This is a genomic window from Aeromicrobium sp. P2_G6 (assembly GCF_056403535.1).
Window position 1 is genome coordinate 850190 of record NZ_JBFUFH010000001.1, and the last position, 53578, is coordinate 903767.

A 53578-nucleotide genomic window follows, 5' to 3' on the forward strand; every position below is an offset into this window, starting at 1 on the left:
CAACGCGTCGACGGGAGGTGAGTCATGATCGAGGCGATCGTGATCTTCGCCGCGGGCGTGTGGGCCGGCACCATCAACGTCATCGTCGGCTCCGGCACGCTCATCACGTTCCCGACGCTGCTGCTGTTCGGCTATCCCCCGCTCACCGCGAACGTGTCCAACAACATCGGCCTCGTCGCCGGCGGGCTGTCCGGCGTCCACGGCTACCGCGCGGAGGCTCTCCGGCACCGGTCTCTCCTGTTCCGGCTCGCACCGGCCTCGGTGCTGGGCGCCCTGACCGGTGCGTTGCTGCTGCTCGTCCTCCCGGCCGGCGCCTTCCAGGCGGTCGTGCCGGTCCTGATCTCGCTCGGTCTCGTCATGGTCGTCATCGGGCCGGCCATGCAACGGCGTACCGCCCGTCGGCATGCCGAGCTCGGCGCGGAGCCGCGCACCTCGCAGTGGGCCCTTCCTGCCGGTGTCTACGTCCTGGGCATCTATGGCGGCTACTTCGGCGCGGCCCAAGGGGTCCTGCTCGTGGGACTGCTGGGAGTCCTGCTGACGATCGGCCTCCAGGACATCAACGGCATCAAGAACGTCCTGGCGACGATCGTCAACGCGGTCGCGGCACTGACGTTCATGCTCGTCGCGTGGGACCGGATCGACTGGCAGGTCGTCGGCCTGATCGCTGCCGGCAGTCTGCTCGGCGGTTATCTGGGCGCCCGCATCGGCCGGCGCCTCCCGCCGGGCGTGCTGCGCGCGGTGATCCTGGTGATCGGCGTGCTCGCCCTCATCAAGATCCTGTACTTCAACTAGCGGTCAGTCCGCGACGAAGCGGGCGTCCACCTCGACGGTGATGACGATCTCCGCAGGGGTGAGCTCGAGCTGCGGCCCGCCGTCGGACGCGTCGGCGATCCCGGCCTTCGCCAGCATGGGGAACCCGCCGGATTCCTCAGGGTCGTGCGTCAACATGCCCGGATCGGCGAGCTGGACCGCAACGACCTTTCCGCGGCGCACGGCATTGGCGTACGACTGGGCCTTCGCCACCGCGTCGTCGACGGCGGCCTTGCGGGCCTCGGCCTCGTACGCTCGACGGTTCTTGATGCTCACGTCCCAGCCGATGCCGTTGACCTCGACACCCTCGGTGCCGGACCAGAAGTCGAGGAACCCGCTGAGCCGCTCGAAGTCGGTGAACTCGGCGTTCACGTTCACCCGCGCGACGTGCACCATCGCCCCGCGCCGGCCGTCTGCCTCCCACGGGCGGTGACTGAAGACCCGCACCTGGTCGCTCGACCACGGGCCTACCGCGCGGAGCTCGACGAGCTCGCGGAGCTGCGACACCAACGGGTCATGGATCGCGACGGCGTCCTGGAAGACCTGCTTGCGGTCCAGCCCTTCGACGGCCGCAGTCATGGACACGACGGCGCGTTCGGCGGGGTAGCGCTGCTCGGCCGAACCGCGCACGGTGATCTCGAGCGTCATGCAGACATCGTGCCCCATGATCTCCCGCGCGACGATGACATCGGCCTTGTCACATGGCGGTCTGGCTGGTTTACTGGTTTCAGATATCTCGATTATCTGAAATCCGACGGGGGAACCCATGACCGAGACCATCCACGACGCCGCGATCATCGGCGCCGGATTCGGCGGCATCGGCGCAGCGATCCAGCTCCGGCAGCTCGGACACGACGACCTGGTGATCCTCGAGCGCGAGAGCGATCTCGGCGGCACGTGGCACGTCAACCGCTATCCCGGCCTCGCCGTCGACATCCCGTCGTCGACCTACTCCTACTCGTTCGAGCCGAATCCGTACTGGTCGCGGCTCTACGCGCCCGGCGCGGAGCTCAAGGCGTACGCCACACATGTCGCCGCGAAGTACGACGTCCGCCGGCACATGCGGTTCGACACCGTCGTCGAGGGTGCCGTGTGGGACGAGGATGCCAACCACTGGACCGTCAACATCGCCGGCGGCGAACGGCTGCACGCCCGCATGCTGCTGACCGCGACGGGCTTCCTGTCGCAGCCGGCGTTCCCCAACATCGAGGGCATCGAGTCATTCGACGGCACCGTGATCCACACGACGCGATGGGACGACTCGATCGACCTCACTGGCCGGCGCGCCGCCGTGATCGGAACCGGCGCCACCGCCGTTCAGCTGATCCCCGAGATCGCGCCGCAGCTCGCCGAGCTCACGGTCTACCAACGCACGGCCATCTGGGTCACCCCGAAGCGCGACGGCGAGATCCCGAAGCGGGTGCAGAAGCTGTACGCCCGCGTGCCGCTCGCGCAGCGCGTCGTACGCACGATCGGCAGCAGCATCCTCGAGCTCATCATGGTCGCCGGCGTGCTCAACTACCGGCGCACCAAGCTGCTCAACCGCACGGTCGAGAAGATGGCGCTCCGGCACCTCGAGCGGCAGGTCAAGGATCCTGAGACTCGCCGGAAGCTCACGCCCGACTACACCTTCGGCTGCAAGCGGCCGACGTTCTCCAACACGTACTTCCCGACGTTCAACCGTGACAACGTGCACCTGGAGACGACGCCGATCGCCCGCATCGAGCCCGACGGCATCGTGACGGAGGACGGCACCAAGACGCAGATCGACACGCTCGTGCTCGCAACCGGCTTCAACCTCTGGGACACCAACTTCCCGGCGTTCGAGGTCATCGGGCGCGATGGCAAGGACCTGGGCAAGTTCTGGCGCGACCAGCAGTTCCAGGCGTACGAGGGCGTTACCGTGCCGGGGTTCCCCAACTTCATCTCGCTCAACAGCCCGTACTCATACTCAGGGCTGTCGTACTTCACGACGATCGAGTCGCAGATGCGGCACATGAAGCGCCTGCTCGGGGAGGTCGAGAAGCGTCGCGCGTCGACGTTCGAGGTCACCGAGCACGCGAATGCCGCGTTCCTCGCGCGCATGACCGACCGCGTCGAGGACTCGGTGTTCGTCAACGGCAGCTGTGCGACGTCGCGGTCGTACTACTTCAACCAGCACGGCATGGCGACACTGCTGCGGCCGACCTCGACGCTCGACGCGTTCCGCGAAGCCGGCAGCTTCCCCCTCGAGGACTACGCCTACGCCTGACGTCCCCCTCGCCGGTCGAGTAGCCGACCGAGCTCTGCGAGGGAGGCGTATCGAGACCCCGCGAGTCGAGAGACTCGGGCGAGGACCGCACGTCACGTGGTCTCGATACACCCGCTCGTTCCTCGCGGGCACTCGACCACCTTTGCCTCGCTGGTCGATCGTGCCGAGACCGCTCAACCGGCGGTGGCCAGCTTGGCTCCGGGCAGTGGTACGAGCACGGCGCGGGTCGTGGTCTCGATGTCGTGTCCCACGGCGCACGTGAGGTGGGCGTGGATCTCGGCGCCGCAGTCGCGATGCCGCAGTGACATCGGCGGACCGTCCTGCCCTGCACGGTGGGTGTCACCCCAGTCCATCAGCGCGACCATGACGGTGCGTAGGTCACGACCGGCCGGGGTCAAGGCGTACTCGTAGCGCGTGCGCGCCCCCTCCGGCTGGTATGCCCTGCGCTCGACGATCCCCTCGTCGACCAGCAGCGCGAGCCGCTTCGTGAGGACGTCGCGGGCGATGCCGAGGTGGTGCTGCAACGCGTCGAACCGGCGTACGCCGTTGAACAGGTTGCGCACGACCAGCACGGACCAGCGGTCGCCGAGGATCTGCGCGGTCTTCGCGATCGAGCAGGTCGCCGAGTCGTAGTCGGTCATCGTCATGCGTGCTCCACCCATGCTGAGTTTGGATTCCCAACTCAGATGGTACGCTCTACTCCTCCGCATGAGAAGAGGCACGCCATGACCGAGCTCGACGAGGCAACGCAGCACAAGACCATCACGTGGGTCGACCCGCGACCCCAGGCTGCCGAAGCGTTGACGATGTCCGGCATCGACTACCTCCAGGCGATGATCGACGGCAAGTTCCCGGCCCCACCGATCGCCGGCCACATCAACCTCGAGCTGGCAAGCGTCGCTCCGGGCGTCGCCACCATGACGGCCACCCCCGACGAGTCGCATTACAACCCCATCGGCTCGGTGCACGGCGGCTTCGCGGCGACGCTCCTGGACTCGGTGTGCGGGTGCGCCGTCCAGACCACGTTGCCGGCCGGCATGGCCTACACGTCGCTCGACCTCAGCGTCAGCTTCCTTCGCGGCATGACCAGCGAGACGGGAACGGTGACGGCACAGGGCCGGGTCACCAAGCCCGGTTCGCGGGCGGCATTCGTCGAGGCCGACATCAAGGACTCCGCCGGTCGCCTCCTCGCGACCGCCACATCAACCTGTCTCGTGTTCACTCCCTGACGCTCCGACAAGCTCAGCGGCCCGAGGGGTGGAATCACGGTCAAACGTGAGGATTTCCTCGGATACCATTGTCGGGTGGTTTCGCTCTCCGATCTCCAGGTCCGCTCGCTCGGTGCATGCACCGTCGACTCGCCGCTCGCGCTCTATGTCGAGGGGCGTACGACCAATGAGTACTACGTCGGCGAGACCGATCGAATCCTCTACGACGACACCCTCGAGCTGATCGAGTCGCGCGGTGTCCCGCTCGCCGAGCTGCCGACCTTCGAGTCCGGCGGCCCGCGTCAGAAGATCTTCTTCGACCCCGCCACGACCAAGGTCGGCGTCGTCACGTGCGGTGGCCTGTGTCCCGGGCTCAACGACGTCATCCGGGCGATCGTGCTCGAGCTCAACACGCACTACGGCGTACGCGACGTCGTCGGGTTCCAGCACGGCTATGCCGGACTCATCGAGTCCAACGGCCACGACGTCGTCGAGCTGACTCCGGACTTCGTGTCCCGCATCAGCGAGCGTGGCGGGACGATCCTCGGCTCGTCGCGCGGCGCCCAGGACCCGGTCGCGATCGTCGACCGCCTGGTCGAGCTCGACATCGACATCCTCATGGTCATCGGCGGCGACGGCTCGATGCGCGGTGCGCACAACATCGGCGCCGAGATCGCCGCACGCGGCCTCAAGATCGGTGTCGTCGGCGTCCCCAAGACGATCGACAACGACATCCCGCACATCGGCCAGAGCTTCGGCTTCTCCACTGCGTTCGCCAAGGCCGCCGAGTCGATCAAGGCGGCGCGCGTCGAGGTCGAGGCGGCCGTCGGCGGCGTGGGCATCGTCAAGGTCATGGGCCGCCATGCCGGGTTCATCGCCTGCTACGCCGCGCTGGCCAACCACGACGCCGACTTCGTGCTGATCCCCGAGGTCGGGTTCTCGCTCGACGGCGACAACGGACTGCTGGCCCTGCTCGAGCGACGCGTCGCCGAGCGCGGCAGCGCCGTCATCGTCCTCGCCGAAGGCGCCGGCCAGGACCTCATCCCGGCCAGCGACCGCCGGGACGCCAGCGGCAACGCGGTCCTGGGTGACATCGCAGGCTTCCTGCGCGAGCAGATCAGCAAGGACTTCGCCAACCGCAACCAGCCGCTGACGATGCGCTACTTCAACCCCGGCTATGCGATCCGCTCGGTCCCCGCAGACGCGTCGGACTCGGTCTACTGCGCGCGCCTGGCCCAGACCGCAGTCCACGCGGCGATGGCCGGTCGTACGGACATGGTCGTCGGCCGCCGCCGTCACCGCTTCGTCCACGTGCCGATCCCGTTCGTCACGTCGGGCTCGCACAGCGTCTCCCCCGACGGCGACCTCTGGCTGTCGGTCCTCGAAAGCACCGCCCAGCCGTTCTCGATGTGCTGACCCCTCGCTGAGCGGTGAGTTAGGGCCCACCGTCGACGCTTGAGTGGGCCCTAACTCACCGCCGCGGCCCATTCGTCTTCGATCAGGCTGGCGTTGATCATCGCTCCGGCCTTGGCGCCGGTCGCCGACGCCGAGATGACCTGTGAGCTCGCATCGGCGACGTTGCCGACGGCCCAGAGGCCGGGCACGTTCGTCGCACCGGTCAGGTCGGTGGCGACGACCGGCCCAAGGGGCGTCTCGGTCATCTCCAGGTCGAACGCGGCGAACGCATCGAGATTGAGCACCATCGCCGGAGCCACGAACACCGCGTCGACCTCGATGACGGAGCCATCCGCCGCGCGTATGCCCCGCAGTGCGCCGCCTTGTCGGACGATCTCACCGACCGCGCCGTCGATGACCTCCACCCCTCGTGCGGCGAACAAGCGGCGCTCATCCGCGTCCAGCTCGATGGTGTCATTGAGGAAGAACACCACGTCGTCGGACCACTGCCGCACCATGCGGATCTGGTGATTCGACATGGGATGCGTCGCCACAACGGCGAGTCGCTGGCCCGCGACCTCGTAGCCGTGGCAGTAGGGGCAGTGGAAGACGTCGACGCCGAACCCCTCCTCGAGGCCGGGGATGTCGGGCAACGAGTCGGTGATGCCGGCAGCGAGCACGAGCCGCTTCGCATGGAGCTGCTCGCCTCCGGCCCGGACGGCGAATCCACCGTCGACGATCTCGACCCGTGAGGCGACGTCCTCGCGAACCTCGACTCCGAGCTTCTCGACCTGCGTACGCCCGACCGCGAGCAGCTCCAGCGGGCTCAACCCGTCGACCCCGAGGTAGCCGTTGACGTGTTCGGCCGCCGCATTTCGGGGCGGGCCCCCGTCCAGCACAAGGACGCGCCGACGGGCACGCCCGAGCACGAGGGCGGCGGAGAGTCCGGCCGCGCCGGCTCCGATGACGATGGCGTCGTATGACTGTGAGTTCATGTCCTCAGTGTTCGTCGGCCCTCGCCGAATCGCAAACATCGTTGCTGACATGGCAAGATGTCCGACATGACTGACGACCTGGCCGAAGCCCTCACCTCCGTCGGCCCGCACCTGCGTGCCCTGCGCCAGCGCGGCGAGGCCACCCTGGCCCAGCTCTCCGCCACGACCGGCATCTCGGTCAGCACGCTCTCCCGCCTCGAGGCCGGCCAGCGCAAGCCGACGCTCGAGCTCCTGCTGCCGCTGGCCAGGGCCCACGGCGTCACGCTGGACGAGCTCGTCGAGGCGCCGCCCAGCGAGGATCCACGCATCCAGGCCGAGCCGATCATCCGCCATGGACGCACCTTCGTGCCGTTGACCCGACAGGCCGGCGGCCTCCAGGCATACAAGGTCGTCATCCCGCCGGCCACCGGACCGGACACCGACGAGCTCAAGACGCACGAGGGATACGAGTGGCTCTACGTCCTCTCGGGACGCCTGCGCCTGCGGATCGGCGAACACGATCTCGTGCTCGGTCCGGGAGAAGCCGCCGAGTTCGACACCCGGCTGCCGCACGGGCTGAGCAACGCCGGCAAGCGACCGCTCGAGCTGCTCACGCTGTTCGGCACCCAGGGCGAGCGCATGCACGTTCGCGCGAAACCGCGGTCGAAGGAGTAGTTGCCAAAGCGGCAACCCTGTTTGTCATCGCGCAGCCGTTCCCGCACGATGGTGGCATGACACACCAGCACACCGCACAGCCCGAGGATCACTTCACCCGCGCGTACTGGGACGAGCGCTACTCCGGCGAACAGGTCTGGAGCGGCAAGCCCAATCCGCACCTCGTCACGTACGCATCGCAGCTGCGACCCGGCACCGCACTCGACTACGGGAGCGGCGAGGGCGCCGACGCGATCTGGCTGGCGGAGCAGGGCTGGCAGGTCACCGGGATCGACATCTCGCCGGTAGCGCTCGAGGGCGCCGCATCGCGAGCAACGAAGTCCGGCGTTGAGGTCACGTGGCAGCAGGCCGACGCCTTCGAGTGGTCGGCCGACGCGACGTACGACCTGGTGTCGGCGCAGTTCATGCACCTGCCGCGGCCGGCCGTCGTCCGGCTCCACCGCGAGCTCGCGGCCTCGGTCGCGCCGGGCGGCACCCTCCTCATCGTGGGCCATCACCCTGATGACGTGGGACACGCGCCCGAGGGCACCTCGTTCGAGGAGATGCGCTTCACCGCCGACGAGGTCGCCGCCTCGCTCGACCCAGCCGAGTGGGACGCGATCGAGGCCCTGAGGCCGGAGCGGGAATGGATCGACCGCGACGGACACAGTGCCGTCGCGGTCGATGCCGTGCTGCGCGCAGTGCGTCGCCGGTAGCTCAGCGCTCTTCGCGGAACTCCACGTGGCGCTGCGCGACGGGGTCGTACTTGCGCAGGCCCATGCGGTCGGGATCGTTCCGGCGGCTCTTGCGGGTCACGTACGTGTAACCGGTGCCGGCGGTCGACCGCAGCTTGATGATAGGCCTGAGATCGGCATGACGAGCCATGGTGGTCACCTCTCGTTGATTGACAATGGTTGTCAACAATCGAACAGGCCGCCGCATTCCGGACTAGGCGACGTCGTCGGGCACGTACAGGACGTCGGCCTGACCCACCGGGTCGAACCTGGCGGCGAAGTCACGGTCATTCGGCAGCCACACGTCGGTCCAGAGCCGATCGTGGTCATGACCGTTGATCCGGTCGCGCCGCCGGCCACGCTCGCCGGCGACGTCCAGCTCGACGTCGACCCAGACCGACAGGTCGAAGCATCCTTCGAGCTCGGGATGCAGGATGCCGATGGCATCGACCACGAGGACTTCGGTTGCGGGCAGCTCGACAAGGGGTCCGAGGCCGCCGGCATTCCAGTCGTACGGCCGGAACTGGACGGATTCGCCTCGCCTGTAGGGCTCGAGCACCTCGTGCCGCATGCGCGTGCGTTCGACTCCGTCCCAGTCGGCTGAGCGACGGTGCGACCGCACTGGGTCGAGAAAGTCATCGCCCCTCAGGCGCGTACCGCCCTGGACGACGGCAGCCAGCGCCTTGGCGAGGGTCGACTTCCCGGAGCCGCCGTATCCGCTGATCGCCACGACCGTCCGAGGTCGGGTCAGCCGCAGGTCCTCGACCCGCGCGGCAAGGTCATCGAATGTCGCGTGCGGCACGGTCAGCCGAGCTGCGGGCGGGATCGCGCTGTGTAGAAGTCGCTCGACTCCTTGCGCCACAGCAGCACCAGGATCGCGATCGCGATCACGAGGTTGATGAGCGAGAACACCAGGCTCACCGGCTCGGTGGTGGGACGGGTGGTCGCCAGCAGCGTGAACAGTGCGTTGAGGCCGCCGAGCACCGTGGCCACGACGCGGGCCCACGAGCGGCCCTGGCCGTTCTTCCACGCCATCCACAGCCACAGCAGGACACCGACGGCGCCGACGATCACCACGAAGGCGATGCCGATCGCGTACGCGGCATCGACCGTCGACTGGCTGACGTTGGCGTCGTCCTTGGCCAGCTCATCGCGGATCTCGTCCTTGGCCGACCCCAGCGTCGCCACGCCGGCGATCAGGGAGATCACGCTGACGGCAGCGCCGGCCCACATCAGCCGGACGGCCAGCCGGATCGATCCGGGCTGGAGAACCTCCGCGCCGGGAGCGCCCGGATGGCCGAAGCCACCGCCGGGAGGCGTTCCGGGGTGGACCGGGTAAGCGCCGGGCGCGGGCGGCTGGGCTGCTCCCTCACCGGGGTATGCCGGGTATCCGCCGGGTGTCGGCTCCGCGGGATCATTGGGCGGTGGCGTGGAGGTCATGCGCGGTTCCCCTCGGTTCGTACGACTGACGGTTCGGTGCCCATACCGTGACATGCGTGTACAACCTGTCGCATCGCGGGCCTGTGTGCCGTCGGTCCGGGTCCTGCACGATACATGCGCGGCGCACGTAAACTGGGCCCATGATCGAGTGGATCCTGATCGGAATCGTGGTGCTGGGCGCCGCCGTGCTGGCGACCCATGCCGCCGCCGTGGCGTTCGTCGTCAGCAGGATCGTGTTCTCGGGCAAGCCCAAGCAGAGGCAGTTCAGCCCGAGGTCGTAGTCACACCATGCGGCGGACGATGCTGAGCGGCGCGTGCTTCATGACCTGGCCGAGCGGGGCCCAGGGCCACGCCGGCACGGCTGCGTCGACGACTTCCTTCTCGATGTTCTTGACGAGGGCTTTGCAGCCCGTCTCGGTGTCGACCATCATCCTGGCTTCCTGCTGGACACCCTCGTTCATTTCCGACGCGATGTAGCCCGGGTAGAGCGTCGTGACCTTGATGTCGAGCCCCTTGCGGCCGATCAGGTCCGAGCGGATGCCCTCGGCGATCGCCGCGATGCCGGCCTTGGTCGCCGCGTAGGTCGTCATGGATGACGGCATCCCGCGCATCGCCGACATCGACGAGATGACCACGAGGTGGCCGGACTTCCGCTCGTAGAAGTGCTCCATGGCCGCCTCGCACTGGGCGATCGCGGCGATGAAGTTGGTCTCGGCGGTCTGCTTGTTGGCGTAGAACTTGCCGGTGCCGATGCGCCCGCCCTTGCCGAGTCCGGCGTTGACGATGACCCGGTCGAGCCCGCCGAGCTCCGTGATGGCCTGCTTGAACACCGCGAAGACCTCGTCGTGGTCGTTGACGTCGAGTTCGTGCACGACGACCTCGATGTCCGGGTGCGCCGCCAGCAGCTCGTCGCGCAGCGCCTCGAGCCGGTCGACCCGGCGGGCGGTGAGGGCGAGGTGGTGGCCCTTGGCGGCGAGGATGCGAGCCATGCCGGCGCCGAGCCCGGAGCTGGCTCCGGTGATGAGAACGTTCTTGCGCATGTCAGTCAGTCCTTCTTCGACATCTGGGCGGAGGCCTTACTCATCATCGAGTAGTACAACGGGCGGACAAAGCGCTTGGCGGCGTAGGCGATCTTGCCGTCGCGATCGGTCAGGATGATGTGCTTGCCCTTCTCGACGCCGGTGATCACCCGGCCCGCGATGACGTCGGCACTGAGCTTGGCGTTGTCGATCAGCTTGGCGGCCGACTTGTTGGCCGACTCGTCCTTGCCGCGCAGCGACTCGGTGAGGTTGGTCTTGAAGAACGTCGGGCAGATCACCGAGACCTTGACGCCGTACGGCTTGAGCTCGTGCAGCAGCGTCTCGCTCAGCGCCACGACGCCGGCCTTGACCGCGTTGTACTCGCTCATCCGGGGCGGGTGCACGAGTCCGGCGGCCGACGCGGTGTTGACGATGTGGCCGCTGCCCTGCGCCTTGAGCATCGGCGTGAACGTACGGCAGCCGCGGGCGACGCCCAGCAGGTTGATGTCGACGATCCACTGCCACTGGTCCATCTCGGACAGCTCGATGCGGCCGCCTGCCGCGACGCCGGCGTTGTTGAACAGGTAGTCGAGACCGTCCCACTCCTCCACGACCCAGTCGCGCGCCTTGGCCCAGTCGACGTCCTGCGTGACGTCGAGGGTCAGGTACGCGACGCGGTCCAGGCCACGCAGCGACTCGGGCAGCTCGGTGTGCACGTCCGTGGCGAGCACGCGGCAGCCACGATCAGCGAGCCGGCGTACGAGGGCGAGCCCAAGACCGGAGGCCGCTCCGGTGACGAGGATGCGGGAATTCGAGGCAATGATCACCGTCAGATACTAGCGGTATCCCAAATCAGCGGTAGGTCACGAGGTCGCGCGGGAGGTGCGCGCTCTCGTTGAGGGCCAGCAGCCTTGGACCGGTCGAGCCGACGATGACCGTCGAGACGGCGGCGTTGATCATGACGTCATTGATCCGCTGGAACGCCGAGTCGTCGCCCGTCAGCAGGTGCGAGGCCACGATCGCGATCGGCCCGCCCGAGGTGAACACGGCGATCGAGCGTCCTTGGCCGGCATCGGCTGCGACCTTGCCGAACGACGTCATGACCCGGTCCACGAAGTCCCGATAGGTCTCGGCGTGCTCGCCCTCGCCGGCGATCCACCCGTCGAGCGCGACGTTGAGGTGTCGCTGGAACTCCTTGGGGTCCTTGCTCAGCGACGTCGGATCGTGCGCACGGGCGATCGCGAGGTGGTCGTACTCGTTCCAGCCGTCGTCGATGTCGTACCCGTCGCCCTGCCCGCACGCGTCGATCGCCGCGATCGCGGTCTGGGCGTGACGCTTCATCGACCCGGCAACCGCGGCGGTGGGGGCCCATCCCGACGCCTCCCACGACATGCCGAGGGCGGTGGACTGCTGCCGGCCGATCGCCGAGAGCTGGTCGTAGTCATCAGATCCCCACGACGCCTGACCGTGCCGGATGAGGTGGACGGATCCCATGCCCGGAGCCTAGCGAAAGCCCCCCGATGGTTGAGGTGCGGAGCGAAGCGGAGCCTCGAAACCATCTCTGGTTTCGAGGCTCCGCACCTCAACCGGCGGATCAGGCGGGCGGCATCAGCACGGTGTCGATGAGGTACACCGTCGCGTTGGCGGTCTTGACGCCGCCGCAGATGACGCCGGCCTGGTCGCCGACGCGGATGTCGTCGCCGGAACCGGTCACCATCAGGTCCGCCCCGTTGACGGTCTTCTGCGTGCCGTCGATGTCGGCGGGCGAGATCTGGCCGGCGATCACGTGGTACGTCAGGACGCTCTCGAGCGTCTTGGCGCCCGCGGGGGTGCCGAGCGTCTCGAGCGTCTTCTTGTCGAGCTTGGCGAACGCTGTGTCGACCGGGGCGAACACCGTGAACTCACCGCCGTTGAGCGTGTCGACGAGGTTGACGTCCTTGTTGACCTTGCCGGACACCGCCGCGACGAGGGTCTTGAGCAGCGGGTTGTTGCTGGCGGCCGTGGCGACCGGATCCTTCGACATACCGCTGACCGAGCCCTTGCCCTCGGGCACGGCCTTGGCATAGTCGGCGCAGCCCGCACCCACGAGGTCGGAGGCGGCATCGTCCATCGGTGCAGCCGACGAGGAGGACTCGTCCTTGGGTGCGGCGTCGTCGCCGCTGTCGCTCGAGCCGCAGGCCGCGGTCAGCAGGGACAGCGAGGCAACCGCCGCGATGGCGAAGCTCTTGGTGGATGTACGCATGTCATTTCTCCTTGGGTTGGGTGTGCTGCTACTCGACGCGGAACTGGACGCTGTGCCAGCCGGTCGTACCGTTCGGGCGTATGCGCGCCCGATCGGAGGTCTGGGTCTCGCCGTTCTTGTTGGTGGCGCGGATCGTGAGCTTGTGGGTGCCTTCGGTCGCGTCGTCCCACTGCCAGCTCCACTGGCGCCAGGTCTCGACGGTGTCCTCGGCGGCGAGCGTCGCGTCCTGCCAGGCACTCTCGTCGACCTTGACCTCGACGCGCTCGATGCCGACGGTCTGCGCCCAGGCGACGCCGCCGACGCGCACCTTGTCGCGGGGGAACGTCTGGAACGACTTCGGCACGTCGATGCGCGACGAGAACTTGATCGGCGCCTGGGCGTCGTAGTCGCGGGTCGTCCAGTACGCCTTGAAGTCCGCGAAACGCGTCACCTCGATGTCGGTCAGCCACTTGGTGGCCGACACGTAGCCGTACAGGCCCGGCACGACGACCCGGGCCGGGAAGCCGTGGGCCAGCGGCAGCGGCTCGCCGTTCATGCCGATCGCGATCATCGCGTTGCGGTCATCGGTGACCGCCTCGAGCGGGGTGCCGGCGGACCACTTGTCGGCGCTCGTCGACTTGATCGCGTCGGCGCCGGCCTGGACGCCGGCCGTCGCGAGCAGGTCCTTGATCAGCACCCCGGTCCAGACCGCGTTGCCGACGTACGGACCGCCGACCTCGTTGGAGACGCAGGTCAACGTGATGCGGTGGTCGACCAGCGGCATGTCGAGGAGCTCGCGGAACGACAGGTTCAGCTCGCGGTCGACCATGCCGTGGATGCGCAGGTTCCAGCCCTCGGCCGGTACGTCCGGGATCCGCAACGCGGTGTCGACCCGGTAGAAGTCACGGTTCGACGTCACGAACGCGCTGACGCCCTCGACATCGACCTGGGCGTCGGCAGGAACAGGCGTCGCCGCCCGGGCCGAACGCGGCAGCCTGATGCCGGCCCGCGAGGCGGCCGCGGCAGCGTTGCCGAAGACCTTGCCGACCGCGCCACCCACCACGACGAGCGCTCCGAGGCCGAGGGCCGAGGCGAGGAAGCGACGGCGCTGGAAGCCCATCGGATGTTCTTCGGTCGCCTTGCCGGCCGGGACCAGGCTCGAGAGCAGGAGGACCAGGGCGGTCAGGCTCACCGCGAGCGTGAGCAGGGAGGGCACCAGGGTCAGGGCACGGCTCGCTGTCGTGGTGCGGTCCGACGCAGCGGCGGCCACCGCGATCAGGCCGATGACGGCGACGATGGCGATCGACAGGCGCGGCTTGCGCCGCCCGATGATGCCAGCGACTGCCGCGACGACCGCCAGCGCGGCCACCACCCCGGCGATGAGGATGGGCTTGTCGTTGGTGCCGAACTGCTTGACCGCGGACTCCTTGAGGAACGGCGGTGCGTAGTCGATCGCCCGGTTGCCGACCGACTCGATCGGTGACGGGACCCCACGCAGGACGGCGGCGACCGCGGTGCCGACGGCGACCCCCGAGGCAGCGGCGAGGAGGCCCGCCAGGGCACCGGCCGACCATGGGGCTGCGGTGCGGGGTCCTGCCGATGAGTTCATGCCCGTGGTTCGCCACCCTCGGGCATACCGATTGGTCAAACGGCCGGAAAGATTCCGTCACATGACTCGTCAGTAACCAAAAATCGCTCTTAGTCTGAGCCGATGAACACCGAGGGAGTGTCGTTTCCGACTGAGAGCACGTCTGCAGCAGCCCGGACGATCTTGTCCGATGCGTTGCGCAAGGCCGATCCCGTGGGAGCCCGGGCGGTCGAGAACGAGACCAACTGGCGTCGCAACTATCTCGACCACTTCCGCCGCGCGCTCGAGGCCGGCATCGGCGAGGCGACCGCCGCGCAGTCGATTGCGGCAGACGGACTGCGCAGCGCGCACGATCTCATGCGCTTCGGTGACGTCCCCCTCGACGACGCCATCACCGGCACCGCCCTGTCGCAGGTGTTCCACACCCGCACGATCACGGGGGCGGCCGAGCCGGAGACCGAGCTCTCGATCCCGCACCACGGTGAGCGGCTGCGCGGCCAGGCACTGCTGGAACAGCTCGACACCTGGGTCGAGCGCGGCGTCATCACCCAGTCGTGCTCCGAGGCGATCCAGACCGTGCAGGACAATCCCGACTGGCTGAGGCTCGAGGGCGACGTCGTCGTGGTGCTCGGCGCCGGGGCCGAGATGGCGCCCTACCGGGCACTCCTGCGCTGGGGTGCCGAGGTCGTCGCGATCGACCTGCCGCGGCCCGACATGCAGGAACGCGTGCGGGCGTACGCCGAGGACTCGGCGAGCCGCGTGCACCTCCCGGCACGCATCGTGACGAACGGTGACGACGACTCAGGTGCCGACCTCGTCACTGAGCTCTCGGCCGTCGCGCACTGGCTCGACGGGCTCGAGGGCCGACTGGTGCTGGGCAACTACTGCTACGCCGACGGTGCCTCGCACGTACGCGTGTCGATGGCCGCAGACGCCCTGGCGGCTCACCTGACCCGGCACCGCCCCGACACCGCGCTGGCCTTCCTCGCGACCCCGACCGACACGTTCGCCGTGCCGGCCGCCGAGGTCGCCTTCGCCAACCGCGCCTATGCCGATTCGCGCAAGATGCTCCGGACGCCACTGCGGATGATCAGCGGTGGCCGGCTGCTGCAGCGCAACTACCCACCCGGCGCCGACCCCGGCGTGTGCGACGCGCTCGTGCCGCAGCAGGGCCCCAACTACGCACTCGCCAAGCGGCTCCAGCGCTGGCGCGCGACCACGGCGCGCCATGAGGGGACGACGGTGTCGCTCAACGTCGCGCCCGCAACGCGTACGCGTTCGGTGGTCAAGAACAAGGCGCTCGCCGCGGCCTACGCCGGCGCGCACCGCTTCGGCGTCGAGGTGTTCGAGCCGGCGACGAGCAACACCTTGATGGCGGCGCTCATGGCGTACGACCTGAAGGCCGGCGCTGCACCCCAGGCCGAGCCGTGGCAGGACGAGGCGGTCAACGCCGCGCACGGCGGCCTGTGGACCAGCGCCTATCACCCACGCAGCGCCCTCGGCCTCGCCGCAGTACTCGGCGTCGGAGCCTTGCGGGGCTGACCGCCTTCGCCGGTTGAGGAGCGAGGAACGAGCGTCTCGAAACCAGTGGTGGTTTCGAGGCTGCACTCGCAGAGCTCGCTCCGCACCTCAACCACCGAGCGACTCAGTTGCCGGTGAACTCGGCCTTCCGCTTCTCGATGAACGCCTGACCACCCTCGGCGAAGTCGGCCGTCGCGAACAGCGCGATCTGGCCCTCGCGCTCACGATCGAGCGCCTCATCGAGGTGGCTCAGCGTCGTCGCGGTGATCGCGGCCTTCATCGTCCCGAGCGCGACAGTGGGGCCGTTGCCGAGCTTGTCGACCAACATCGCGAGCTCCGCGTCGTACGCCTCGTCGTCGAGCGACTTGTAGATCAGGCCGATCTCCGCGGCGTCGTCGGCCGAGAGCCGCTCGCCGAGCATCGCCATGCGGTTGGCGCGCGCCCGGCCGATCGACGCAGCGACGAGCTCGGTCGCACCGCCGTCGGGCATCAGCCCGATGTTGACGAACGCCAGGAGGAAGTAGCCCGAGCTCCTGGCCAGCGTGATGTCGGCGGCGATCGCGATGGACACGCCGACGCCTGCCGCGATGCCGTTGACGGCGCTGACGACGGGCACGGGCGTACGTGTCATCGCGCGGACCAGGCGGTTCGCCCCGTCGAGGGTCGCCGCCCCGTCGAAGTCAGGCCCGAGTGCCGCGCCGGAGCTGAACGCCCGCCCGCTGCCCGTGACGACGATGAGGCGTACGCCCGCGGCGCCCTCGATCGCGTCGGCCGCGACGTTGAGCATGTCGGCGGTCAGGGCGTTGAGCCGATCGGGCTCGTTCCACGTGATCGTCAGGACACCGTCCGTGGTGTCGATGAGTACCGAGTCGCTCATGGGTTCCTCCATTGGCCGAGCAGGGTCTGCAGCACCGCGATGAGCGCGATGGGCTGGTCGAGCATGATGTGGTGGCCGGCGTCGCGGATGACGGTGACCGGTACGTCACGGCCGAGGCGTTGCGCGACGACATCCGTGATGTCAGTCGTCGCCATCCCACGCTCGCCGCGGATCAGCGCGATGTCGCAGGTGGCTTCGGCCAGGTCCTCGGGTTCCATCCGGGCCCGCAAGAAGATCCGAGGGTCGAACTTCCACGTCCACCCGCCGACGACCTCACGGATCGAGCCCTCAGCCAGGTGCTGACGGATGTAGGGCAACGACGCGTCGTCAGCCGGGAGCGTGCGGAACCTACCGAGGATCGTCTCGCGATCGTCGTAGATCTTGTTGCCGGGCACGTGCTTGCTCGCGACCCACGCCCGCGCTTCGGGTGACATCTCGCGGACCGGCGAGTCGATCGCAGCGGCTCCGCGGATCGCGTGCCCGTAGCGCTGTGCGGCCGTCAGCACCACGAAGCCACCCATGCTGTGTCCGAGCAGGACCGGCGGCTGGTCGGACTCCGCGCGCGCGACGGCCATGACCTCGTCGGCCCAGGCATCCAGCGAGTACGTCTCGCGGTGGCCGCTGTCGCCGTGGCCGCTCAGGTCGATCGCGATGACGCGGTGACCGGCAGCGAGGTGCGGTGCTACGTGGTCCCACCAGCCCGCGTGCGCCGCCCCGCCGTGCACGAGGATCGCGACGGGATCGCCGACCTTGCCCCAGGCGCGATAGGAGATGCGTACGCCGTCGACCTCGACCTCGGCGGCGTCGTACGACTGCCCCAGGGCGTCGGCGAACCAGCTCGGAATCTGTCGGCTCATCGCGAACCTCCTCACGTGCCGTCCGTACACGGACTCTAGGCGAGGCGATCAGCCGAACCGCGTTCAGGTCGACACACGCTTTGCGGCAGGATGTCTCCGTTGTGGGGACATGGGCCTCCGAGATGAGGCAGGATGTCCCGGTGATCACTCGGGGTCGGCGCGACGCAGCGCCTGTCATCTTCCTTCTTCTCGCTGCTGCGATCGTCCTCGGAGGGCTGGCCACGCCTGCCCAGGCGGCCACGACGCCGTCGGCGCACGGCACCGTCACGGCGGCCGACGGGTCTGGTCCGATCGGCGGCATCACGGTGTGCGCGACCCGCCGCACCAGCACTGGCGGCTACGGCGCACAGCGCTGCACGGAGACCGCGGACGACGGGACGTACACGATCCAGCTGACCGCCGGCTCCTACTACTCCTTCAGCGCCGAGCAGAAGTACTTGTACGGCGCCTGGCTCTCGCAGGACTACAACTTCCGCAAGGCGTACGTCTTCAATGCGACCACGGACCGCACGATCAGCTTCGCGCTGGTGCGGGGCGCCTCGATCTCCGGCGTCATCACGCCGCCGGAAGGCGGACCACGGATCGACAACACCCACGTCAGCGCACACCGGGTCCTGTCCACCGGCAAGGTCGCCAACACCGAGACGAGCTTCTCCAACGTCACCCCGAACGGCTACTTCGAGGTCGCCAAGCTGCCGGCCGGCACCTACAAGCTGCGGGTCGACGACGGGAGCTCCACCGCCGGCTACCGCAACCAGTGGTATCCCGCGGCAGCTGCAGCGAGCCGCGGTGAGGGCGTGACGGTCACGACCGGTGAAGCGGTCACCGGCCGCAACATCACCTTGACCCTTTCCGGAGCACTCACCATCACCTTGCGCAAGCCCACCGGATCCCTGACCACCGGCCAGGTCCAGCTGTACGACGAGGACGGCCGGGAGATCTGGCAGTACACGGACGGAGATCCGAGCACGCGTACGATCCCCGGACTCCACCCTGGCGTCTACAAGGTTCGCGCGATGCCGTTGAACATCCAGGGCTATCAGGAGTGGTTCACCTGGAAGCTCAGCTTCCCCACGGCCAACCCGATCACCGTGACATCCGGGGCCACGACCTCGAAGACCCTGACCTTCCACTACAAGACCCTCAAGGTCACGTCCCGTCCGAAGCTGACTGTCGAGACGTACCGGCTCACGGCTTCGAAGGGCACCTGGACCCCGCAGGCGTCGAGGTACCAGTACGACTGGGTCCGCGACGGCAAGATCTTCCTCCGGACGGAGCTGCGGGACTACTACCCGCAGAAGGCAGACGTCGGCCATCGGATCAAGGTGTGCGTCACGGCCAGTCGCTCGGGCTACGCCTCGGGACGTTCCTGCTCTGACTACTCCCGGACCATCAAGACCTACTGAGAGCGACGTTGGTCACTTACCGTCAGTCTTGACGGTAAATAGGAGGGGCGGCAGGATCGAGGGATGCCCCAGCCCAGCGTCATCGTGGTCGGTGGCGGTGCCATGGGGACCAGCGCCGCGCGTGAGCTCGCTCGGCGCGGCCACCCCGTCACGGTGCTCGAGCAGCACGAGATGCTGCACGCGCGTGGTAGCTCCCACGGCACGTCTCGGATCGTGCGGCTGGTCTACGACGACCCGTTCTACGTACGTCTGGCGATGGCCGTGCGACCGATGTGGGACGAGCTCCAGCAGCGCACCGATGTCGAGGTGATCCGCCGCACCGGAAGCGTCGATCACGGCCCGCGCCACCTGCTCGAGCCGTTCGCCGCCGCACTCGACTCAGCTGGAGCACCGTACGAGTGGCTCAGCCCCGACGAAGCCGTTGATCGCTGGCCAGGGCTTCGCTTCGACGAAGCCGTCCTGTTCCAGCCCGACGGCGGTGTCGCCCATCCGGACAACATCCTGGCGATCCTGCAGAGCGACGCCATCGCGGACGGTGCCGAGTGGCATCCGCACACGCGCGTCGACGCGATCGAGGAGTCCGCCGACGGCGTGAGCATCGTCGCCGGCGACCGTACGTTCACCGCCGACCACGTGGTGGTCGCCGCCGGTGTCTGGAGCCACGGGCTCGCGGACCTGCCGGCCGACATCGCGATCCAGGTTCAGCCATCGCACTTCGTGCCCAAGGACCCGACGATGCCCTGGCCGACCTTCATCCACCGCAGGGTCGATGAACGCGGCACCGCGATGCCCGAGGCGTACGGGCTCCCGTCGCCCGACGGCATCAAGGTCGGCTTCCACGGTGGCGGCAAGGTCGTCGACCCGGATGACCGCGACTTCGCCGTCGTCGCCGAAGAGGTCGATGCCCTGCGAACGTACGTCGATGAGTGGGTGCCCGGTGTCGACGCGTCGACCCTCGATCCCGGCACGTGTCTCTACGGCGGCCTCGCGGAGGACGACTTCATCATCGACCGCACCGGCCGCGTCACCGTCGCCGCTGGATTCTCCGGTCACGGCTTCAAGTTCGTGCCGCTCGTCGGGGGCATGGTCGCCGACCTCGTCGCCGGCACTGCCACTCCCGAACCACGCTTCACCGTCTCAGCCCACCGCACGACTACCTAAGGTGTGACCATGTCCCTTGCAGGAAAGACCATCATCATGTCCGGCGGATCCCGTGGGATCGGCGAGGCGATCGCGATCCGCGCGGCCAAGGACGGCGCCAACGTCGCCCTGCTGGCCAAGACCACCGAGCCGCACCCCAAGCTGCCGGGCACGATCTACACCGCTGCGGCCGCGATCGAGGAGGCCGGCGGCAAGGCCCTGCCCCTGGTCGGGGACGTGCGCGACGACGACTTCGTGGTCGACGCCGTCGCCAAGACCGCCGAGGCGTTCGGCGGCATCGACATCGTGGTCAACAACGCGAGCGCGATCGACCTGTCCAACACCGCCGACGTGTCGATGAAGAAGTACGACCTGATGAACGACATCAACACGCGCGGCTCGTTCCTGCTCGCCAAGTCCGCGATCGAGTGGCTGAAGCAGTCCGACAACGCCCACATCCTGACGTTGTCGCCGCCGATCAGCCTCGACCCCAAGTGGTTCACGAAGCACACGGCGTACACCATCGCGAAGTACGGCATGAGCCTCGTGACGCTCGGCCTGAGCGAGGAGCTGCGCGAGTTCGGCATCGCTGCCAACTCGCTGTGGCCCCGCACTGCGATCGACACCGCTGCCGTCCGCAACGTCGTCGGCGCCGGGCTCGTCAGTCACTCCCGCACGCCCGCGATCATGGCCGATGCGGCCTACGAGATCCTCACCAAGCCGAGCCGGGAGTTCACCGGCCAGTTCCTGATCGACGACGACGTGCTCGAGGACGCCGGCGTCACGGACTTCTCGGTCTACCTCAACGGCGGCACCGAGGACCAGCTCGCGCTCGACTTCTGGGTCGAGCCCAAGGGCCCGCACAACCCCGAGCTCACGCTGCACTGACCGGCCCTCCGCCCGAGTTCGGGTGAGTTCTATCGAGGTACTTGACGTACTGGTTAATTAACCCATACGTTAAATGCATGGCAACCGATCAGCTCAGCAAGGTCTTCTCGGCGCTCGCCGACCCGACCCGGCGTGACATCCTCACCCGGCTCGGCCAGGGCGATGCGACCGTGACCGAGCTCGCCGACCCGTTCCCGATCAGCCTCCCGGCCATCTCGCGGCACCTCAAGGTGCTCGAGGGCGCCGGCCTGATCAGCCGCGACAAGCGGGCGCAGTGGCGTTCGAACAGCCTCGAGGCTGCGCCGCTGAAGGAGGCGACAACGTGGATGGAACACCTCAGCCACCTGTGGGACGACCGCTTCTCTCGTCTCGACGCGCACCTGGCCGCCATGAAGGCCCTGCAGGACGACACCCCGGACACCGACAAGGAAGAGGATCCGAACGATGACTGACACCACCTTCGAGGTGAACATCTCGCGCTACTTCGACGCTCCGCCCGAGCTCGTCTACCGAGCGTTCACCGACCCCGAACAGCTGGCTCAGTGGTTCGGGCCGTTGATGTTCACCGTCCCGCTCGACACCGTCGACGTCGACGTCCGCACCGGCGGGCACTGGGAGATGACGATGGTCGGCAAGGACAACCCCGAGTGGCGGGCGCCGATCCACGCGACCTTCACCGAGGTCGTCGAGAACCAGCTGATCGTCGGCTACGAGACCGCGGAGTCCGTTCCCGGCATCGAGGACGGCACCAGGATGTCGCTGTCGATCGAGTTCATCCCCGAGGGCGAGGGCACCCGGCTCGAGCTGCGCCAGGGCCCGTTCCCCGAGGAGCTGCGCGAGATGAGCGCCGTGGGCTGGAACCAGTCGTTCTACAAGCTCGACGCCCTGCTCGCGACGCCCGCCAAGTATCGCAACAGCCCTGACAACATCGAAGGAGCCGCATCATGATCACGATCACCCCGTTCCTCTGGTTCGACGACAACGCCGAGCAGGCGGTCGAGCGCTACCTCAAGGTCTTCGACGACGCCGAGCTCGTCGAGGAGAACCGCCTGCATGACGGCAAGCTGTTCATCGCGACGATCCGCCTGCAGGGTCAGACCCTGACGCTCATGAACGGCGGCCCCGACCACAAGCTCACCGACGCCTTCTCGCTGTCGGTCAGTGTCGAGACGCAGGAAGAGGTGGACCGGATCTCCGACGCCCTGATCGAGGGTGGCGGCGAGCAGGGCCCGTGCGGCTGGCTCGTCGATGCGTTCGGCCTCTCGTGGCAGGTCGTCCCGACGCTGCTGATGCGCCTCCTGAGCGACCCGGATCCGGACAGGGCCGGTCGGGCGCAGGCGGCGATGATGCAGATGAAGCGCCTCAACCTCAAGGCGCTCCAGGACGCGGCCGACGGGGTCTGAGTCGTACGCTGGCCGCATGATCGGGCGGCTCCACCACATCATCCTGGACGCCGCCGACCCTCAGGGATCGGCGGCGTTCTGGTCTGCCCTGCTCGGTCAACCGATCACGTACGACGACGGTGACTTCGTCGTGGTCTCGGTCGATGACCGGACCTCAGGCATCGCGTTCCAGCGCGCGCCCAACCACGTGGAGCCGACCTGGCCCGACCCCATCGTCGGCCAGCAGGTGCACGTCGATGTCGCGGTCGACGACCCTGCTGCTGCCCGCCCCCAGGTCGTGGCGTTGGGCGCCAGGCACCTCGAGGGCGATGTCTACGCCGACCCTGCGGGGCACCCGTTCTGCCTGATCCGTCGCCCGCCCTGGATGTCTGCCTGAAAAATCAGTGCTCGACGACGACGGAGTCGACCGGCGTGCCGACGACGACCGTACGCGTGACGGTGCACAGCCGGTCGTGCGACTGGGCCACCGCTCGTGGGAGGGATTCCTTGGCGCGGTCGCCGTCGTCGCCCTCGGGGAACGTCACATTGAACGTCACGCGGATGTCGGTGAGCCGGTTGCCGAGCTCGTCACGGATCTTGTCGGCGCGGATCGACACGTCGAACGACTCCGGGTCGACGCGCTTGCCCACGAGGTAGTCCACGTCGATCGCGCTGCAGCCGGCGATCCCCGCCAGCAGCAGCTCGATCGGCGTGAAGTCGTCGTCATTGCCCTCGCCGAAGTCCAAGGTCTTGCCACGGACGTTGGTCGCCCGGAAACGCGCCTTGCCGGTGCGGGTCAGCTCAACAGATCGCTCGGTGTCACTCGCCATAGGACGACGCTATATCGCCTGACTGTTCCGTCGAGGACGACTGTGCCGTCGATGAGCCTTCGAGGTTGAAGTAGACCTGTTCAGCCACGTCGACCCCTCCGACGCGAACCATGCCACCGAACTGGTCCGGATATTCGGTCTGGGCTTTGTTGGCGGCGGCGCACTCGACCATGACGGTGGAGAGGTCGCAGGTGTTGTCGGTGTAGTCCATCAGGTCCGGATCGATCTCCGTCGTCAGGTTCACTTGGGCGGCGACCGATGACACGTTGCTGGCGTAGGTGCCGAACGCCTCGACCTTGGCGTTGGTGACGGCGCAGTAGTCGTAGACGGTGCGGCCGGCGTACCAGTATCCGGCGGACCGGTAGAGGGTGGCGTTGCCGACCGTGACGCCGCCGGTGGTGACCAGGTTGACGCTCCTGAAGGTGGTGGTGAACGGCTTCAGGGTCGAGTCCCCGAGCGAGTTGCACGGCGCGCCACTGTTGGGGAACGAGGTGGGCGGCGTGTAGGTGTAGGTCTCGCTGTAGTTGCTGTTGTTGTTGGCCGTGACCCGACCGTAGACCTTGCGCAGCGCACGCTGTCCCTTGATGAGGGCCGAGCACGCCTGCTGCAAGGTGATGGTGCACTCGCCGGAGTCTGCAGACGTCGGGGTGCCGTCGGCCCGGTATGCGTACACCACGGACTTGGCCGGGCGGGTGGTGTAGGAACCAAAGGCGGCTGAAGTTGCCTTGGTCTGCACACAGAAGTCGTAGAGGGTGACGCCACCGACGACGTAGCCGGCCGACCGGTAAACCACGGTGCGCCCGACGACTGCGCCCTTGCTGTTCTCGTATTCAAGCGCGCGGTTGACCAGGTCGGTCTCGGGCGCGCTCGCGAGCGCGGCGCACGTCGCCTCGGCAGCGGCGGCTGGACTGGCGGGCATGATAGCGACGAGTGGTGCTGCAACCAGAAGGGCAGCGGCGATCACGGAACGGTTCATGGCAGGTTTTCCCTCTCCCTTGGGATGCCCTCCGAGTCGCAGAGGACAGTGTCAACGGCAGGGTGCTGCTGCGCAGGGAGCGCCCGGGATGCGGTTCGCGACTCCCACCACGAACGTGCGTCCTGATACACCATGACCGTTCCCCCGATCTCAGGTCATGTTATCCCGGTGGTCATGTCTTTGCCTATGGGTTTCTCGCCCTCGCCTTCCTCGATCGAACGAGTCTCCGGACGCGAGCCACCCGGTGCCATCAGCTCGGTGATCTCCTCGGCGAGCGAGTCGCCCAAGGCGCCCCAGCCGTCCTTGTAGCCGTAGACCGACCGCAGCGAGCGAGCCTCGTAGTCGCCGCACATGATGTCGACGTCATCAGCGGTGATGAGCCCGGGGTGCGCGACGCCGACCGACTCGGAGACCTTCACGATCTCCTTGCGGAACGTACGGATGTACTGCGCGCACCGCTCCGACTTCGAGGTCGGGTCGAGGCCGTGCGTCAGCCACGGGTCCTGGGTCGCGACGCCCGTCGGGCACCGGTCGGTGTGGCACTTCTGCGACTGGATGCAGCCGATCGACATCATCGCCTCGCGCGCGACGTTGACCATGTCAGCCCCCAGTGCGAACGCGACGACGGCGTTGTCGACGAGGCCGAGCTTGCCGGAGCCGATGAACGTGACATCGTCGGTGAGCCCGGCCTCGGCGAACGTGCCATAGACCCGCGAGAACCCCATCCGGAACGGCAGCGCGATCGAGTCGGCGAAGATCGGCGGGGAGGCGCCGGTGCCGCCCTCGCCACCGTCGACCGTCACGAAGTCGACCCCGCGATCGCCTTTCGCCATGAGCCGCACGAGCTCGTACCAGAACTCCATCTCGCCGACCGCGCTCTTGATCCCTACCGGGAGCCCCGTCTCGGCCGCCACGAGCTCGACGAAGTCGAGGAGGCTGTCGACGTCGGTGAACGCCGTGTGCCGGGAGGGGCTTGCGCAGTCCTTGCCCATCGGGATGCCGCGGATCTCGCTGATCTCCTTGGTCACCTTGGCGGCCGGCAGGAGGCCGCCGAGGCCGGGCTTGGCGCCCTGCGAGAGCTTGATCTCGATCGCCTTCACCGGCGCCGACTCGGCGACGCCCTTGAGCTTCTCGAGCGAGAATGTGCCGTCCTCGTTGCGGCAGCCGAAGTATGCGGTGCCGACCTGCAGCACGATGTCGCCACCCTGACGGTGATGCTGTGAGAGACCGCCCTCGCCGGTGTTGTGCATGCACCCCGCGAGCTTGGCTCCCTTGTTGAGCGCCTGGATCGCGTTGCCGGACATCGATCCGAAGCTCATCGCCGAGACGTTGATCAGCGACTCCGGACGGAACGCCTTGGTGCGCCCGCGCGGGCCGCCGAGCACCTTGGCGCTGGGCAAACCGACCCTCTCAGCGTGGTCGTGCGGGAGGGAGTCCGCGAACGTACGGTGCTTGATGATCGCGTAGCCGGGCATGTGCTCGATGTCGTTGTCGGTGCCGAAGCCCGAATAGTTGTTCTCCTGCTTCGACGACGCATAGATCCACGAACGCTGGTCGCGGCTGAACGGCCGTTCCTCGTCGTTGCCCGTGACGATGTACTGACGCAGCTCGGGACCGATCGTCTCCAGCCAGTAGCGCGCGTGCGCGATCACCGGGAAGTTGCGCAGCAGCGCGTGCCTTTTCTGCGTCAGGTCGCGCACGGCGACGGCGCCAAGGGCGACCCCGACCCCACCGAGCACGCGGCTGACCTTCATGTCCAAGTCCTACCCCGCGCCGGATGGCTTGTCCATCGGAAGGGGCCCTGGCCGAGAGGACCAGGGCGTCGTAGTCCTTTCGAGTCATTTTTGCTGGGCACGCAACAAATCCCTGAAATTGCAGACAGCCAGTCGTACCGTCGAAGGAAGAAGCGCTGGAAGGACTATCTCGGATGAGCGTGTATCTGTTCGACATGGAAGGCGAGGTCATCGCGTTCAGGCGTACCTGGACTGACCCGTTCGTCTTCGACCTCAGCGGCCGCTGGATCGGCTGGTTCCCCTGGGGTGACCACGACGCCGTCGATCGTGACGGCCACTATCTCGGCACGGTCGTCGACGACCGGTTCGTACGCCGCAACGACTGGTACGAGCGCCCGTGCGCAGAGGCCCCGGCGGATCCCGGCGAGGTTCAGCCCACGGGTCGGCCGCTGACCCCGCACGCGTTCCCCAACCGGTTCGCGTACGAGGACACCGTCGTCCACATCCTGACCTGACCGGTTTGGGCGTGCGGCATCGTGCCGCGACCCGAACACTGGTGGGGTGCCCGCCACCAGAAGCCTCGTGACCGGAGCGACCGGCTATGTCGGTGGCCGACTCGTCCCCCAGCTCGTCGACGCAGGCCACGACGTACGCGTCATGGTCCGCGACGAGCGCAAGGCAGAGGCCCACGCCTGGTCCGCCGACGTCGAGATCGCCGTCGCCGACGCAACCGATGCATCGCAGGTGCGGTCGGCCATGGCAGGCGTCGATGTCGTCTTCTACCTGCTCCACTCGATCGGCAGCGGCGCTGGCTTCGCCGCGACGGAGCGGGGAATCGCGGAGACGTTCGCCGCCGAGGCCAGGCGCGCCGGCGTTCGCCGCATCGTCTATCTCGGCGGGATGTCGCCCGCGGGCGAGCAGCTGTCCGAGCACCTCCGGTCCCGTGAAGAGGTCGGCGAGGTCCTGCTCGGCTCGGGGGTCCCGACCGCGGTCCTGCAGGCCGGCATCATCATCGGCTCGGGCTCTGCCTCGTTCGAGATGCTCCGCTATCTCACCGAGCGACTGCCCGTCATGGTGACGCCGAAGTGGGTCCACACCCGGATCCAGCCGATCGCGATCCGCGACGTCCTGCGCTACCTCGTCGCGTGCTCCTCGCTGCCGGCCGAGGTCAACCGGCGGTTCGACATCGGCGGGCCGGACGTGCTGACGTACTTCGACATGATGCAGCGGTACGCCGCCGTCGCCGGCCTGCCGAGACGGCGCGTCCTGCCGGTGCCGGTCCTGTCGCCGGGACTGTCGAGCCACTGGGTCGGCCTCATCACCCCGGTGCCGGCGAGCCTCGCCCGGCCACTCGTGGAGTCGCTCCGCAACACCGTCGTCGCCGCGGAGACCGACATCAAGACGTACGTGCCGGACCCGCCCGAAGGACTCATCGGGTTCGAGCGCTCGGTCGAGCTCGCCCTCACCAAGATCCAGGATCTCGACGTGCCGACCCGCTGGTCGTCCGCGTCAACGGCCGGCGCCCCGGCCGAGGGATTGCCGACCGACCCGGACTGGGCCGGCGGATCGCTCTACACCGACGAACGGACCCGCGAGGTCCACGCGAGTCCGGAGCACCTCTGGACGATCATCGAGGGCATCGGCGGCCGCAACGGCTGGTACTCCTGGGCGCTGGCCTGGTGGATCCGTGGCCTCCTCGACCGCGCCGTCGGCGGTCCGGGACTGCGGCGGGGCCGGCGCAACGACCGGGACCTCGTTGTGGGTGACGCGCTCGACTTCTGGCGCGTCGAGGAGACCGACGACCATACGTTCCTCCGTCTCCGAGCCGAGATGAAGCTGCCCGGGCTGGCCTGGCTCGAGCTGCGGGTCGGGTCGACCGACGGAGGGACGACGACGTTCCACCACCGGGCGCTGTTCCACCCGAAGGGTCTCCTCGGACACCTCTACTGGTGGTCGATCTATCCGTTCCACGGCATCATCTTCGGCTCGATGCAGAAGAACATCGCCAAGGCAGCCGAGGCGCTGGAGGAGGCCACTCCCGCTCGGCGGGCGGAACCCCGCGACCTCTGAGACGATCGGTCGGGGGAGAGGGAGAGCCCACATGGGAGACGCGACAGCAGCCGGCCAGGACGCCCGGCAGAGCGACACGATGCGGGCTGCGGCCCGGGTCGGCCTGGTCGCGTTCGGCCTGGTGCACCTGCTGATCGCATGGATCGCGCTGCAGGTCGCCTGGGGCAACGGCGGTGAGGCCGACAGCCAGGGCGCCCTGCACACCCTGGCGGAGCAACCGTTCGGCAAGGTCCTGCTCTGGGTCTGCGCAGGCGGGCTCTTCGCGCTCGCGGTCTGGCAGGTCATGACCGCGATGTGGGGCCACCGGGCCATGTTCGACGAGAAGCACCGCACCCTCAAGCGGCTCGCCGCCCTGGGCCGCGCCGTGATCTATGTAGCGGTCGGCTTCTCAGCAGCTCGCACCGCGACGGGATCGGGTGGCCAGAGCAGCCAGGACCAGAAGGGCGAAGGCGTCACGGCGGACCTGCTGTCCGCGCCGGCCGGCCGACTCCTCGTCGCTGCGGTCGGGATCGCGATCCTGGCCGTCGCGGTGGCGCACGTCCGCCGCGGCTTCAGCGACGACTTCACCCACGACCTCGAGCCCGAGGCCACCAGCGGCGCCACGCGATCACCCGTCCTGCTCGTCGGTCGGTTCGGCTATGTCAGCAAGGGCACGGCAATCGGTGTCGTCGGCGTGCTGTTCGGCTGGGCCGCGCTCTCGTACGACCCCGACAAGGCCGGCGGCCTGGACGACGCCCTCAAGACGGTTCGCGACCAGCCCTACGGGCCCTACCTGCTGACGTTCGTCGCGGTCGGCCTCGCGGCGTTCGGGCTCTTCTGCTTCGCGTGGGCGCGGTACGTCCGCGCGCGCTGAGACCGCCTGGCGCATTTGCGTGTCGCAACCACCACCCAGAGGATGGTGGCCATGGATCTCTTCCGCACCAAGTCCGTGGAACGCTCGATCGAGGAGACCGACGAGCCTGAGCACACCCTCCGGAAGGAGCTCTCGGCCTGGGACCTGACGTTCTTCGGCGTCGGCGTGGTGATCGGCACCGGCATCTTCGTGCTGACCGGCCAGCAGGCGCATCTCAACGCCGGACCCGCGATCATCATCTCGTTCATCCTGGCCGGACTGGCGTGCGGCCTCGCCGGTCTTTGCTACGCCGAGTTCGCGTCGACCGTGCCGGTGGCGGGCAGCGCCTACACCTTCTCGTACGCCACGCTGGGCGAGCTCGTTGCATGGATCATCGGGTGGGACCTCGTTCTCGAGCTGGCGCTGGGTGCCGCCGTCGTCGCCCGTGGCTGGTCGGCGTACCTGCAGAACCTCTTCGACATACCGACGTGGGTCGCGGGCGACAAGGCCACGCCCGACATCGGCGCCATCGCGATCGTGCTGGCGCTGACCGTCGTCGGCGTCCTGGGCACCAAGCTGTCCGGCCGGTTCACCGGCGTGCTCGTCATCATCAAGGTCGCCGTCGTGACGTTCGTGGTCATCGCGGGGCTGTTCTTCGTGAAGTGGGCCAACTACCAGCCGTTCGTGCCCGACTCCGAGCCGGCCGCCGGCGGCAAGGGCGCCGACCAGACGCTCCTGCAGGGCTTCTTCGGCGTCGACCCCACGGCCTTCGGTGCGTACGGCATCATCGCGGCGGCGTCGGTCGTGTTCTTCGCCTACATCGGGTTCGACATCGTCGCGACCTCGGCGGAGGAGACCAAGAACCCCCAGCGCGACGTCCCGCGCGGCATCCTCGGCTCGCTCGCGATCTGCACGCTGCTGTACGTCGCGGTGTCGTTCGTCATCACCGGCATGCTGAAGTACAGCGACAAGCGGATGAACACCGCAGCGCCGTTGGCCGAAGCCTTCGACGCCAACGGCGCCGGCTGGGCGTCCAAGATCATCTCGACCGGTGCGGTGGCCGGGCTCACGACGGTCGTCCTGGTGCTGATGCTCGGGCAGGCCCGGGTGCTGTTCGCCATGTCACGCGACGGCCTGCTGCCGATCGGCCTCGCCAAGGTGCACCCGCGGTTCGGCACGCCCTACCGCATCACGATCCTGACCGGCGTGTTCGTCGCGGTGCTCGCCGGCGTCGTGCCGCTATCGGAGCTCTCCAAGCTCGTGAGCATCGGAACGCTATTCGCCTTCGTGCTGGTGTCAGCCGGCGTCATCATCCTGCGCCGGACCCGCGGCGACCTGCATCGTCCGTTCCGGGTGCCGGCGGTGCCGTGGATCCCGGCGCTGTCGATCCTGTCGTGCGTCTGGCTGATGGTGAACCTCTCGATCGAGACGTGGGTGCGGTTCCTCGTCTGGCTCGCGATCGGGTTCGTCGTCTACTTCACGTACGGCTACCGCGGCTCCCGCCTCGGCCGAGGACTGAAGCAGGCGCCGGCCAGCGAGGAAGCAGTACCCTCCGTCGAGTGAGCACCCCGACCGTCACCGAGGTCGCCGACGGCGTCCACTTCGTGCAGGGCAAGGCCGTCAACTGGACGCTGCTCACCGACGGCGACGCGTTCACGCTGGTCGACGCCGGTTATCCGGGTGACCGCGATGCGGTGCTGTGGTCGATCGAGCAGATCGGCCGGTCGCTCGACCAGCTCGCTGCGGTCCTGGTGACGCATGCACACGTCGACCACATCGGCTCCCTGCCCAAGCTGCTCGAAGGGCGCGACGTCCCGGTGCTGACGTCCGAGACCGAGTCGCGGCACGCCCGGCGGGAGTTCCTCGAGCAGGCGACACCACTGCAGGTCGCGGCCGCCTCCTGGCGTCCGCGCGTCCTCGCGTGGTCGCTGCACGTCGTGGCGGCTGGAGGCACCACCAAGGCCGGATTCCCGCGGGCGCGGGCGTTCGCGGACGCACCACTCGACGTACCCGGACGGCCCGTGCCGATCGTGACGCCGGGGCACACGAGCGGACACACCTGCTACCACCTGCCGGAAGCCGGGGTCCTCATCACCGGGGATGCGCTGGTCACCGGCCATCCGACTGTCGCTCGTACCGGACCCCAGCTGCTCGCGAACATGTTCCACCACGACATCGCCGAGAACCGTCGATCCCTCGAGCGGCTCCGGTCTCTGAGCGGTGAGGTGCTGCTGCCCGGGCACGGTGAGCCGTGGCGAGGCTCGTACGCCGACGCGGTCGACCAGGCGCTCAGCGAGCGGTAGTCAGCCCCAGGAGACCGCAGCGACCTCGCGAGCAGCGTGGTGCCGGCCGCGGGGGACGATCATCGGAGTGCCGCTGACCGGGTCGGGGATGACCTCGCACGCCAGCCCGAACACCTCGGTCACGACGGTCGAGTCGATGACGTCGATCGGCGAGCCCTCCGCGACGATGAAGCCTTGCTTCATCGCGATGATGTGGTCGGCGTAACGGCAGGCGAGGTTGAGGTCGTGCAGCACGATCACGATCGTCTTGCCCGACTCGCGGTTGAGGTCGGTCAGCAGGTCGAGCAGCTCGACCTGGTGGTTGATGTCGAGGAAGGTCGTCGGCTCGTCCAGCAGCAAGAGGTCGGTGTCCTGCGCGAGCGCCATCGCAACCCACACCCGCTGGCGCTGCCCACCGGACAGCTCCGCGATGTTGCGGTCGGCAAGGTCCGCCGTGCCGGTGGCCGCCAGGGCACCGGCGACCGCCCGGTCGTCCTCGGCGCTCCACTGCCGGAACCAGCCCTGGTGCGGGTAACGGCCGCGCCCGACCAGGTCACTGACCGTGATGCCGTCGGGTGCGACGGGTGATTGCGGCAGCAGGCCGAGCACCTTGGCGACGTCGATGCTCTTGAGGTCGTGGATCGACGTGCCGTCGAGGATCACCTGGCCGCCGCGTGGGCGCAACAGGCGCGCGAGGCCCCGCAAGAGTGTGGACTTGCCGCAGGCATTGGCCCCGACGATCACCGTGATCCGGCCGTCGGGGATCGCGACGTCGAGGTCACGGACGATGTCCGGTGTCCTGGGGGCCCCCCCGCGAGCTCTGCGAGTGGGGGAATAGCCGAGCGTGAGGTTGTTGGCGCGCAGGTCGTGGGTCATCCGCCGCGTCCTTCCCGGTTGACGGTGGCGAGGAGCCAGATCAGATAGGGGGCACCGATGATGCCCGTGATGACACCGGTCGGCAGATCGACCGGTACGAGGTGATGGGCCACCAGGTCGGCGCCGAGCACGATGATCGAGCCGACCAGGCCGGCCGCCATGATGCCGCCGCCGCTGTGCCCGACCATGCGCTGGGCGATCGGCCCGGCGATGAGGGCGACGAACATGATCGGCCCGGCGACCGCTGTGGCGAAGCCGATCAGGACGATCGCGACGGCGATGAGCGCCAGTCGGCTGAGCTCGACGTGTGCACCCAGCGCCTTCGCGGTGTCGTCGCCCAGCTCGAGGACCCGCAGCGGGCGCTGGAGCAGGAAGGCCACCGGGATCAGCACCAGCAAGGCGACGAGCAGCACCCGCAGCTCGGTCGACCCGGCCTGGCCGACCGTGCCGACCAGCCAGGTCATGGCCTGCCGAGCCTCGTAGAGCTCGGCCCGGGCCACGAGGTAGCCGATGATCGAGAGCATGAACTGGGACAGCCCGATCCCGATCAGGACGAACCGATATCCCGAGATGCCGTCCCGCCACGCCAGCAAGTAGATGATCGCCGCGCTGATCAGGGCGCCGGCCAAGGCTGAGGCGGAGATCATCGAGCTGCCGGCGCCGAACAGGATGATCGAGGAGACCGCGAACATGCTGGCGCCTGACGAGATGCCGACGAAGTCGGGCGACGCCAGCGGATTGCCCAGCAGCTTCTGGAACAGCAATCCCGAGACCCCGAGGGCGAAGCCCGCCGCCAGCGCCGCCGTGGCAGTCGGCAGCCGCAGGTCACGAACGATGAAGTCGACGGATGGGTCGTCACGCAGGTGGAACGCCGAGGTGATCACGTCCCACGCCGGGACGTAGAAGCTGCCGACCATCATCGTGAGGATGAACAGCGCGAACGCCACCGTCGCGAGGCCGAAGCTGACCGCCCCCGCACGCGTCCTGCGCGTACGTCGGCCCATGACGACGATGTCGATCACAGCTCAGCCAGACTTCGGTAGCGGACGAGCGCGATGAACGCCGGGGCGCCGAGGACGCCCAGCACGACGCCGACCTGGAGCTCACCAGGCGAGACCAGGACGCGGCCGACGATGTCGGCGACGAGCAGCACGATCGGGGTCAGGACCAGGGCGTACGGCAGGATCCAGCGATAGTCCGGCCCGCAGATGGAGCGCGCCAGGTGCGGCACGACCAGCCCCACGAAGACGATGGGCCCACATGCCGCAGTCGCCGCACCGCACAGCACCGCGACCGTGGCGAACAGGACGAACCGGGTCAGCCGGAGCCGCTGGCCGAGCGCCAGGGCGAGGTCCTCGCCCAGTGCGAGTCCGTTGAGCGCTCGGCCGCTGAGCATCGCGACCAGCAGTCCGACCGCGATGAAGGGGGCGGTCTGCCAGAACACCGGCATGTAGCGGCCGGCCAGCGAGCCGACCTGCCAGAAGCGCAGCTCGTTGAGGGCGTCGACGTTCGTCATGACGATCGCCGAGGTGAGCGACGACAGGACAGCGGTCACCGCGGCCCCCGCGAGCGCGAGCTTGACCGGTGTCGCGCCTTCGCGCCCGAACGACGCGATGCCGTAGACCGTCACGGTCGCGACGCCGGCGCCGATGAACGCCAGCCACACGTACCCGATGACGCCCTGGACACCGAAGATCATGATGCCGGCCACGATGAAGGTCGCCGCTCCGGCGTTGATGCCCATGATCCCGGGATCGGCCAGCGGGTTGCGGGTCACGCCCTGCAGGATCGTTCCGCTCAGTCCCAGTGCAGCGCCGGCCAGCACGCCGATCAGCGTGCGAGGGACCCGCATCTCGCGGATGACGGTCTCGGCCGCCGAACCGGGATCGAAGTCGGTGAACGCCTTCCAGATCGTCGGCACGCCGACCCCGCGTGACCCGAGCGTGATGCTGAAGAAGCAGACCACCACGAGCGCACCGACCAGCACGACGAGGCCCGCCGCGAGACCGGCGCCCGGGCGGTGCCGGGGAGCGGTCTCGTGACTGGCGGTCGGCGTCTCGAGCAGGGTCATGCGAGCTCGGCGTCGGCCTTCTGGATCGCCGTTGTCAGCTGGGTCAGCTGCTCGGCGTAGTCACCGTAGGTGTGCATCCAGTACGCCGGCCACGGCACGTACGCCTTGGCCTTCGCCGCCAAGATGTTGGTCCAGGTGGGCTGCTTCTCACCCTGCTTGACCGTCGAGGCGTAGGCGCGGTCGTCGATCAGGAGCAGGTCGGGCTGGTACTTGTCGGCGTTCTCCCAGCTCAGGTTCTCCCAGTAGGGGAAGCCCTTGTCCGGCTTGTCGGGGTTGATGACGTCGAGGCCCCAGCGCTGGAAGTCCAGCAGCTCGGGGGCGTACTCCGGATTGGCGACGTAGAGCAGGTCGTCCGCCGGCGACACGGCCAGCACCGACAGGCCGGACTTGGCGGCGACGACCTTCTCGAACTCGGCCTGTGCGTCTTCGAACGCCTTCTTGTCCTTGGCGATCTTGGGGTCGTCGACGTCGGCACCGAGCGAGACCGCGAGCTTCTCGTAGCCCTCTGCCAGCTTCTCGATCGAGTCGCCCTGGGAGACGCCGACGATCGGGGCGAGGTCGAGGATCTTCTTGCTCGCCGCCTTGGCACCCTCCTCGAGGCCGCTGTAGGCCTTCTCGGCGGGCCACCAGTCGGCGACGATCAGGTCGGGCTTGAGGGAGGCGGCCTTCTCGACGTCGATCTCACCCCAGGTCTCGCCCAGGATCGTGATGCCCGAGAGATCGAGGTCCTTGAGGTTGGGATCGTCCTCCACCTTGGTGTTGGCGTAGATGCCGACCGGCTTGATGCCGAAGGACATCAGTGCCGCCGCCTCCGCTCCGCTGGCGATGATGCGCCTGGGCGGCGAGTCGGCCTTGACGGTCTTGCCGTCCCCCGAGGTGAATGACCACGGTCCGCCACTCTCCGCCTCCTCGTCCGACGCGCTCGTGCCGCAAGCGGCGAGGACAGTGGTCGCGAGCAGAGCGGCGATCGCTCCGCCCGCGAAGCGGCGTACGTACGACACGGACATGCCTTCCGTCAGGGGACACAGGTCACCCTAACTTAGGCATGGCTTACCTTGCTAACTGCCTCAGTCCTGGGACCGGTGACGGAAGGCGCGCACGGCAAGCGGAGCGAAGATCGCGGTGAGCACGATCGGCCACAGGATCGAGACGAGCACGGCGTGCTCCAACGGCCACGCGGCGCTGTCAGGCGCCTGGGCTGCGTTGCCCCAGAGCTCTCGCGAGGCCTGGGTCAGCGCCGAGACGGGGTTCCACTCGGCGACGAAGCGGAGCCACCTCGGCATGGCTTCGGTCGGTGCGAACGTGTTGGCCACGAAGGTCAGCGGGAACATCACGGTGAACATGAAGCCCTGCACGGCCTCGACGGTGCGCATCAGTGAGCCGATCCAGATGCCCAGCCAGATCATCGAGAAGCCGAACAGCAGCATCAGGAGATAGGCCAGCACCCCGTTGACCACGCCGTCGCGGATGCGCCAGCCGATCAGGAGGCCCGTCACCGACATCACCGCGATGCCGATGCTGGAGTGGATCAGGCTCGAGATGCTGCGCCCGACCAGCACGGACTGGCGTGAGATCGGCAGCGACTTGAGCCGGTCGACGATGCCCTTCTGCAGGTCGTTGGTCAGTCCCATCGCCACGATCGCGGAGGAGAAGATGATCGTCTGCACCATGATGCCCGGCAGCAGGAACTCGCGATAGCTGCCGCCACCCGGCACGTCGATCGCGCCGCCGAAGACATAGGCGAACAGCAGCACGAACATGACCGGCTGGATCGTGACGTCGAGCAGCATCTCGGGCATGCGCTTGATGTGGATCAGGTTGCGCCACACCACGGTCGCCGACGAGCCGACGAGGGTCGGCGGGTGTATCGGTGGACGTTCGATCTGCGTGCTCATGAATGAGCCTCCTCGAGCTGCTCGGTCGCGGTGTCGTCGGTGGATTCGGCCCGATGGCCGGTGAGGTGCAGGAAGACGTCGTCGAGGCTGGGTCGTTTGAGCCCCAGGTCGTCGACGGCGATCCCGCTGGCCTCGAAGACGTTGCCGATGCGGGACATGTCGCCGAGCCCGCCGGCCTTGGCGGTGAGCCGCCGAGCGACCTCGTCGACGTGGACCTCTGATGAGCAGGTGCGCATCAGCCGCTCGGCCTCAGGCAGGTCGGAGGCGTGGGTCAGCGTCAGCACGACGGCGGCCTCGCCGGCCTGGTCCTTGAGCTGCGTCGGCGTGCCCGAGGCGATGACCTTGCCCTTGTCGATCACGATGATCTCGTCGGCGAGCTGATCGGCCTCTTCGAGGTACTGGGTCGTGAGCAGCAACGTCGTGCCCTCGCGCACCAGCCCGCGAAGGACCTCCCACAGCTCGGTGCGGCTGCGCGGGTCGAGGCCTGTCGTCGGCTCGTCGAGGAACAGCACCGGCGGGGCGGCGATCAGGCTGACCGCGAGGTCGAGCCGCCGGCGCATGCCGCCGGAGTAGGTCTTGGCCGTACGGTCGGCCGCCTCGGTCAGCGAGAAGCGTTCGAGGAGCTCCTCGGAGGTCTGCAGGACGTATGCCTTGGGGAGCCCGTAGAGCCGGCCTATCAGCCGAAGGTTCTCGCGGCCCGTGAGCAGCTCGTCCACGGTGGCCGCCTGGCCGGTCAGTCCCATGCTGCGACGCACGGCTTCGGGCTCGGTGACCACGTCGTGACCGGCAACCCGGCCGGTGCCGCTGGTCGGGACGCTCAGTGTCGTGAGCATCCGAACCGTCGTGGTCTTGCCGGCGCCGTTGGGGCCGAGCAGGCCGAGGACGCTGCCCTCGGGCACCACGAAGCTCACACCGTCGACCGCGGTGTTGTCGCCGAAGCGCTTGACCAGGTCGATGGCTTCAACAGCCAGGGGGCGGGTCATGGGTATCCCTCTCAGGTGGTGAAGTATCTCCGAGACTATCTCTTGTTCCTAACAGGAATACCACAGACATGTGACATTTCCTGAACGGCTGTCATCTACAGCCGGAATCCCAGCCTGCAACCTCAACATAGGTTGAGGTCAACTCGCATCGGCCGAAACGGCACCGGCCCCGCGAGCAAGCTCACGGGGCCGGTTTGACTGCGTCAGATCAGAGGAACGAGCTCACCCAGATCTGGACGCCCTCGATGTCGACTCGCTGGTAGCCGCTGATGTAACGGCAGTTGTCGGTGTAGCCGTAGCTCGTGACGCCGACGATCAGGCCGTCGTGGAAGACCGGGCCACCCGAGTCGCCGGTACACGTGCCGCCGCCGGCGCGGTTGTCCTTCTCGTTGCCGTTGCCCTGCAGGATCTGCGGTGTGAGCTTCTGCCCGATCACCGAGGTCTGACGGCGGATCACCGGATAGGTCATCGGCGTCGGCTTCTGCGGGCCCGACTCGGCCTGGCGCACCTCGGTGCCGTAGCCCACGACGTCGAACGCTGTCTTGTTGAGCACGTTGGCCGTGAACCGGTTGAGGTAGTCCTGCGGCGCGAGTGCTGCCGGAGCGATGTCGACCGCGTGGTCGAGAACGACGACGCCGACATCGTTCCAGTTCTTCACGTCGGTGAAGTCGGAGTACTGGGGGTGCGTGTATGCCGTGCCGGACAGCTCGCCCATCGTGGCGATCTCCTCCGGCGTGTAGCCCTTCGTCGGGTCAGCCGCGGCGGGGTAGGGGTTGGGCCCCGTCTCGGCGATGACCGAGTCGAAGTCGACCAGCACACTGCCGACGACATCGCTCGTGCAGTGCGCCGCCGTGATCAGCACCGTGGGGCTGATCAGCGTCGCGGTGCAGCGAGAGCGCCCGGTGCCGTCGTAGAACAGGAGGAGACCGACGTTGGGATGGTCGTTCCCATCAGGCTCGCCACCGGTGATGGCCGAGGCCGGCCCCGCGGCGATGACGCCGGTCAGGAGCGCGACGGCCAGGCCCGCCAGCGCAACACGAATTCGCAACATCATGTCGCCTTTCCCCTCGAGTGCCGCGCCCCAATGGCCGGTCGAGTCAGGGTATCCGCAGCGAGGGTCGGCCGCAGCGCTTTGGGACGCTCGAACGCCCCGGTCGGATGACCGGGGCGCTCGTGGGGTTGCGTTACGTAGTCAGCTCGCGAGCCCTTCGCTCGCAGAGCTCGCTCCCGGTCGGCCGCGGGCGGCCCTCCCTAGGGCGCGGTGAGGCGATCAGGCAAATCGTTCGCCGTTCTTGGCCTTGTCCAGCAGCAGTGCCGGCGGCTCGAACCGCTCGCCGTACTTCGCGGCCAGCTCCTGGGCCCGCTCGGTGAACGCCTCGATGCCGATCCGGCCATCAGGCGCCTCGTAGCCGTTGATGTACTGCAGCGCACCGCCGAGCAGCGGCGGGAAGCCGATGCCGAAGATCGAGCCGATGTTGGCGTCGGCGACCGTACGAAGGACGCCCTCCTCGAGGCAGCGCACCGTGTCGAGCGACATGACGAACACCAGGCGGTCCTTGAGGTCCTGGAAGTCCGGCTGCTCGGCGGCGACGGGGAAGTGCTCGGCCAGCCCCGGCCACAGGCCCGTGCGCTTGCCGTTGTCGTCGTAGTCGAAGAAGCCCTTGCCGACGAGCTTGCTCGTGCGGCCGAGCTCGATCATCGTGTCGATGACGTCCTCGGAGCCCGTACGGACCCAGGTGCCTCCCTCGTCCTCGACGGCCTTCTGCGAGGCGACGCGGATCTTCTTCATCAGCTCGAGGTTGAGCTCGTCGCTGATCTGGATCGGACCCGTCGGGAACCCGGACTGGGTCGCGGCCCGGTCGATCGAGACCGGGTTGACGCCCTCGGCCAGCATGCCGAGGCCTTCGTTGATGTAGTGCCCGATGACGCGGCTCGTGAAGAACCCGCGGCTGTCGTTGACCACGATCGGGGTCTTCTTGATCGCCTGGACGTAGTCGAGCGCGTGGGCGATCGTCTGGTCGTTGGTCTTGGCGCCGGCGATGATCTCGACCAGGGGCATCTTGTCGACCGGCGAGAAGAAGTGGATGCCGATGAAGTCCTCAGGACGCGTGACGCCCTCGGCGAGGCCCGTGATCGGCAGCGTCGAGGTGTTGGAGCCCAGCAGGGCGTCCGGGTTGACGACCGGCTCGAGCTCGGCGAACACCGAGTGCTTGAGCTCGACCGACTCGAAGACCGCCTCGACGACGAGGTCGCAGCCCTTGAGGTCGGCGTAGTCGGCGGTCGGCGTGATGCGGGCCAGGAAGGCGTCCTTCTTCTCCTGCGTGATGCGGCCCTTCTCGAGCTGCTTGTCGAGGAGCTTCTCGCTGTAGGCCTTGCCCTTCTCGGCGGCCTCGAGGCTGACGTCCTTGAGGACGACCTCCATGCCGGCCTTCGCCGAGACGTACGCGATGCCGGCGCCCATCATGCCGGCGCCGAGCACGGCGACCTTCGTGAACTTCTTGGGCTCGATGCCCTGCGGGCGGGAGCCGCCGGCGTTGATCGCGCCGAGGTCGAAGAAGAACGCCTGCGTCATGTTCTTGAACTGCTGGCCGACCAGGAGCTCGACGAGGTAGCGCGACTCGATGCGCGACGCGGTGTCGAAGTCGACCTGCGCGCCCTCGACCGCGGCGCTCATGATGGCGCGCGGCGCCTTGTAGGCAGCACCCTTGACCTGCTTGCGCAGGTTGGCCGGGAACGCCGGCAGGAACGCAGCGAGCTTGGGGTTCGACGGCGTGCCGCCGGGCATGCGGTAACCCTTGCGGTCCCACGGCTGCGTCGCGGCTTCCTCGTTGCCGGCGTTGGCGTCGATCCACGCCTTGGCGGCCGGGATGAGCTCGTCCTGCGTCGCGACGACCTCGTCGACGAGGCCCTTGTCCTTGGCTTGCGCCGGCTTGAGGCGCGGGCCCTGCAGCAGGAAGTTCATCATCGCGTCCTGGATGCCGAACATGCGGACCGTACGCGTGACGCCGCCGCCACCGGGCAGCAGGCCGAGCGTCACCTCGGGCAGGCCGATCTCGTAGCCGCCGTCGACCGCGATGCGGTGATGCGCCGCCAGCGCGATCTCGAGGCCGCCACCGAGGGCTGCCCCGTTGATGGCCGCTACGACGGGCTTGCTGATCGTCTCGAGCTTGCGGAGCGTGGCCTTGATGCGCTCGACGTTGTCGAACAGCGCGGGCGCGTCCTCGGGCTTGGCCTGCGTCATGAGCTTGAGGTCGCCGCCGGCGAAGAACGTCTTCTTGGCCGACGAGAGGATGACGCCCTTGACCTGATCGGCGTCGGCCGCAATGTCGGCGGCGAGCTGGTCGACGGCCTTGGCCATCGAGTCGGCGTACGCCTGGTTCATCGTGTTGGCGCTCTGGCTGGGGTCGTCGAGGATCAGGTTGGCGATCCCGTCCACGAGTTCGTAGCGGACGGCTTCAGTGGTGCTTGTCATGTAGGTGTCCTATGTCCGTTTCAGATTCGTTCGACGACGGTCGCGATGCCCATGCCGCCGCCGACGCAGAGCGTGGCGAGGCCGTAGCGCAGGTCGCGGCGTTCGAGCTCGTCGATGAGGGTGCCGAGGATCATGGCGCCGGTCGCGCCGAGCGGGTGGCCCATCGCGATCGAGCCGCCGTTGACGTTGGTGCGCTCGTGCGGGAAGTCGAGGTCCTTCATGAGGCGCATCGCCACGGCGGCGAACGCCTCGTTGATCTCGAGCAGGTCGATGTCGGCGACCGTGAGGCCGGCCTTGTCGAGCGCCTTGCGGCACGCCGGTGCGGGGCCGGTGAGCATGATCGTCGGGTCGGCGCCGGAGACGGCTGTCGAGACGATGCGGGCCCGCGGGGTCAGGCCGTGGCGCTTGCCGGCGGCTTCGTTGCCGATCGCGACGAGCGCTGCGCCGTCGACGATGCCGGACGAGTTGCCGGCGTGGTGGACGTGGTTGATGCGCTCGACGTCGTGGTACTTCTCCAGCGCCACGGCGTCGAAGCCGCCCATGTCACCGATCTGCGCGAACGAGGCCGGCAGCCCGGCGAGGCTCTCGACGGTCGTTCCCTCGCGGACGAACTCGTCGTGGTCGAGGATCGTGAGGCCGTTGGCGTCCGTGACGGGGATGACCGACTTGGCGAAGTAGCCGTTGGCGATCGCCTTGGCGGCACGGGCCTGCGACTCGGCGGCGAACGTGTCGACGTCCGTACGGCTGTAGCCCTCGATCGTCGCGATCAGGTCGGCGCCAATGCCCTGCGGCACGAACGCGGTGTCGAACGCCGTGCGCGGGTCCATGGCCCAGGCTCCGCCGTCGGTGCCCATCGGCACGCGGCTCATCGACTCGACGCCACCGGCGAAGATCAGGTCTTCCCAGCCGGAGCGGACGCGACCAGCGGCCTGGTTGACGGCCTCGAGGCCGGACGCGCAGAAGCGGTTGAGCTGGACGCCGGCGACCGTGTCGGGCAGGCCCGCGGCGAGCGCGGCGGTCTTGGCGATGTCGGCGCCCTGGTCGCCGACCGGCGACACGACACCCAGCACGACATCATCGACGCCGTTGGGATCCAGGGTGGGGTTGCGCTTCTGGATCTCCTCGATCAGCCCGGTGATCAGCGAGATCGGCTTGACCTCGTGCAGTGATCCGGTCTTCTTGCCGCGACCTCGCGGGGTGCGGATGGCGTCGTAGACATAAGCCTCGGTCATAACTGGGTCCTCGCAGATCAGGTGAAAGACGTGCCGCCAAAGCGACAACCTCGATTGTGACACCAGCACTGTCAGGATGCTAGATCGCGGCCTGTGGCCCGCATCACGTGCCGCCGCAGTGGCATAGTCTCTGCACCATGAGCGTCGCACCCGCCGAGACGATGAGCGTCGAGCAGCTCGCGTCGCGCGTCGGCATGACGGTGCGGACCGTACGTTTCTACGCCGGCCGTGGCCTGATCCCGCCGCCGCGCCGCGAGGGACGCAACGGCTACTACGGCCCCGATCACCTCGCCCGGCTCGAGCTCGTCCGCGAGTTGCAGGCCCACGGGTTCACCCTCTCGGCGATCGAGGGCTATCTCGAGAACATCCCGTCAGACGCGACGCCCGAGCAGGTCGCGCTGCACCGCACGTTGCTCGCTCCGTGGATGGCCGATCGGCCCGAGGAGCTCGACCGCGAAGCCCTCGAGCTGAGGGCCGGTCGCGAGCTGGACGACCACGCGCTCGAGATGCTGATCGCCCTCGGCGTGCTCGAGCCGACACCGACCGAGGACGTCTTCCGGGTGGCTCCGGCGCACCTCGCCGTGGGCATCCAGTTCATCGAGACCGACATGCCGATCGAGGTCGCACACGCCTCGCGCCGGATCTTCGATGCGGCCGGCAAGGCCGTCGCCGAGGAGATCACCGAGGTCTTCCGCACGCTGTGGTGGCCGCAGCTTCGATCGTCCGGGCGCACCGCCGAGGACATCACGGCCCTCGTCGAGCGGTTCAAGCCGCTCACGATCCAGGCGCTCGTCACGGCGTACGAGACGGCCGTCGACGAGGCCAAGCGCGAGACGATCCGCCGAAGGACCGAGTCAAGCTAAAACCCGGTGGTTGAGGTGCGGGTCCGGTCAGAGGCCCATCGTGCGGCCGATGATCTCCTTCATGATCTCGGTCGTGCCACCGTAGATCGTCTGGATGCGGCTGTCGGTGTACGCCTTGGAGATCGGGTACTCGGTCATGTAGCCGTAGCCGCCGTGCAGCTGGAGGCACTTGGCCGCAGCCTTGTTCTGCAGCTCGGTCGTCCACCACTTGCCCATCGCGGCTTCCTCGATCGTGAGCTCGCCCTTGCTGAGGGCGACGATGCTCTTGTCGACGAACGCCTGGCCGATCTGCATCTCGGTCTCGAGCTCGGCGAGCACGAAGCGGGAGTTCTGGAACGAGCCGATGGGCTTGCCGAACGCCTTGCGCTCCTTGACGTAGTCCAGCGTCAGGTCGATGATCGCCCGCGTGGCAGCCATCGCGCCGACCGAGATCGCCAGGCGCTCCTGCGGCAGCTTCTCCATCAGGTAGATGAAGCCCTTGCCCTCCTCGCCGAGCAGGTTGGTGGCCGGGACGCGGACGTTGTCGAAGAACAGCTCGGCGGTGTCCTGCGCCTTGAGCCCCATCTTGTCGAGGTTGCGGCCGCGCTCGAAGCCCTCCATCCCCCGCTCGAGGACGATCAGCGAGACACCCATGGCGCCCGCCTCGGGATCGGTCTTGGCAGCGACGATGACGAAGTCGGCCAGGATGCCGTTGGAGATGAAGGTCTTGGCCCCGTTGACGACGTAGTGGTCACCGTCGCGGACCGCCGTGGTCTGGATCGCCTGGAGGTCTGAGCCGGTGCCCGGCTCGGTCATCGCGATCGCGGTGATCATCTCGCCGGTGCAGAACTTCGGCAGCCACCGCTGCTTCTGCTCCTCGGTCGCGTACGACAGGAGGTATCCCGACACCAGGTCGGTGTGCAGCACGAAGCCGACGCCGCTGGCACCGATCCGGATGATCTCCTCGTCGAGCACGGCGTTGAAACGGAAGTCGTTCATGCCACCGCCGCCGTACTCCTCGGGCATCATGAAGCCCAGCAGTCCGAGCTCGCCGGCCTTCTCCCACAGCTCCCGCGGCACGATGCCGTCCTTCTCCCACTGGTCGTGGTGAGGGGCGATCTCCTTCTCGCAGAACGTGCGAACCGTCTCGCGGAACGCGTCGTGGTCGGCGTCGAAAATCCCTCGCTGCATGATGTTCCTTCTGCTAGTCGGCCTGGACGGCGACGCCGTCGGCGATGAGCTGGTCGATGTCGGTGATGCCCCAGGCCGCGAGGGCCTCAATGGTGTTGGCGCCGGGCTTCGCCGGTGGCGTGGTGAGGTTGGCCGGGGTCTGCGAGAACCGTGGCGCGGGAGCCGGCTGCACCACGCCGCCCTCGTCGACGTACGTCCCACGGGCCACGTTGTGCGGGTGCTGCGCCGCTTCGTGCATCGGCACCACCGGGGCCACGCAGGCGTCGGTGCCGTCGAACAACGCGGTCCACTCGGCCTGCGTCTTGGTCGCGAACGTCTCGGAGAGGACCTTGTGGAGCGCGGGCCACTGGCTGAGGTCATTGCGGTCGGGCACGTCCTGGAGGCCGAGCACGGAGATCAGCACCTCGTAGAACCTCGGCTCGAGGGCTCCCACCGACATCCACAGACCGTCGGACGTCTCGTAGATGTCGTAGTAGGGGGCGCCCGAGTCGAGCAGGTTGGTGCCTCGTTCGGTGGTCCACAGGCCGGCGGCCTGCATCGAGAGCTGCATCGAGAGCAGGTGCGCCGCGCCATCGGTGATCGCCGCATCGACGACCTGGCCCTCGCCGGTCGACCGGGCGTGCGTCAGCGCGGCGAGGACGCCCGTCACGAGATACATCGAGCCGCCGGCGAAGTCGCCGAGCAGGTTGAGCGGGATCTGCGGTGGCCCGCCGGCCCGGCCGATGGGGTCGAGGGCACCGGCAACCGAGATGTAGTTGACGTCGTGACCCGCGGTCTGGGACAGCGGTCCGTCCTGCCCCCACCCGGTGATGCGGCCGTAGACGAGCTTCGGGTTGCGGGGGTGGCAGGCCTCCGGCCCGATCCCGAGGCGCTCGGTGACGCCGGGGCGGAAGCCCTCGATCAGGATGTCGGCCCGTTCGACGAGCTCGAGCACGACCTCGACTGCGCGGGGGTCCTTGAGGTCGAGAGCGACAGACGGGCGGCCCCGACTGAGGACGTCCTGGGCGGTCGGCACCACCAGAGCGGCACCACCGGGTCGGTCGATGCGGATGACGTCAGCACCGAGATCGGCGAGCAGCATGCCGGCGAACGGTCCCGGGCCGATGCCGACGAGCTCGACGACACGGACGCCGTGCAGAGGGCCGGAGCGAGGACTGGTCACAGCCTCGATTGTGACAGTGGCACTGTCACGGTTGCAAGTGACCCCCGTTACATACCGCGGGTATGGATATGTGTCATCATCAATGTCACGTTCAGGAAAGGAACCGCATGACGACTCGACTCGCGTACACCCGCAAGGGCTCCGGTGAGCCCCTCCTGCTGATCCACGGCATCGGGCACCGCCGCCAGGCGTGGGACCCCGTGCTGGACCGGCTGGCTGAGTCGTACGACGTCATCGCGATCGACCTCGCCGGTTTCGGCGAGTCCGAGCCCTATCCCGACGGCACGGCGTACTCGATGGACAACGCGTGCCGCATCATCGGCGAGAACCTCGAGGAGTGGGGCGTCTCCGACCCGCACGTCGTCGGCAACTCGCTCGGCGGCGCGATCGCGCTGGAGCTGGGCGCGCGCGGCATGGCTCGTTCGGTCACGGCCCTCAGCCCGGCCGGCTTCTTCCGCAACCTCGGCGACCGGGTCGTCGCCCTGTTCGCACTCATCCTGCTCAAGCTGGCGTCGCACCTTCCCCTCGCGGTCGTGCGCCCGGTGCTGCGCAGCGCCGGTGGCCGCCGGCTCATCGGGAGGACGTTGTACGTCAACGGCGAACGGATCTCGCCCGAGGACTTCGTCGGCGACACTCTGGCGCTGCGCAACGGCTCGGCATTCTTCCCGACCTTCAAGGCCGGGCTCACGTACCAGTTCAGGAGCCAGGTCGACGTTCCGACGACGATCGCGTGGGCCACTCGGGACCAGGTGCTGGTCTACGGCCAGTCGGGCCTGGCACAGGAGCGTCTCCCGAACGCGCGGCACGTCGCGCTGACGCACTGCGGGCACGTACCGATGATCGACGACCCCGGCCTCATCGTGCGGGTCATCGAGGACACGATCGACGAGGCCGCGGAGTCCAAGGAACAGGCCGCCTGAGGCGGGTCAAGGTGGTCGAGTGGCCCCGAGGAACGAGGGGCCATATCGAGACCACATGACGTGAGGTCGTGTGGTCGCGCAAGCCCTCGGCTCACGAGGTCTCGATACGCCGACTCGCAGAGCTCGCTGGCTACTCGACCGGCGAATGGGTTGAAATAGCGGCATACCTCACGACGTTGTTGTGGGTGTGGAGATCTTTGACTCGGTGGTGATCGGCGGCGGGCAGGCCGGACTGTCCTCGTCGTACCACCTGAAGAAGCGCGGCATCGAGCACGTCCTCCTCGATTCCAACCCCCGTCCGGGCGGCGCCTGGCAGCACCGTTGGGACGCGCTCACGATGCGCGACGTCCACCGCGTCTCCGACCTGCCGGACGACCCGATCCCCGACGCCGCCGACTCCGAGCGGGCCAACGCGTTCGTGCCGGCGTACTTCACGGACTACGAACGTACGCACGACCTGCCGGTGATCCGGCCGGTGCAGGTGCGCTCGGTCAGGGACGACGACGGCCTGCTCCGCATCGAAGCCGACCACGGCACGTGGCTGAGTCGGACGCTGATCAACGCGACCGGCACCTGGACGCGCCCGTTCATCCCCTACTACCCGGGCGCCGAGACGTTCGCCGGCGAGCAGCTGCACACCGTCGACTACCCGGGTCCGGACCACTTCCGCGGCAAGCGCGTCCTCGTCGTCGGGGGTGGCGCCTCCGCAGTCCAGTTCCTCGGCGCACTGCGGCCACTCACCGACACGATCTGGGTCACTCGCCGCGAGCCCGTGTGGCGCACCGACGAGTTCACCGCGGAGATCGGCCGCGAGGTCGTGGCGAAGGTCGAGGAGCGCGTACGCCAAGGGCTGCCGCCGCGCAGCGTCGTCAGCGTGACCGGACTGATGCTCCGCCCGCAGGAGCGGGAGGCGGAGCGCCTCGGCGCCTACGAGCGCCGGCCGATGTTCAGCCGCATCGAGCCCGACGGTGTGCGCTGGGCGGACGGCGCCTTCGAGCGGGTGGACGTGATCTTGTGGGCAACCGGGTTCCGGCCGGCGATCGAGCACCTCGGCCCGCTGCACCTGCGCAGCCCGCGAGGTGGGATCCAGCTCGACGGGACCACCGCGGTGGCTGACCCCCGCATCCAGATGGTCGGCTACGGACCCTCCGCGAGCACGATCGGCGCCAATCGCGCCGGCCGGTCAGCGGCGCGCGGCATTGCGACGTGGCTCGCGTCAGAAGTGGTCGGCGAGCTCGCCTGACACCGGCTGCCACTCGCGTACGGTGCGCTGCTCGACGAGACCCTGGAGCATGAACGGGTCGTTGTCGGAGAGCTCGAGCGCAGCGGCCTCGTCGTGCGCGACGAAGATCAGCAACGCCCCGCCCCGCTCACCGGCGACGAACGGCCCGGAGACCGCGAGGCGGCCCTGCTCGCTCAGCTTGCCGAGGTAGTCCCGATGGCTCGGGCGCACCTCGTCGCGCGTCGCGTCGTCGTCGGTGTAGCGGTAGACCGTGGCGAAGTAGGACATGCGCCCAGCGTACGGTCGGGCGTTACTGCCCCAGCGTCGCCAGGTCGATGACCTCGTCGGACGAGGGCGCCTCGACCGTCCCGACCTTGCTGTACGAGAAGTCGAGCGTGCCTTCGCCGTCGTCGGTGGTGACGAGGCTGATCGGCCGGCCGTCCTTCTTGCCGAAGTAGAACGTGCCGTTGTCGCTCTTGAGGGCGACGCAGTCGACGCCGTTGACCTTCTTCTCCTTGCCCTTCGTGACCTTGCCGTCGGGGTCGAGGAGGTCGTCGAAGAATTCCTTCTTGTCGACGAAGTCGCCGATCTCGCCGAAGCTCTGGTTGTTGGGGTCGATCAGGACCCACTTGTCGCCGATCATCTCCATGGCCTCGGCCGGCGCGCCGCTCGACTGGAAGAACTCCTTGTCGGCCTTGAAGTAGGACTTGCCGTCGGCCTTCAACAGCTCGAGCTTCATGCCGCTGAAGCCGATGTTGCCCGTGACCGACTCGCCCGCGAACGACATGTTGACCTCGATCTCGCTCCCGGCCTCCTCGTCCTTGCCCTTGCCCTTGACCGTGACGAAGTCTTCGCTGGCCAGCTGCTTCTCGGCCGCGGCGAGGATCTTGGTGGCGGAGAGGTCGGCGACCCCTTCGTCGTCCGAGCCACCGTCGGAACCGCCGCAGCCGACAAGGGCGAACGACGAGGCGACGATGAGGGCGGAAAGGCGTACGCGGAAGGCCATCGGTGATCTCCTGTGTGGATGGCGTCCCCCCTGGGATGCCGGCTGAGGCTTGTCTGGAACACCCTCTCGTGAATGCTGAGAATTCGCCAACCAAACGGCCGAACGGGACGCGCATCACATTGCCATTGCAACTAGTTGCATAGTACGGTCTCGCGCATGGCTCTGGAGCACGCGATCCTGGTGTCCCTCGCGGAGAAGTCCGCTTCGGGCTATGACCTCGCGCGCCGCTTCGACGCCTCGATCGGCCACTTCTGGAAGGCCAGCCACCAGCAGATCTACAAGGTGCTGGGCCGCATGGAGTCCGACAAGTGGGTCGAGGCGCACCTGGTCGCGCAGACCGGCCGGCCCGACAAGAAGGTCTACGCCATCACGGCCGACGGCCGCGACGAGCTCATGCGCTGGTCGTCGACTCCCACACCCCATGAGAAGTACCGCAGCGAGTTCGCCGTCAAGCTGCGCGGCCTGCGCTTCGGCGATCGCGACGCGGTGCTGTCGGACGTACGTATCCGTCGCGAGGCGCACGTGGCCCAGCTGGCGTACTACGAGGCCAGCGCCGCGAAGCACTATCCCGATCCGTCAGCAGTCACAGACGACGAGCTCGGCGCCTTTCTGGTGCTGCGCGGCGGCTTCATCCAGGAGCAGAGCGGCATCGCCTGGTGCGACGAGATCCTTCAGGCCCTCGGGGTGCACGGTGGTTGAGGTGCGGAGGGTTTCGAGACGGGCTCGTTCCTCGCCCTCCTCAACCAGCGGTTCTCGCAGCGCGTACGCCCACCAGCAGCACGCCGAGGCCGATCACGATCGCCGTCGTGATGAGCACCGCATGCACCCACAGGAACGCCGTCGGTGCGCTGTGCCAGTGCTCGCCGTCCCACGCGCGGTCGTCGTCCACGATCGCCTTGGCGAAGCGCGGCCAGATCACGACGTTGAACACGCCCGCGACGACGAGGAACCGGGCAGCGAGCTTGGAGATCACGTGGCCATCCCATCACAGGAGTCCGAATGAACGAGTTCCGTGCAGCCGTGGAAGCGGGAGACTTCGCCGCGCTCGGCGACCTGCTCGCCGAGGACGTGGTGTTCCGCAGTCCTGTCGCCTTCAAGCCGTACGAAGGGCGGCCGATCGTCGCGGCGATCCTCCGCGGGGTCGGCCGGGTCTTCACCGACTTCCGGTACGTCCGGGAGCTCGCCGACGGGCAAGGCTCGGCGCTGGTGTTCGAGACCGTCGTCGACGGCGTCTCCGTCAACGGAATCGACCTGATCAGCACCAACGAAGCCGGCCTGATCAGCGAGCTCACCGTCATGGTGCGCCCGCTGTCCGGCGCCAATGCCCTCGCCCAGGCCATGGGCGCCCAGTTCGACCAGATCCAGGCAGAAGCCCTGGCCGACCTCACCGGAGAGACTCGATGACCCCATATCCCCATCTGCTGGAGCCGCTCGACCTCGGCCACACGACGCTGCGCAACCGCGTGATCATGGGCTCGATGCACACCGGCATGGAGGACCGGGCCAAGCATCTGCCGGAGCTCGCGGCCTACTTCGCCGAGCGGGCCAAGGGTGGCGTGGCGCTGTCCGTGACCGGCGGCTACGCGCCCAACTGGCACGGCTGGCTTTCGCCGTTCGGGTCGCTCATGACGTCCAAGCGGTTCGCCGACAAGCACCGGATCGTCACCGACGCGGTGCACGAGCACGACGGCAAGATCGCGATGCAGCTCCTGCACGCCGGGCGCTACGGCTACCACCCGTTCAAGCGCGCCGCGTCGGGCAAGCCGTCGCCGATCACGCCGATGGGCAAGCCCAAGGCGATGTCGACCAGGGAGGTCGACCGCACGATCACGGACTTCGCCGACTCGGCCAAGCTCGCAAGGCGGGCCGGCTACGACGGCGTCGAGATCATGGGCTCCGAGGGCTATCTGATCAACCAGTTCCTGACGGCGAGGACCAACGACCGTACGGACCGGTGGGGCGGCAGCGCCGAGAACCGCATGCGCTTCCCGGTCGAGATCGTCGAGCGCGTACGCGAGGCGGTCGGCGACGACTTCATCGTGATGTACCGGATGTCGCTGCTCGACCTCGTCGACGATGCGCAGAGCTGGGACGAGACCGTCGCGCTGGCCAAGAAGATCGAGGCGGCCGGCGTCTCGATCATCAACACCGGCATCGGATGGCACGAGGCTCGCATCCCGACGATCGTCACCTCGGTGCCCCGCGGCGCCTTCTCGTGGGTCACCGGCAAGCTGCGGCCCGAGGTGTCGGTGCCCGTCGTGGCGTCCAACCGCATCAACACTCCCGAGATCGCCGAGGAGATCATCGCCTCGGGCCAGGCCGACCTCGTGTCGATGGCGCGGCCGCTGCTGTCCGATCCGTACTTCGTCGCCAAGGCGGCGGAGAACCGCGCAGACGAGATCAACACGTGCATCGCCTGCAACCAGGCGTGCCTCGACCACACGTTCAAGAACCAGCGCGCGAGCTGCATGATCAACCCCCGCGCAGGGCACGAGACCTCGCTGATCCTGTCTCCCACGCGTACGTCCAAGCGCATCGCAGTCGTCGGCGCCGGCCCTGCCGGGCTCGCCGCGGCGACCGAGCTGTCGGGGCGCGGGCACACCGTTGAGCTGTTCGAGGCGTTGCCCGAGGTCGGCGGCCAGTTCCGGCTGGCGATGCAGATCCCCGGCAAGGAGGAGTTCAAGGAGACGATCCGCTACTACACCCGGCGCCTGGAGCTCGGTGGCGTCAAGGTCCACCTCAACACCGAGGCAACGGTCGACGATCTGGCCAGCTTCGACGAGATCGTCGTCGCGACCGGCGTCGAGCCGCGCATCCCGTCGGTGCCCGGCGTCGAGCACCCCAACGTCGTCAACTACCAGGACGTCATCCGTCACCGCGCCCCCGTCGGGCGCCGCGTCGCCGTGATGGGCGCCGGGGGCATCGGCTTCGACGTCTCAGAGTTCCTGCTGCACGAGCCGGATGAGTCGATCGAGCACTGGATGGAGCGCTGGGGCGTCACCGACCCGGAGCTCGAGCGCGGCGGACTCGCCACCAAGCTCAAGGCGCCGCCCAAGCGCGAGGTCATCCTGCTGCAGCGCAAGACCACCGAGCTGGGCAAGGGCCTCGGCAAGACGACGGGCTGGGTGCATCGCCAGACCCTCAAGGACTCCGGTGTCGAGATGGTCAAGGGTGTCTCGTACGACCGCATCGACGACGCCGGCCTGCATGTCACGGTCGCCACCGGCAAGGACACCAGCGAGTCACGGGTCCTCGACGTCGACACGATCGTGCTGTGCACCGGCCAGGAGTCCGTACGCGGTCTGATCGAGCCGCTCGAGGCGCTCGGCAAGCCGGTGCACGTCATCGGCGGTGCCGACGTCGCCGCCGAGCTCGACGCCAAGCGCGCCATCAAGCAAGCCACGGAGCTCGCCGCGAGGCTGTGACCTGCTTCCGGCTCACGGGGTACTCGCGCAGCACATGGCGGTCGAGTAGGGGAGGCCGCCCGCGGCCGAGCCGTATCGAGACCACGTGACGTTCTGAACGACATACTGGACCGGTGAGCACCCGGATCGTCCTGCTGCGCGCCGTCAACGTCGGGGGCACGCAGCTGCCCATGGCCGAGCTGCGCACGATCGCCACCGAGCTCGGGGCGACCGACGTCCAGACGTACATCGCCTCGGGCAACCTCATCGCCGACGTACCGGGCAAGGGTGCCGACTTCGACCGTGCCCTCGGGAAGGCGATCGAGAAGCGCTATGGCTGGTTCCGCGACGTCATCTCCCGCACGCCGGCGCAGGTCCGCAAGGCGCTCGACGCGCATCCGTTCGAGGTGGCCGAGCCGAAGTACTCCTACGTCTCCTTCCTGGCCGGCAAGCCGACCGCCGAGGCGATCGCGAAGGCCGAGACGTACGAGACCGGCGACGACCAGTGGAAGGTCATCGGCACCGAGCTGCACATCCGGTACGCCAACGGTGCCGGCAGGCCGCAGATGAAGACCGACTCGATCGGCCGCGCGCTCAAGGTGCCCGGCACGGCCCGCAACCTCAACACCGTCAAGAAGCTCATCGAGCTGGCGGGCTGAGACATGGGGCGGGGCCGCCACCTCAAGGTGACGACCCCGTCATGGTTCAGAAGTAGTGTCTTCGACCGCCGATGCCGCGGTCCATCGAGCCCAGGATCCACAAGACTGCACCGACAATCACCAAGATGATGCCAATCGTGTACAGGATCGGGACATTGAGCACTGCTCCCAGGATCAACAGGATGAGTCCGAGAATGATCACAGCGGTTCCTATCTTCCCTCAGCCGACGGTTGCCGGCTCATTTCATCTCCGGACATACCCGCCGAGCGGCGTTTGAAGCACCAGACAGGCTTTCTGGGTTCGTGGTCGTGGCGGGAACGTACGCTTGAAGACGTGAATCATCAGTCGGTCGAGCAGGTCCTCGGCGATCGGCGCTGGCTCGTGCTCACCGGCGCCGGGGTGTCGACCGACTCCGGGATCCCTGACTATCGCGGGCCGGGTTCGCCGGTGCGGACACCGATGACCTACCAGGAATTCGTGCGTACGCCCGAGGGTCGGCAGCGCTACTGGGCGCGAGCCCATGTCGGGTGGAGCCGGATGCGCGGGGCGAAGCCCAACGCGACGCACTACGCGTTGGCCGGCCTCGAGCGCGACGGGCGCCTCACCGGTCTCATCACCCAGAACGTTGACGGGTTGCACGGACGTGCCGGGCACCGCGACGTCATCGACCTGCACGGGCGGATCGACCGGGTCATCTGTCTGCAGTGCCGTGAGCTGACACCGCGATCCGATCTGCACGCCAGGCTCTCGATGCTCAACCCCGGCTACGAGACCCGCGTCGGCGAGGTGGCGCCGGACGGCGACGTGGTGCTGGACGACACCGCCGACTTCCAGGTCGCCGAGTGCACGACATGCCGCGGCGACCTCAAGCCGGATGTGGTGTTCTTCGGCGAGAACGTTCCGAAGGACCGGGTCGAGCGCAGCTATGCCCTTGTCGAGGAGGCCGAGGTGCTGGTCGTGCTCGGCTCGTCGCTGCAGGTGATGTCCGGGCTGCGGTTCGTACGCGCGGCGCACAAGCGCGGCATCCCGGTCGCCATCATCAACCGCGGGACGACGCGCGGCGACCACCTCGCGACCGTCAAGCTGGAGGCCGGCTGCGCTGAGACGCTGGCGCTGCTGGCCGGTGGTCGCGCCACCTCGCCGGCCTGAGCACTGGACGCACAGGCGCCCGGACTCGACCGGAGCCGGCGAGGTGATGCTGCTGGCTAGACGGCCAGCGCCTTGTTGGGATCGTGGACGACGACGGTGCTCGCAACGAGGTCCGGCAGCGACCGGCGGTCAGGACGCGTCAGGAACAGGATGAACGAGACGAGCAGGGTGATGACCGACAAGATTCCCTGCGCGATGCCACCCACGATGTTGCGGAGCGCCATCGGTCCGAAGGTGGCGAGCTTGCGCTGTTCGGGACGGTAGACCTTCATCCCGAGCACCTGCAGGGCCGGCGACGTCCCCTTGGTCCACGCGATGATTCCCCAGATCAGGTAGCCGATTCCGAGCGTGACGATGACGAGCGGGATCGCGAGGAAATAGGCTCCGACGCGTCGTCCGTGAGAA

60 protein-coding genes (1 of these 60 only partly in view) are annotated in these 53578 nt (G+C 68.1%); 28 read left to right on the plus strand and 32 right to left on the minus strand.

The features are described from left to right. Nucleotides 1–24 precede the first annotated feature (24 nt). A complete protein-coding gene (locus AC1DVU_RS04095) occupies nt 25–792 on the plus strand; it encodes a sulfite exporter TauE/SafE family protein (protein WP_476921149.1) in 768 nt (255 codons plus the stop codon). A gap of 3 nt (nt 793–795) precedes the next feature. On the opposite strand, the gene AC1DVU_RS04100 is transcribed toward AC1DVU_RS04095, so the two are convergent. Next, entirely contained in the window at nt 796–1458 is a 663-nt protein-coding gene (locus tag AC1DVU_RS04100) for an SIMPL domain-containing protein (RefSeq protein WP_476921150.1), read from the minus strand. Nucleotides 1459–1576: 118 nt separating this feature from the next. Between AC1DVU_RS04100 and AC1DVU_RS04105 the strand changes: the two genes are divergently transcribed. Next, nucleotides 1577–3061, plus strand: coding sequence for a flavin-containing monooxygenase (locus AC1DVU_RS04105; RefSeq protein WP_476921151.1), 1485 nt, complete (start codon nt 1577–1579; stop codon nt 3059–3061). A gap of 173 nt (nt 3062–3234) precedes the next feature. Here AC1DVU_RS04105 and AC1DVU_RS04110 read toward each other — a convergent pair whose 3' ends face one another. After that, nucleotides 3235–3708 (minus strand): winged helix-turn-helix transcriptional regulator, encoded by a 474-nt coding sequence (locus AC1DVU_RS04110; protein ID WP_476921152.1) that lies wholly within the window; start codon nt 3706–3708, stop codon nt 3235–3237. 78 nt (nt 3709–3786) lie between these two features. On the opposite strand from AC1DVU_RS04110, the gene AC1DVU_RS04115 reads away from it, so the two are divergent. After that, nucleotides 3787–4290, plus strand: coding sequence for a PaaI family thioesterase (locus AC1DVU_RS04115; RefSeq protein ID WP_476921153.1), 504 nt, complete (start codon nt 3787–3789; stop codon nt 4288–4290). 75 nt (nt 4291–4365) lie between these two features. Further along, on the plus strand, nt 4366–5685 hold the full coding sequence (locus AC1DVU_RS04120) for an ATP-dependent 6-phosphofructokinase (RefSeq protein ID WP_476921154.1): 1320 nt from the start codon (nt 4366–4368) through the stop codon (nt 5683–5685). Between the two features lie 50 nt (nt 5686–5735). On the opposite strand, the gene AC1DVU_RS04125 is transcribed toward AC1DVU_RS04120, so the two are convergent. Continuing rightward, a complete protein-coding gene (locus AC1DVU_RS04125) occupies nt 5736–6659 on the minus strand; it encodes an NAD(P)/FAD-dependent oxidoreductase (RefSeq protein ID WP_476921155.1) in 924 nt (307 codons plus the stop codon). A 66-nt stretch (nt 6660–6725) separates the two neighbouring features. On the opposite strand from AC1DVU_RS04125, the gene AC1DVU_RS04130 reads away from it, so the two are divergent. Together AC1DVU_RS04130 and AC1DVU_RS04135 are read left to right on the plus strand one after the other, a co-directional pair. Next, complete coding sequence (locus tag AC1DVU_RS04130) at nt 6726–7313, plus strand: helix-turn-helix domain-containing protein (protein WP_476921156.1); 588 nt, start codon at nt 6726–6728, stop codon at nt 7311–7313. A gap of 56 nt (nt 7314–7369) precedes the next feature. Continuing rightward, nucleotides 7370–8008 carry a class I SAM-dependent methyltransferase gene (locus tag AC1DVU_RS04135; protein WP_476921157.1) on the plus strand — a complete coding sequence of 213 codons (639 nt, stop codon included), beginning with the start codon at nt 7370–7372 and terminating at the stop codon, nt 8006–8008. A gap of 1 nt (nt 8009) precedes the next feature. Here AC1DVU_RS04135 and rpmG read toward each other — a convergent pair whose 3' ends face one another. The 3 genes from rpmG to AC1DVU_RS04150 all read right to left on the minus strand — a co-directional run bounded on the left by rpmG (nt 8010) and on the right by AC1DVU_RS04150 (nt 9466). Next, nucleotides 8010–8177: a 50S ribosomal protein L33 gene (gene rpmG / locus AC1DVU_RS04140; RefSeq protein WP_476921158.1), complete on the minus strand. Its 168-nt coding sequence runs from the start codon at nt 8175–8177 to the stop codon at nt 8010–8012. Between the two features lie 63 nt (nt 8178–8240). After that, a complete protein-coding gene (locus tag AC1DVU_RS04145) occupies nt 8241–8888 on the minus strand; it encodes a uridine kinase family protein (RefSeq protein WP_476921159.1) in 648 nt (215 codons plus the stop codon). Beyond that, nucleotides 8831–9466 carry a hypothetical protein gene (locus AC1DVU_RS04150; protein ID WP_476921160.1) on the minus strand — a complete coding sequence of 212 codons (636 nt, stop codon included), beginning with the start codon at nt 9464–9466 and terminating at the stop codon, nt 8831–8833. Before AC1DVU_RS04150 ends, AC1DVU_RS04145 begins: the two co-directional genes overlap by 58 nt. A 140-nt stretch (nt 9467–9606) precedes the next feature. On the opposite strand from AC1DVU_RS04150, the gene AC1DVU_RS04155 reads away from it, so the two are divergent. Then, nucleotides 9607–9747 carry a hypothetical protein gene (locus AC1DVU_RS04155; protein WP_476921161.1) on the plus strand — a complete coding sequence of 47 codons (141 nt, stop codon included), beginning with the start codon at nt 9607–9609 and terminating at the stop codon, nt 9745–9747. Here AC1DVU_RS04155 and AC1DVU_RS04160 read toward each other — a convergent pair whose 3' ends face one another. From AC1DVU_RS04160 to AC1DVU_RS04180, 5 genes are all read right to left on the minus strand, one after another. Continuing rightward, nucleotides 9748–10506, minus strand: coding sequence for an SDR family oxidoreductase (locus AC1DVU_RS04160; RefSeq protein WP_476921162.1), 759 nt, complete (start codon nt 10504–10506; stop codon nt 9748–9750). Nucleotides 10507–10511: 5 nt separating this feature from the next. Continuing rightward, nucleotides 10512–11312 (minus strand): SDR family NAD(P)-dependent oxidoreductase, encoded by an 801-nt coding sequence (locus AC1DVU_RS04165; protein ID WP_476921163.1) that lies wholly within the window; start codon nt 11310–11312, stop codon nt 10512–10514. Nucleotides 11313–11337: 25 nt separating this feature from the next. After that, nucleotides 11338–11979: a histidine phosphatase family protein gene (locus AC1DVU_RS04170; RefSeq protein WP_476921164.1), complete on the minus strand. Its 642-nt coding sequence runs from the start codon at nt 11977–11979 to the stop codon at nt 11338–11340. A gap of 100 nt (nt 11980–12079) precedes the next feature. Further along, nucleotides 12080–12727, minus strand: coding sequence for a fasciclin domain-containing protein (locus tag AC1DVU_RS04175; RefSeq protein ID WP_476921165.1), 648 nt, complete (start codon nt 12725–12727; stop codon nt 12080–12082). 28 nt (nt 12728–12755) lie between these two features. Next, complete coding sequence (locus AC1DVU_RS04180; protein ID WP_476921166.1) at nt 12756–14315, minus strand: molybdopterin-dependent oxidoreductase; 1560 nt, start codon at nt 14313–14315, stop codon at nt 12756–12758. A gap of 102 nt (nt 14316–14417) precedes the next feature. Here AC1DVU_RS04180 and AC1DVU_RS04185 point away from each other — a divergent pair, with 102 nt between their 5' ends. Beyond that, complete coding sequence (locus AC1DVU_RS04185; protein WP_476921167.1) at nt 14418–15836, plus strand: hypothetical protein; 1419 nt, start codon at nt 14418–14420, stop codon at nt 15834–15836. Nucleotides 15837–15939: 103 nt separating this feature from the next. Here AC1DVU_RS04185 and AC1DVU_RS04190 read toward each other — a convergent pair whose 3' ends face one another. Continuing rightward, nucleotides 15940–16692 (minus strand): enoyl-CoA hydratase, encoded by a 753-nt coding sequence (locus AC1DVU_RS04190; protein ID WP_476921168.1) that lies wholly within the window; start codon nt 16690–16692, stop codon nt 15940–15942. Then, the gene (locus AC1DVU_RS04195; RefSeq protein WP_476921169.1) at nt 16689–17549 is read right to left on the minus strand and encodes an alpha/beta fold hydrolase; all 861 of its coding nucleotides are present in this window, start codon (nt 17547–17549) and stop codon (nt 16689–16691) included. The genes AC1DVU_RS04190 and AC1DVU_RS04195 overlap by 4 nt, the downstream gene beginning before the upstream one ends. Nucleotides 17550–17689: 140 nt before the next feature. On the opposite strand from AC1DVU_RS04195, the gene AC1DVU_RS04200 reads away from it, so the two are divergent. The 7 genes from AC1DVU_RS04200 to AC1DVU_RS04230 all read left to right on the plus strand — a co-directional run bounded on the left by AC1DVU_RS04200 (nt 17690) and on the right by AC1DVU_RS04230 (nt 22762). Further along, nucleotides 17690–18955, plus strand: coding sequence for a hypothetical protein (locus AC1DVU_RS04200; protein ID WP_476921170.1), 1266 nt, complete (start codon nt 17690–17692; stop codon nt 18953–18955). A gap of 63 nt (nt 18956–19018) precedes the next feature. Beyond that, a complete protein-coding gene (locus AC1DVU_RS04205) occupies nt 19019–20116 on the plus strand; it encodes an FAD-dependent oxidoreductase (RefSeq protein ID WP_476921171.1) in 1098 nt (365 codons plus the stop codon). Nucleotides 20117–20125: 9 nt separating this feature from the next. Beyond that, nucleotides 20126–20983 (plus strand): SDR family oxidoreductase, encoded by an 858-nt coding sequence (locus AC1DVU_RS04210; RefSeq protein ID WP_476921172.1) that lies wholly within the window; start codon nt 20126–20128, stop codon nt 20981–20983. Nucleotides 20984–21060: 77 nt separating this feature from the next. Next, on the plus strand, nt 21061–21435 hold the full coding sequence (locus tag AC1DVU_RS04215; protein ID WP_476921173.1) for an ArsR/SmtB family transcription factor: 375 nt from the start codon (nt 21061–21063) through the stop codon (nt 21433–21435). Further along, a complete protein-coding gene (locus AC1DVU_RS04220; RefSeq protein WP_476921174.1) occupies nt 21428–21931 on the plus strand; it encodes an SRPBCC family protein in 504 nt (167 codons plus the stop codon). Before AC1DVU_RS04215 ends, AC1DVU_RS04220 begins: the two co-directional genes overlap by 8 nt. Next, nucleotides 21928–22386 (plus strand): VOC family protein, encoded by a 459-nt coding sequence (locus AC1DVU_RS04225; RefSeq protein WP_476921175.1) that lies wholly within the window; start codon nt 21928–21930, stop codon nt 22384–22386. Before AC1DVU_RS04220 ends, AC1DVU_RS04225 begins: the two co-directional genes overlap by 4 nt. Nucleotides 22387–22402: 16 nt before the next feature. Then, a complete protein-coding gene (locus AC1DVU_RS04230; protein WP_476921176.1) occupies nt 22403–22762 on the plus strand; it encodes a VOC family protein in 360 nt (119 codons plus the stop codon). Between the two features lie 4 nt (nt 22763–22766). Here AC1DVU_RS04230 and AC1DVU_RS04235 read toward each other — a convergent pair whose 3' ends face one another. The 3 genes from AC1DVU_RS04235 to AC1DVU_RS04245 all read right to left on the minus strand — a co-directional run bounded on the left by AC1DVU_RS04235 (nt 22767) and on the right by AC1DVU_RS04245 (nt 25925). After that, entirely contained in the window at nt 22767–23195 is a 429-nt protein-coding gene (locus tag AC1DVU_RS04235; protein WP_476921177.1) for an OsmC family protein, read from the minus strand. Continuing rightward, the gene (locus AC1DVU_RS04240) at nt 23185–24171 is read right to left on the minus strand and encodes a hypothetical protein (RefSeq protein WP_476921178.1); all 987 of its coding nucleotides are present in this window, start codon (nt 24169–24171) and stop codon (nt 23185–23187) included. The genes AC1DVU_RS04235 and AC1DVU_RS04240 overlap by 11 nt, the downstream gene beginning before the upstream one ends. 155 nt (nt 24172–24326) lie before the next feature. Further along, nucleotides 24327–25925: an FMN-binding glutamate synthase family protein gene (locus tag AC1DVU_RS04245; protein ID WP_476921179.1), complete on the minus strand. Its 1599-nt coding sequence runs from the start codon at nt 25923–25925 to the stop codon at nt 24327–24329. A gap of 173 nt (nt 25926–26098) precedes the next feature. Between AC1DVU_RS04245 and AC1DVU_RS04250 the strand changes: the two genes are divergently transcribed. From AC1DVU_RS04250 to AC1DVU_RS04270, 5 genes are read left to right on the plus strand one after another with little or no spacing between them, the layout of a single operon-like run. Continuing rightward, entirely contained in the window at nt 26099–26419 is a 321-nt protein-coding gene (locus AC1DVU_RS04250) for a 4-fold beta flower protein (protein WP_476921180.1), read from the plus strand. A gap of 46 nt (nt 26420–26465) precedes the next feature. Beyond that, entirely contained in the window at nt 26466–27974 is a 1509-nt protein-coding gene (locus AC1DVU_RS04255; RefSeq protein WP_476921181.1) for an SDR family oxidoreductase, read from the plus strand. Nucleotides 27975–28005: 31 nt separating this feature from the next. Beyond that, complete coding sequence (locus AC1DVU_RS04260) at nt 28006–28827, plus strand: DUF1206 domain-containing protein (protein WP_476921182.1); 822 nt, start codon at nt 28006–28008, stop codon at nt 28825–28827. A gap of 51 nt (nt 28828–28878) precedes the next feature. Next, nucleotides 28879–30369, plus strand: coding sequence for an amino acid permease (locus AC1DVU_RS04265; protein WP_476921183.1), 1491 nt, complete (start codon nt 28879–28881; stop codon nt 30367–30369). Then, entirely contained in the window at nt 30366–31109 is a 744-nt protein-coding gene (locus AC1DVU_RS04270; protein WP_476921184.1) for an MBL fold metallo-hydrolase, read from the plus strand. Before AC1DVU_RS04265 ends, AC1DVU_RS04270 begins: the two co-directional genes overlap by 4 nt. Here AC1DVU_RS04270 and AC1DVU_RS04275 read toward each other — a convergent pair whose 3' ends face one another. The 9 genes from AC1DVU_RS04275 to AC1DVU_RS04315 form a co-directional block, all read right to left on the minus strand. Further along, nucleotides 31110–31964, minus strand: coding sequence for an ABC transporter ATP-binding protein (locus tag AC1DVU_RS04275; protein WP_476921185.1), 855 nt, complete (start codon nt 31962–31964; stop codon nt 31110–31112). Next, nucleotides 31961–32986, minus strand: coding sequence for a FecCD family ABC transporter permease (locus tag AC1DVU_RS04280; protein WP_476921186.1), 1026 nt, complete (start codon nt 32984–32986; stop codon nt 31961–31963). The genes AC1DVU_RS04275 and AC1DVU_RS04280 overlap by 4 nt, the downstream gene beginning before the upstream one ends. Further along, the gene (locus AC1DVU_RS04285; protein WP_476921187.1) at nt 32983–34035 is read right to left on the minus strand and encodes a FecCD family ABC transporter permease; all 1053 of its coding nucleotides are present in this window, start codon (nt 34033–34035) and stop codon (nt 32983–32985) included. Before AC1DVU_RS04285 ends, AC1DVU_RS04280 begins: the two co-directional genes overlap by 4 nt. Then, nucleotides 34032–35042, minus strand: coding sequence for an ABC transporter substrate-binding protein (locus tag AC1DVU_RS04290; protein WP_476921188.1), 1011 nt, complete (start codon nt 35040–35042; stop codon nt 34032–34034). The genes AC1DVU_RS04285 and AC1DVU_RS04290 overlap by 4 nt, the downstream gene beginning before the upstream one ends. A gap of 60 nt (nt 35043–35102) precedes the next feature. After that, a complete protein-coding gene (locus AC1DVU_RS04295; protein WP_476921189.1) occupies nt 35103–35930 on the minus strand; it encodes an ABC transporter permease in 828 nt (275 codons plus the stop codon). Continuing rightward, complete coding sequence (locus tag AC1DVU_RS04300) at nt 35927–36913, minus strand: ATP-binding cassette domain-containing protein (protein WP_476921190.1); 987 nt, start codon at nt 36911–36913, stop codon at nt 35927–35929. Before AC1DVU_RS04300 ends, AC1DVU_RS04295 begins: the two co-directional genes overlap by 4 nt. 208 nt (nt 36914–37121) lie before the next feature. After that, entirely contained in the window at nt 37122–37967 is an 846-nt protein-coding gene (locus AC1DVU_RS04305; RefSeq protein ID WP_476921191.1) for a trypsin-like serine protease, read from the minus strand. A gap of 216 nt (nt 37968–38183) precedes the next feature. After that, the gene (locus AC1DVU_RS04310) at nt 38184–40385 is read right to left on the minus strand and encodes a 3-hydroxyacyl-CoA dehydrogenase NAD-binding domain-containing protein (protein ID WP_476921192.1); all 2202 of its coding nucleotides are present in this window, start codon (nt 40383–40385) and stop codon (nt 38184–38186) included. 20 nt (nt 40386–40405) lie between these two features. Further along, nucleotides 40406–41617, minus strand: coding sequence for an acetyl-CoA C-acetyltransferase (locus AC1DVU_RS04315; RefSeq protein ID WP_476921193.1), 1212 nt, complete (start codon nt 41615–41617; stop codon nt 40406–40408). A 137-nt stretch (nt 41618–41754) separates the two neighbouring features. Between AC1DVU_RS04315 and AC1DVU_RS04320 the strand changes: the two genes are divergently transcribed. Next, a complete protein-coding gene (locus AC1DVU_RS04320; protein WP_476921194.1) occupies nt 41755–42480 on the plus strand; it encodes a MerR family transcriptional regulator in 726 nt (241 codons plus the stop codon). 27 nt (nt 42481–42507) lie between these two features. Here AC1DVU_RS04320 and AC1DVU_RS04325 read toward each other — a convergent pair whose 3' ends face one another. Then, nucleotides 42508–43650, minus strand: coding sequence for an acyl-CoA dehydrogenase family protein (locus AC1DVU_RS04325; protein WP_476921195.1), 1143 nt, complete (start codon nt 43648–43650; stop codon nt 42508–42510). Between the two features lie 13 nt (nt 43651–43663). Beyond that, the gene (locus AC1DVU_RS04330; RefSeq protein WP_476921196.1) at nt 43664–44812 is read right to left on the minus strand and encodes a CaiB/BaiF CoA transferase family protein; all 1149 of its coding nucleotides are present in this window, start codon (nt 44810–44812) and stop codon (nt 43664–43666) included. 107 nt (nt 44813–44919) lie between these two features. On the opposite strand from AC1DVU_RS04330, the gene AC1DVU_RS04335 reads away from it, so the two are divergent. Beyond that, nucleotides 44920–45732: an alpha/beta fold hydrolase gene (locus tag AC1DVU_RS04335; RefSeq protein WP_476921197.1), complete on the plus strand. Its 813-nt coding sequence runs from the start codon at nt 44920–44922 to the stop codon at nt 45730–45732. 187 nt (nt 45733–45919) lie between these two features. After that, nucleotides 45920–46975: an NAD(P)-binding domain-containing protein gene (locus tag AC1DVU_RS04340; RefSeq protein WP_476921198.1), complete on the plus strand. Its 1056-nt coding sequence runs from the start codon at nt 45920–45922 to the stop codon at nt 46973–46975. Here the strand turns inward: AC1DVU_RS04340 and AC1DVU_RS04345 are convergent. Together AC1DVU_RS04345 and AC1DVU_RS04350 are read right to left on the minus strand one after the other, a co-directional pair. Then, nucleotides 46949–47242 (minus strand): YciI family protein, encoded by a 294-nt coding sequence (locus tag AC1DVU_RS04345; protein WP_476921199.1) that lies wholly within the window; start codon nt 47240–47242, stop codon nt 46949–46951. The genes AC1DVU_RS04340 and AC1DVU_RS04345 overlap by 27 nt on opposite strands. 22 nt (nt 47243–47264) lie before the next feature. Next, complete coding sequence (locus tag AC1DVU_RS04350) at nt 47265–47960, minus strand: hypothetical protein (RefSeq protein ID WP_476921200.1); 696 nt, start codon at nt 47958–47960, stop codon at nt 47265–47267. Nucleotides 47961–48116: 156 nt separating this feature from the next. Here AC1DVU_RS04350 and AC1DVU_RS04355 point away from each other — a divergent pair, with 156 nt between their 5' ends. Beyond that, nucleotides 48117–48659 (plus strand): PadR family transcriptional regulator, encoded by a 543-nt coding sequence (locus AC1DVU_RS04355; RefSeq protein ID WP_476921201.1) that lies wholly within the window; start codon nt 48117–48119, stop codon nt 48657–48659. A 40-nt stretch (nt 48660–48699) separates the two neighbouring features. On the opposite strand, the gene AC1DVU_RS04360 is transcribed toward AC1DVU_RS04355, so the two are convergent. Continuing rightward, entirely contained in the window at nt 48700–48933 is a 234-nt protein-coding gene (locus tag AC1DVU_RS04360; RefSeq protein ID WP_476921202.1) for an SCO4848 family membrane protein, read from the minus strand. 26 nt (nt 48934–48959) lie between these two features. Here AC1DVU_RS04360 and AC1DVU_RS04365 point away from each other — a divergent pair, with 26 nt between their 5' ends. From AC1DVU_RS04365 to AC1DVU_RS04375, 3 genes are all read left to right on the plus strand, one after another. Further along, on the plus strand, nt 48960–49364 hold the full coding sequence (locus AC1DVU_RS04365) for a nuclear transport factor 2 family protein (protein WP_476921203.1): 405 nt from the start codon (nt 48960–48962) through the stop codon (nt 49362–49364). Next, on the plus strand, nt 49361–51385 hold the full coding sequence (locus AC1DVU_RS04370) for an oxidoreductase (RefSeq protein ID WP_476921204.1): 2025 nt from the start codon (nt 49361–49363) through the stop codon (nt 51383–51385). The genes AC1DVU_RS04365 and AC1DVU_RS04370 overlap by 4 nt, the downstream gene beginning before the upstream one ends. 113 nt (nt 51386–51498) lie before the next feature. After that, on the plus strand, nt 51499–52023 hold the full coding sequence (locus AC1DVU_RS04375; RefSeq protein WP_476921205.1) for a DUF1697 domain-containing protein: 525 nt from the start codon (nt 51499–51501) through the stop codon (nt 52021–52023). Between the two features lie 46 nt (nt 52024–52069). Here the strand turns inward: AC1DVU_RS04375 and AC1DVU_RS04380 are convergent, their stop codons facing one another. Then, nucleotides 52070–52225: a DUF6131 family protein gene (locus AC1DVU_RS04380; protein ID WP_476921206.1), complete on the minus strand. Its 156-nt coding sequence runs from the start codon at nt 52223–52225 to the stop codon at nt 52070–52072. Between the two features lie 132 nt (nt 52226–52357). On the opposite strand from AC1DVU_RS04380, the gene AC1DVU_RS04385 reads away from it, so the two are divergent. Then, nucleotides 52358–53173: an NAD-dependent protein deacetylase gene (locus AC1DVU_RS04385; protein ID WP_476921207.1), complete on the plus strand. Its 816-nt coding sequence runs from the start codon at nt 52358–52360 to the stop codon at nt 53171–53173. A 56-nt stretch (nt 53174–53229) separates the two neighbouring features. Here the strand turns inward: AC1DVU_RS04385 and AC1DVU_RS04390 are convergent, their stop codons facing one another. Beyond that, a protein-coding gene (locus AC1DVU_RS04390) for an RDD family protein (protein WP_476921208.1) crosses the window boundary here: on the minus strand, nt 53230–53578 show its 3' portion. Its footprint extends 95 nt past the window's final position; 349 of the gene's 444 nt are visible here — the last part of the coding sequence; its start codon lies beyond the right edge, outside the window; its stop codon occupies nt 53230–53232.

What these genes read in the sequence shown, in the direction of transcription:
- AC1DVU_RS04260 (WP_476921182.1), top strand. Translation starts at nt 28,006, where the DNA reads ATGGGAGACGCGACAGCAGCCGGCCAGGACGCCCGGCAGAGCGACACG.
- AC1DVU_RS04335 (WP_476921197.1), top strand. Translation starts at nt 44,920, where the DNA reads ATGACGACTCGACTCGCGTACACCCGCAAGGGCTCCGGTGAGCCCCTC.
- AC1DVU_RS04175 (WP_476921165.1), bottom strand. Translation starts at nt 12,727, where the DNA reads ATGCGTACATCCACCAAGAGCTTCGCCATCGCGGCGGTTGCCTCGCTG.
- AC1DVU_RS04365 (WP_476921203.1), top strand. Translation starts at nt 48,960, where the DNA reads ATGAACGAGTTCCGTGCAGCCGTGGAAGCGGGAGACTTCGCCGCGCTC.
- AC1DVU_RS04205 (WP_476921171.1), top strand. Translation starts at nt 19,019, where the DNA reads ATGCCCCAGCCCAGCGTCATCGTGGTCGGTGGCGGTGCCATGGGGACC.
- AC1DVU_RS04285 (WP_476921187.1), bottom strand. Translation starts at nt 34,035, where the DNA reads ATGACCCTGCTCGAGACGCCGACCGCCAGTCACGAGACCGCTCCCCGG.
- AC1DVU_RS04125 (WP_476921155.1), bottom strand. Translation starts at nt 6,659, where the DNA reads ATGAACTCACAGTCATACGACGCCATCGTCATCGGAGCCGGCGCGGCC.
- AC1DVU_RS04155 (WP_476921161.1), top strand. Translation starts at nt 9,607, where the DNA reads ATGATCGAGTGGATCCTGATCGGAATCGTGGTGCTGGGCGCCGCCGTG.
- AC1DVU_RS04265 (WP_476921183.1), top strand. Translation starts at nt 28,879, where the DNA reads ATGGATCTCTTCCGCACCAAGTCCGTGGAACGCTCGATCGAGGAGACC.
- AC1DVU_RS04225 (WP_476921175.1), top strand. Translation starts at nt 21,928, where the DNA reads ATGATCACGATCACCCCGTTCCTCTGGTTCGACGACAACGCCGAGCAG.
- AC1DVU_RS04250 (WP_476921180.1), top strand. Translation starts at nt 26,099, where the DNA reads ATGAGCGTGTATCTGTTCGACATGGAAGGCGAGGTCATCGCGTTCAGG.
- AC1DVU_RS04130 (WP_476921156.1), top strand. Translation starts at nt 6,726, where the DNA reads ATGACTGACGACCTGGCCGAAGCCCTCACCTCCGTCGGCCCGCACCTG.
- AC1DVU_RS04350 (WP_476921200.1), bottom strand. Translation starts at nt 47,960, where the DNA reads ATGGCCTTCCGCGTACGCCTTTCCGCCCTCATCGTCGCCTCGTCGTTC.
- AC1DVU_RS04110 (WP_476921152.1), bottom strand. Translation starts at nt 3,708, where the DNA reads ATGACGATGACCGACTACGACTCGGCGACCTGCTCGATCGCGAAGACC.
- AC1DVU_RS04310 (WP_476921192.1), bottom strand. Translation starts at nt 40,385, where the DNA reads ATGACAAGCACCACTGAAGCCGTCCGCTACGAACTCGTGGACGGGATC.
- AC1DVU_RS04305 (WP_476921191.1), bottom strand. Translation starts at nt 37,967, where the DNA reads ATGATGTTGCGAATTCGTGTTGCGCTGGCGGGCCTGGCCGTCGCGCTC.
- AC1DVU_RS04095 (WP_476921149.1), top strand. Translation starts at nt 25, where the DNA reads ATGATCGAGGCGATCGTGATCTTCGCCGCGGGCGTGTGGGCCGGCACC.
- AC1DVU_RS04105 (WP_476921151.1), top strand. Translation starts at nt 1,577, where the DNA reads ATGACCGAGACCATCCACGACGCCGCGATCATCGGCGCCGGATTCGGC.
- AC1DVU_RS04185 (WP_476921167.1), top strand. Translation starts at nt 14,418, where the DNA reads ATGAACACCGAGGGAGTGTCGTTTCCGACTGAGAGCACGTCTGCAGCA.
- AC1DVU_RS04220 (WP_476921174.1), top strand. Translation starts at nt 21,428, where the DNA reads ATGACTGACACCACCTTCGAGGTGAACATCTCGCGCTACTTCGACGCT.
- AC1DVU_RS04275 (WP_476921185.1), bottom strand. Translation starts at nt 31,964, where the DNA reads ATGACCCACGACCTGCGCGCCAACAACCTCACGCTCGGCTATTCCCCC.
- AC1DVU_RS04180 (WP_476921166.1), bottom strand. Translation starts at nt 14,315, where the DNA reads ATGAACTCATCGGCAGGACCCCGCACCGCAGCCCCATGGTCGGCCGGT.
- AC1DVU_RS04320 (WP_476921194.1), top strand. Translation starts at nt 41,755, where the DNA reads ATGAGCGTCGCACCCGCCGAGACGATGAGCGTCGAGCAGCTCGCGTCG.
- AC1DVU_RS04215 (WP_476921173.1), top strand. Translation starts at nt 21,061, where the DNA reads ATGGCAACCGATCAGCTCAGCAAGGTCTTCTCGGCGCTCGCCGACCCG.
- AC1DVU_RS04170 (WP_476921164.1), bottom strand. Translation starts at nt 11,979, where the DNA reads ATGGGATCCGTCCACCTCATCCGGCACGGTCAGGCGTCGTGGGGATCT.
- AC1DVU_RS04240 (WP_476921178.1), bottom strand. Translation starts at nt 24,171, where the DNA reads ATGAACCGTTCCGTGATCGCCGCTGCCCTTCTGGTTGCAGCACCACTC.
- AC1DVU_RS04300 (WP_476921190.1), bottom strand. Translation starts at nt 36,913, where the DNA reads ATGACCCGCCCCCTGGCTGTTGAAGCCATCGACCTGGTCAAGCGCTTC.
- AC1DVU_RS04195 (WP_476921169.1), bottom strand. Translation starts at nt 17,549, where the DNA reads ATGAGCCGACAGATTCCGAGCTGGTTCGCCGACGCCCTGGGGCAGTCG.
- rpmG (WP_476921158.1), bottom strand. Translation starts at nt 8,177, where the DNA reads ATGGCTCGTCATGCCGATCTCAGGCCTATCATCAAGCTGCGGTCGACC.
- AC1DVU_RS04235 (WP_476921177.1), bottom strand. Translation starts at nt 23,195, where the DNA reads ATGGCGAGTGACACCGAGCGATCTGTTGAGCTGACCCGCACCGGCAAG.
- AC1DVU_RS04135 (WP_476921157.1), top strand. Translation starts at nt 7,370, where the DNA reads ATGACACACCAGCACACCGCACAGCCCGAGGATCACTTCACCCGCGCG.
- AC1DVU_RS04190 (WP_476921168.1), bottom strand. Translation starts at nt 16,692, where the DNA reads ATGAGCGACTCGGTACTCATCGACACCACGGACGGTGTCCTGACGATC.
- AC1DVU_RS04295 (WP_476921189.1), bottom strand. Translation starts at nt 35,930, where the DNA reads ATGAGCACGCAGATCGAACGTCCACCGATACACCCGCCGACCCTCGTC.
- AC1DVU_RS04370 (WP_476921204.1), top strand. Translation starts at nt 49,361, where the DNA reads ATGACCCCATATCCCCATCTGCTGGAGCCGCTCGACCTCGGCCACACG.
- AC1DVU_RS04210 (WP_476921172.1), top strand. Translation starts at nt 20,126, where the DNA reads ATGTCCCTTGCAGGAAAGACCATCATCATGTCCGGCGGATCCCGTGGG.
- AC1DVU_RS04355 (WP_476921201.1), top strand. Translation starts at nt 48,117, where the DNA reads ATGGCTCTGGAGCACGCGATCCTGGTGTCCCTCGCGGAGAAGTCCGCT.
- AC1DVU_RS04325 (WP_476921195.1), bottom strand. Translation starts at nt 43,650, where the DNA reads ATGCAGCGAGGGATTTTCGACGCCGACCACGACGCGTTCCGCGAGACG.
- AC1DVU_RS04160 (WP_476921162.1), bottom strand. Translation starts at nt 10,506, where the DNA reads ATGCGCAAGAACGTTCTCATCACCGGAGCCAGCTCCGGGCTCGGCGCC.
- AC1DVU_RS04315 (WP_476921193.1), bottom strand. Translation starts at nt 41,617, where the DNA reads ATGACCGAGGCTTATGTCTACGACGCCATCCGCACCCCGCGAGGTCGC.
- AC1DVU_RS04100 (WP_476921150.1), bottom strand. Translation starts at nt 1,458, where the DNA reads ATGACGCTCGAGATCACCGTGCGCGGTTCGGCCGAGCAGCGCTACCCC.
- AC1DVU_RS04245 (WP_476921179.1), bottom strand. Translation starts at nt 25,925, where the DNA reads ATGAAGGTCAGCCGCGTGCTCGGTGGGGTCGGGGTCGCCCTTGGCGCC.
- AC1DVU_RS04115 (WP_476921153.1), top strand. Translation starts at nt 3,787, where the DNA reads ATGACCGAGCTCGACGAGGCAACGCAGCACAAGACCATCACGTGGGTC.
- AC1DVU_RS04290 (WP_476921188.1), bottom strand. Translation starts at nt 35,042, where the DNA reads ATGTCCGTGTCGTACGTACGCCGCTTCGCGGGCGGAGCGATCGCCGCT.
- AC1DVU_RS04150 (WP_476921160.1), bottom strand. Translation starts at nt 9,466, where the DNA reads ATGACCTCCACGCCACCGCCCAATGATCCCGCGGAGCCGACACCCGGC.
- AC1DVU_RS04345 (WP_476921199.1), bottom strand. Translation starts at nt 47,242, where the DNA reads ATGTCCTACTTCGCCACGGTCTACCGCTACACCGACGACGACGCGACG.
- AC1DVU_RS04230 (WP_476921176.1), top strand. Translation starts at nt 22,403, where the DNA reads ATGATCGGGCGGCTCCACCACATCATCCTGGACGCCGCCGACCCTCAG.